General features: G+C 56.9%; 50 protein-coding genes and 1 riboswitch (2 of these 51 only partly in view). Of the genes, 28 read left to right on the top strand and 22 right to left on the bottom strand.

Annotated elements, in window-relative coordinates; genetic code table 11:
• Window positions 1-5, top strand: partial view of a hypothetical protein gene (locus RBB77_RS11710; RefSeq protein WP_353061937.1) — the 3' portion only. It extends 1,810 nt beyond the left edge of the window; only the last 5 of its 1,815 coding nucleotides appear in the window; its start codon lies beyond the left edge, outside the window; it ends in the stop codon at window positions 3-5.
• Between the two features lie 404 nt (window positions 6-409).
• On the opposite strand, the gene RBB77_RS11705 is transcribed toward RBB77_RS11710, so the two are convergent.
• The 3 genes from RBB77_RS11705 to RBB77_RS11695 form a co-directional block, all read right to left on the bottom strand.
• On the bottom strand, window positions 410-1,312 hold the full coding sequence (locus RBB77_RS11705; protein ID WP_353061936.1) for an SDR family NAD(P)-dependent oxidoreductase: 903 nt from the start codon (window positions 1,310-1,312) through the stop codon (window positions 410-412).
• A 70-nt stretch (window positions 1,313-1,382) separates the two neighbouring features.
• Window positions 1,383-2,015 (bottom strand): SDR family oxidoreductase, encoded by a 633-nt coding sequence (locus RBB77_RS11700; RefSeq protein WP_353061935.1) that lies wholly within the window; start codon window positions 2,013-2,015, stop codon window positions 1,383-1,385.
• Window positions 1,933-2,112, bottom strand: coding sequence for an SDR family NAD(P)-dependent oxidoreductase (locus tag RBB77_RS11695; RefSeq protein ID WP_353061934.1), 180 nt, complete (start codon window positions 2,110-2,112; stop codon window positions 1,933-1,935). The genes RBB77_RS11700 and RBB77_RS11695 overlap by 83 nt, the downstream gene beginning before the upstream one ends.
• Window positions 2,113-2,216: 104 nt before the next feature.
• Here RBB77_RS11695 and RBB77_RS11690 point away from each other — a divergent pair, with 104 nt between their 5' ends.
• Both RBB77_RS11690 and RBB77_RS11685 read left to right on the top strand, forming a co-directional pair.
• Window positions 2,217-3,131 carry a LysR family transcriptional regulator gene (locus RBB77_RS11690; protein ID WP_353061933.1) on the top strand — a complete coding sequence of 305 codons (915 nt, stop codon included), beginning with the start codon at window positions 2,217-2,219 and terminating at the stop codon, window positions 3,129-3,131.
• Between the two features lie 68 nt (window positions 3,132-3,199).
• Window positions 3,200-3,703 carry a DinB family protein gene (locus RBB77_RS11685; RefSeq protein ID WP_353061932.1) on the top strand — a complete coding sequence of 168 codons (504 nt, stop codon included), beginning with the start codon at window positions 3,200-3,202 and terminating at the stop codon, window positions 3,701-3,703.
• A gap of 18 nt (window positions 3,704-3,721) precedes the next feature.
• Here RBB77_RS11685 and RBB77_RS11680 read toward each other — a convergent pair whose 3' ends face one another.
• Window positions 3,722-4,318, bottom strand: a complete 597-nt coding sequence (locus tag RBB77_RS11680) for a CGNR zinc finger domain-containing protein (RefSeq protein WP_353061931.1) — start codon at window positions 4,316-4,318, stop codon at window positions 3,722-3,724.
• Window positions 4,319-4,558: 240 nt separating this feature from the next.
• Between RBB77_RS11680 and RBB77_RS11675 the strand changes: the two genes are divergently transcribed.
• Window positions 4,559-5,440, top strand: a complete 882-nt coding sequence (locus RBB77_RS11675; protein WP_353061930.1) for an alpha/beta fold hydrolase — start codon at window positions 4,559-4,561, stop codon at window positions 5,438-5,440.
• Window positions 5,441-5,558: 118 nt separating this feature from the next.
• Window positions 5,559-6,377, top strand: coding sequence for a carbonic anhydrase (locus tag RBB77_RS11670; protein ID WP_353061929.1), 819 nt, complete (start codon window positions 5,559-5,561; stop codon window positions 6,375-6,377).
• Between the two features lie 37 nt (window positions 6,378-6,414).
• Here RBB77_RS11670 and RBB77_RS11665 read toward each other — a convergent pair whose 3' ends face one another.
• The gene (locus RBB77_RS11665; protein WP_353061928.1) at window positions 6,415-7,587 is read right to left on the bottom strand and encodes a VWA domain-containing protein; all 1,173 of its coding nucleotides are present in this window, start codon (window positions 7,585-7,587) and stop codon (window positions 6,415-6,417) included.
• A gap of 62 nt (window positions 7,588-7,649) precedes the next feature.
• Window positions 7,650-8,174 carry a YybH family protein gene (locus RBB77_RS11660; RefSeq protein WP_353061927.1) on the bottom strand — a complete coding sequence of 175 codons (525 nt, stop codon included), beginning with the start codon at window positions 8,172-8,174 and terminating at the stop codon, window positions 7,650-7,652.
• A gap of 72 nt (window positions 8,175-8,246) precedes the next feature.
• Between RBB77_RS11660 and RBB77_RS11655 the strand changes: the two genes are divergently transcribed.
• Both RBB77_RS11655 and RBB77_RS11650 read left to right on the top strand, forming a co-directional pair.
• Complete coding sequence (locus tag RBB77_RS11655) at window positions 8,247-10,073, top strand: SpoIVB peptidase S55 (RefSeq protein WP_353061926.1); 1,827 nt, start codon at window positions 8,247-8,249, stop codon at window positions 10,071-10,073.
• A gap of 147 nt (window positions 10,074-10,220) precedes the next feature.
• Entirely contained in the window at window positions 10,221-11,228 is a 1,008-nt protein-coding gene (locus RBB77_RS11650) for an NAD(P)-dependent alcohol dehydrogenase (RefSeq protein ID WP_353061925.1), read from the top strand.
• A 25-nt stretch (window positions 11,229-11,253) separates the two neighbouring features.
• Here RBB77_RS11650 and RBB77_RS11645 read toward each other — a convergent pair whose 3' ends face one another.
• Window positions 11,254-12,240 (bottom strand): glycosyltransferase family 2 protein, encoded by a 987-nt coding sequence (locus RBB77_RS11645; RefSeq protein ID WP_353067561.1) that lies wholly within the window; start codon window positions 12,238-12,240, stop codon window positions 11,254-11,256.
• A 236-nt stretch (window positions 12,241-12,476) separates the two neighbouring features.
• On the opposite strand from RBB77_RS11645, the gene RBB77_RS11640 reads away from it, so the two are divergent.
• From RBB77_RS11640 to RBB77_RS11615, 6 genes are all read left to right on the top strand, one after another.
• Complete coding sequence (locus tag RBB77_RS11640; protein ID WP_353067560.1) at window positions 12,477-14,708, top strand: hypothetical protein; 2,232 nt, start codon at window positions 12,477-12,479, stop codon at window positions 14,706-14,708.
• A complete protein-coding gene (locus tag RBB77_RS11635) occupies window positions 14,708-15,355 on the top strand; it encodes a trimeric intracellular cation channel family protein (protein WP_353067559.1) in 648 nt (215 codons plus the stop codon). Before RBB77_RS11640 ends, RBB77_RS11635 begins: the two co-directional genes overlap by 1 nt.
• 137 nt (window positions 15,356-15,492) lie before the next feature.
• Window positions 15,493-16,785, top strand: coding sequence for an FtsX-like permease family protein (locus tag RBB77_RS11630; protein ID WP_353067558.1), 1,293 nt, complete (start codon window positions 15,493-15,495; stop codon window positions 16,783-16,785).
• Window positions 16,778-17,287, top strand: coding sequence for a carboxymuconolactone decarboxylase family protein (locus tag RBB77_RS11625; RefSeq protein WP_353067557.1), 510 nt, complete (start codon window positions 16,778-16,780; stop codon window positions 17,285-17,287). Before RBB77_RS11630 ends, RBB77_RS11625 begins: the two co-directional genes overlap by 8 nt.
• On the top strand, window positions 17,284-18,090 hold the full coding sequence (locus RBB77_RS11620) for an ABC transporter ATP-binding protein (protein ID WP_353067614.1): 807 nt from the start codon (window positions 17,284-17,286) through the stop codon (window positions 18,088-18,090). Before RBB77_RS11625 ends, RBB77_RS11620 begins: the two co-directional genes overlap by 4 nt.
• 374 nt (window positions 18,091-18,464) lie before the next feature.
• Window positions 18,465-20,933, top strand: a complete 2,469-nt coding sequence (locus tag RBB77_RS11615; protein WP_353067556.1) for an ATP-dependent Clp protease ATP-binding subunit — start codon at window positions 18,465-18,467, stop codon at window positions 20,931-20,933.
• Between the two features lie 138 nt (window positions 20,934-21,071).
• Here RBB77_RS11615 and RBB77_RS11610 read toward each other — a convergent pair whose 3' ends face one another.
• Window positions 21,072-21,368: a YtxH domain-containing protein gene (locus tag RBB77_RS11610; protein WP_353067555.1), complete on the bottom strand. Its 297-nt coding sequence runs from the start codon at window positions 21,366-21,368 to the stop codon at window positions 21,072-21,074.
• Between the two features lie 291 nt (window positions 21,369-21,659).
• The gene (locus tag RBB77_RS11605; RefSeq protein ID WP_353067554.1) at window positions 21,660-22,376 is read right to left on the bottom strand and encodes a uracil-DNA glycosylase; all 717 of its coding nucleotides are present in this window, start codon (window positions 22,374-22,376) and stop codon (window positions 21,660-21,662) included.
• Between the two features lie 122 nt (window positions 22,377-22,498).
• Here RBB77_RS11605 and RBB77_RS11600 point away from each other — a divergent pair, with 122 nt between their 5' ends.
• The 5 genes from RBB77_RS11600 to lon all read left to right on the top strand — a co-directional run bounded on the left by RBB77_RS11600 (window position 22,499) and on the right by lon (window position 30,185).
• Window positions 22,499-23,809, top strand: a complete 1,311-nt coding sequence (locus tag RBB77_RS11600) for an aldose 1-epimerase (RefSeq protein ID WP_353067553.1) — start codon at window positions 22,499-22,501, stop codon at window positions 23,807-23,809.
• Window positions 23,810-24,010: 201 nt separating this feature from the next.
• Window positions 24,011-25,423, top strand: coding sequence for a trigger factor (tig, locus tag RBB77_RS11595; protein ID WP_353067552.1), 1,413 nt, complete (start codon window positions 24,011-24,013; stop codon window positions 25,421-25,423).
• A gap of 15 nt (window positions 25,424-25,438) precedes the next feature.
• Window positions 25,439-26,059 carry an ATP-dependent Clp endopeptidase proteolytic subunit ClpP gene (gene clpP / locus RBB77_RS11590; protein WP_256369948.1) on the top strand — a complete coding sequence of 207 codons (621 nt, stop codon included), beginning with the start codon at window positions 25,439-25,441 and terminating at the stop codon, window positions 26,057-26,059.
• A 166-nt stretch (window positions 26,060-26,225) separates the two neighbouring features.
• Window positions 26,226-27,512, top strand: coding sequence for an ATP-dependent Clp protease ATP-binding subunit ClpX (gene clpX, locus RBB77_RS11585; protein WP_183980311.1), 1,287 nt, complete (start codon window positions 26,226-26,228; stop codon window positions 27,510-27,512).
• A 246-nt stretch (window positions 27,513-27,758) separates the two neighbouring features.
• The gene (gene lon, locus RBB77_RS11580) at window positions 27,759-30,185 is read left to right on the top strand and encodes an endopeptidase La (RefSeq protein ID WP_353067551.1); all 2,427 of its coding nucleotides are present in this window, start codon (window positions 27,759-27,761) and stop codon (window positions 30,183-30,185) included.
• A gap of 75 nt (window positions 30,186-30,260) precedes the next feature.
• Here lon and RBB77_RS11575 read toward each other — a convergent pair whose 3' ends face one another.
• Window positions 30,261-30,410, bottom strand: a complete 150-nt coding sequence (locus RBB77_RS11575) for a lmo0937 family membrane protein (protein WP_183980309.1) — start codon at window positions 30,408-30,410, stop codon at window positions 30,261-30,263.
• Window positions 30,411-30,739: 329 nt separating this feature from the next.
• On the opposite strand from RBB77_RS11575, the gene RBB77_RS11570 reads away from it, so the two are divergent.
• Entirely contained in the window at window positions 30,740-31,633 is an 894-nt protein-coding gene (locus tag RBB77_RS11570; RefSeq protein WP_353067550.1) for an alpha/beta fold hydrolase, read from the top strand.
• A gap of 67 nt (window positions 31,634-31,700) precedes the next feature.
• Here the strand turns inward: RBB77_RS11570 and RBB77_RS11565 are convergent, their stop codons facing one another.
• Window positions 31,701-31,982, bottom strand: a complete 282-nt coding sequence (locus RBB77_RS11565; protein WP_353067549.1) for a MoaD/ThiS family protein — start codon at window positions 31,980-31,982, stop codon at window positions 31,701-31,703.
• Window positions 31,982-33,262 carry a threonine synthase gene (gene thrC / locus RBB77_RS11560; protein ID WP_353067548.1) on the bottom strand — a complete coding sequence of 427 codons (1,281 nt, stop codon included), beginning with the start codon at window positions 33,260-33,262 and terminating at the stop codon, window positions 31,982-31,984. The genes RBB77_RS11565 and thrC overlap by 1 nt, the downstream gene beginning before the upstream one ends.
• Before the next feature lie 122 nt (window positions 33,263-33,384).
• Window positions 33,385-33,502: riboswitch (SAM riboswitch) on the bottom strand.
• A gap of 163 nt (window positions 33,503-33,665) precedes the next feature.
• On the opposite strand from thrC, the gene RBB77_RS11555 reads away from it, so the two are divergent.
• On the top strand, window positions 33,666-33,875 hold the full coding sequence (locus RBB77_RS11555; protein ID WP_353067547.1) for a hypothetical protein: 210 nt from the start codon (window positions 33,666-33,668) through the stop codon (window positions 33,873-33,875).
• 97 nt (window positions 33,876-33,972) lie between these two features.
• On the opposite strand, the gene RBB77_RS11550 is transcribed toward RBB77_RS11555, so the two are convergent.
• The 4 genes from RBB77_RS11550 to RBB77_RS11535 form a co-directional block, all read right to left on the bottom strand.
• The gene (locus tag RBB77_RS11550; RefSeq protein WP_353067546.1) at window positions 33,973-34,365 is read right to left on the bottom strand and encodes a hypothetical protein; all 393 of its coding nucleotides are present in this window, start codon (window positions 34,363-34,365) and stop codon (window positions 33,973-33,975) included.
• A 211-nt stretch (window positions 34,366-34,576) separates the two neighbouring features.
• The gene (metH, locus tag RBB77_RS11545; RefSeq protein ID WP_353067544.1) at window positions 34,577-37,285 is read right to left on the bottom strand and encodes a methionine synthase; all 2,709 of its coding nucleotides are present in this window, start codon (window positions 37,283-37,285) and stop codon (window positions 34,577-34,579) included.
• Window positions 37,282-38,382, bottom strand: a complete 1,101-nt coding sequence (locus RBB77_RS11540) for a homocysteine S-methyltransferase family protein (protein ID WP_353067542.1) — start codon at window positions 38,380-38,382, stop codon at window positions 37,282-37,284. Before RBB77_RS11540 ends, metH begins: the two co-directional genes overlap by 4 nt.
• A gap of 102 nt (window positions 38,383-38,484) precedes the next feature.
• On the bottom strand, window positions 38,485-38,988 hold the full coding sequence (locus tag RBB77_RS11535; RefSeq protein ID WP_353067539.1) for a NuoI/complex I 23 kDa subunit family protein: 504 nt from the start codon (window positions 38,986-38,988) through the stop codon (window positions 38,485-38,487).
• Between the two features lie 39 nt (window positions 38,989-39,027).
• Here RBB77_RS11535 and RBB77_RS11530 point away from each other — a divergent pair, with 39 nt between their 5' ends.
• Window positions 39,028-39,579: a hypothetical protein gene (locus tag RBB77_RS11530; protein WP_353067537.1), complete on the top strand. Its 552-nt coding sequence runs from the start codon at window positions 39,028-39,030 to the stop codon at window positions 39,577-39,579.
• Between the two features lie 7 nt (window positions 39,580-39,586).
• On the opposite strand, the gene RBB77_RS11525 is transcribed toward RBB77_RS11530, so the two are convergent.
• Both RBB77_RS11525 and RBB77_RS11520 read right to left on the bottom strand, forming a co-directional pair.
• A complete protein-coding gene (locus RBB77_RS11525; protein WP_353067535.1) occupies window positions 39,587-40,675 on the bottom strand; it encodes a hypothetical protein in 1,089 nt (362 codons plus the stop codon).
• A gap of 104 nt (window positions 40,676-40,779) precedes the next feature.
• On the bottom strand, window positions 40,780-42,369 hold the full coding sequence (locus RBB77_RS11520) for a UbiD family decarboxylase (protein WP_353067532.1): 1,590 nt from the start codon (window positions 42,367-42,369) through the stop codon (window positions 40,780-40,782).
• A 246-nt stretch (window positions 42,370-42,615) separates the two neighbouring features.
• Here RBB77_RS11520 and RBB77_RS11515 point away from each other — a divergent pair, with 246 nt between their 5' ends.
• Entirely contained in the window at window positions 42,616-43,338 is a 723-nt protein-coding gene (locus RBB77_RS11515) for an energy transducer TonB (protein WP_353067530.1), read from the top strand.
• A 34-nt stretch (window positions 43,339-43,372) separates the two neighbouring features.
• Here the strand turns inward: RBB77_RS11515 and RBB77_RS11510 are convergent, their stop codons facing one another.
• The 4 genes from RBB77_RS11510 to RBB77_RS11495 form a co-directional block, all read right to left on the bottom strand.
• Complete coding sequence (locus tag RBB77_RS11510; RefSeq protein ID WP_353067528.1) at window positions 43,373-44,395, bottom strand: VTT domain-containing protein; 1,023 nt, start codon at window positions 44,393-44,395, stop codon at window positions 43,373-43,375.
• A gap of 146 nt (window positions 44,396-44,541) precedes the next feature.
• Complete coding sequence (locus RBB77_RS11505) at window positions 44,542-45,138, bottom strand: Dps family protein (RefSeq protein ID WP_353067526.1); 597 nt, start codon at window positions 45,136-45,138, stop codon at window positions 44,542-44,544.
• A gap of 67 nt (window positions 45,139-45,205) precedes the next feature.
• Window positions 45,206-46,513 carry an HlyD family secretion protein gene (locus RBB77_RS11500; protein WP_353067524.1) on the bottom strand — a complete coding sequence of 436 codons (1,308 nt, stop codon included), beginning with the start codon at window positions 46,511-46,513 and terminating at the stop codon, window positions 45,206-45,208.
• Window positions 46,514-46,515: 2 nt separating this feature from the next.
• Window positions 46,516-48,039 carry a TolC family protein gene (locus RBB77_RS11495; RefSeq protein ID WP_353067522.1) on the bottom strand — a complete coding sequence of 508 codons (1,524 nt, stop codon included), beginning with the start codon at window positions 48,037-48,039 and terminating at the stop codon, window positions 46,516-46,518.
• A 187-nt stretch (window positions 48,040-48,226) separates the two neighbouring features.
• Here RBB77_RS11495 and RBB77_RS11490 point away from each other — a divergent pair, with 187 nt between their 5' ends.
• The 6 genes from RBB77_RS11490 to RBB77_RS11465 form a co-directional block, all read left to right on the top strand.
• Window positions 48,227-48,631, top strand: a complete 405-nt coding sequence (locus tag RBB77_RS11490; protein WP_353067520.1) for an FGGY family carbohydrate kinase — start codon at window positions 48,227-48,229, stop codon at window positions 48,629-48,631.
• A 2-nt stretch (window positions 48,632-48,633) separates the two neighbouring features.
• Window positions 48,634-49,707, top strand: coding sequence for a Gfo/Idh/MocA family oxidoreductase (locus RBB77_RS11485; RefSeq protein WP_353067518.1), 1,074 nt, complete (start codon window positions 48,634-48,636; stop codon window positions 49,705-49,707).
• A 538-nt stretch (window positions 49,708-50,245) separates the two neighbouring features.
• The gene (argJ, locus tag RBB77_RS11480) at window positions 50,246-51,484 is read left to right on the top strand and encodes a bifunctional glutamate N-acetyltransferase/amino-acid acetyltransferase ArgJ (protein ID WP_353067516.1); all 1,239 of its coding nucleotides are present in this window, start codon (window positions 50,246-50,248) and stop codon (window positions 51,482-51,484) included.
• Window positions 51,485-51,752: 268 nt separating this feature from the next.
• Window positions 51,753-54,428: a pyruvate dehydrogenase (acetyl-transferring), homodimeric type gene (gene aceE, locus RBB77_RS11475; protein WP_353067514.1), complete on the top strand. Its 2,676-nt coding sequence runs from the start codon at window positions 51,753-51,755 to the stop codon at window positions 54,426-54,428.
• Window positions 54,429-54,545: 117 nt separating this feature from the next.
• Window positions 54,546-55,385, top strand: coding sequence for a thiamine pyrophosphate-dependent enzyme (locus RBB77_RS11470; RefSeq protein WP_353067512.1), 840 nt, complete (start codon window positions 54,546-54,548; stop codon window positions 55,383-55,385).
• Between the two features lie 278 nt (window positions 55,386-55,663).
• Window positions 55,664-57,071, top strand: partial view of a capsule assembly Wzi family protein gene (locus RBB77_RS11465; protein WP_353067510.1) — the 5' portion only. It continues 329 nt past the right edge of the window; the window shows 1,408 of its 1,737 coding nt (coding positions 1-1,408); its start codon is at window positions 55,664-55,666; its stop codon lies beyond the right edge, outside the window.

The raw sequence follows: 57,071 nt of genomic DNA, 5'->3' as shown, positions 1-57,071 counted from the left end.
ACTGAAGGCGGCAATTCGCATCGCTGCAACGATGCCTAATGGAATCCGCGAGCAGTACGCCCGCGCTACACAAACTTGCGATCCTTTTTTTTTACGGTCGGCTCACTTATTGATGGAGTGCGATTGGCCAGAAACTCGAATTTTGGAGGCAAGACTGAGCGGGGCAGTTTTAAAGCCCTCTGTCTCCTATCCCGTCAACGTCTGGCGGGGATAGGAGACAGAGGTTTCGCGAACTGCCCCTTGGTTGCCTCGATGAGCGTATCGGCGATTTTGCACCAGCTAAGAATGATAGATCCAGCTTTGCTTCCGGATTCTCGGAGGCTCTGCAGCGACGCAACCTCAAAGCCCGCGGCAATCGGAAATCCAATGGAGAGAATCTCGCGCGAACGCCCCTCCACCGGATCCAGAATCAGAGCGAAAACGCGACGGGAGTTAGCAGATCCGGCAGACCGATGTTGCGGTAGATTTCGGCGCGAACACGATCTGCCACTCCGTTGACGATCTCGGCACCGTCGTTCGCAGGATCGATGTGCACACGGAACGGACGCTTACCGAAGGGCATGTCCACCACGTTGACGATAGCTTTGGCGACATCGGCCACATCAGCATCGGCGGGTGCGGTAGCGGCGAAACCCTTCATGATATCGTCGCCGAGGTGCGCGTAAGGCCCGTTGTCGTACTCGGCCTGACGTGCCATGTCTGCCGGTGAACCGGCATGCGCGAAGTGGTTGGTGCCGGAGGTGAAAGCGCCGGGAACGATAATGGAAGTCTCGATTCCCCAGCGATTCAGCTCTGCGGCATAGCTGACAGCAAGCGCATCCATAGCGGCCTTGGCGGCAAAGTAGGGCGCAAGGTAAGGTGGCGTCCCCCCGCGCGTGCTGGTGCTTCCGACCCAGAGGACCAGTCCTTTCTTTTGGTTGCGCAGCTGTGGGAGCGCAGCGCGGTTAACCCGCTGCGTGCTGAGCACATTTGTGTCGTAGACCTGCAGGAGCTGTTCGGGAGTGAAGGCCTCCGCCGCGCCAAAGACCATGTGCCCCGCGTTATGGATGACGACGTCGAGACGGCCGTCTTTCTCGACGATAGTTTTAATCGCCTGGTCGGCTGATTCCTGCGAGGCGGCGTCAAGCTCGATGGTGCGAAGGTCAACGCCGTTTTCTGTGGCGAACTGTTTCGCCGCCTCCACATGTGCAGCGTTGCGGCCAGTGGTTTCGCGCATGCTGGCGTAAACGGTGTGTCCAGCGATGGCGAGAGCGCGTGCGGCGAGCGCGCCAAAGCCGCTCGAAGCTCCTGTGATGACGATGATGTTCTTCATATCGATTTTTCCTTCGAAGTTCGTTGAAGCTGGGTGAATGTGGTGGCTGCGTGCGAGCGATGGGTGCTGTTTAGGCGAAGCCACCGTTTGCCCGAAGTATCTGAGCGTTGACCCATCCGCCATCGGATCCGGCAAGGAAGGAGACGACGTTTGCGATATCGTCTGGCTGACCGAGCCGCTCAAGCGGCGCCATGCTGCTGATCTGCTTGATCTGCTCTTCCGTCTTGCCGTCCAGAAAGAGCTCCGTCCCGACAGGTCCAGGTGCAATGGCGTTGACTGTAATCTTGTGTCCGCGAAGCTCGTTGGCGAGGACGTGGACGAGACCTTCGACGCCTGCTTTGGAGGCGATGTAGGGGCCGTAAGCGGGGAAGTTCTTCGCGAGGACGCTGCTGGAGAAGGCGATGATACGGCCGCCCTCGGCAACGTGCTGCGCAGCCTGCGACAGAACAAGGAAGGTTCCGCGGAGGTTAGTGGCGATCACCTTATCGAAGGTCTCCACGTCGCCTTTGGCGATGGGCGAGAGGGGCATGATGCCTGCGTTGTTGACCACGACGTCGATCTGTCCGAAGGCCTTGAGGGTCTTCTCAAAGAGTTGCTTGACGTCTTCTGGATTGGCAACGTCAGCCTGAACTGCAAGGGCGCGTCCGCCTGAGCGGGTGATCTCGTTGACGACCTCTTCTGCCTTGGCAGCCGTTGCCGGCATAGTTGACGACGACGCCAAATCCGTCGGCTGCGAGGCGAAGTGCAATGGTGCGTCCGATCCCGCGGGATGCTCCGGTTATGATAGCTGTCTTTCTCATGGTGGTTCTCCTTTTCGGCGGCTTCTTCGAACTTGAAATCCGTCGTTAAAAAGAGATTGAACTTGTTAGAGCTATACGTCCAATGCATAGTGCTAATATTCATTATGCGTGTGACGCAGCTCCGCCAGGCCGACCTGAATCTCCTTGTTGTGTTCTCGGTGCTTGCCGAGGAGCGCAACGTATCCCGTGCAGCCAAGCGGTTGTTGCTGAGCCAGCCTGCGGTGAGCCGCGCCCTGCAACGGATGCGCGATACGTTTCACGATGATCTACTGGTGCGGACCGCAAAGGGCTATGAACCAACGCCGCAAGGGGAACGAGTTCTTCAAGAGCTTGAGGTCATGTTGCCGAGACTAGACCGGCTCATCTCGGGTTCGACCTTCGACTCGACGATGGAGCATTGTTCGTTCCGGATCGCTGCAACGGACAATGCGACTTCGATCCTTGCTCCCGTTCTCTGCCGCGAGGTTCTCCCGGTGGCACGGCAGGTTCGCTTCACGTTCGCAAGCTGGCGAGGCGATGTCTTCGAGGATCTGAGTCACGGTCGGCTCGATCTGGCCTTGATTGGCGATGAAAGCCATGTACCCTCGCCGCTACTGACCGAAGTGATCTATGAGGAGGAGCTTGTCTGTATTGTGGCAGCGGACGCGCCTTACCAACGTCAACTTACGTTGAAGCAATACCTCGCGGCCGAGCACATTGGCGTCGACGTCGTCGAAGGTTCGCAGCATATACCGGAGAAGCGTCTGGCTACGCATGGCCATCGCCGTCGAACCGTCATCACCCTGCCATATTTTGGAGCCGCTACCCGGTGCATTCCAGGAACTAAACTCATTCTGACCGCACCTCGGCGATTTGCAGAACTGGAGAGAGAAAATCGCAAAATCAAAGTACTGAAGGCACCGGGAGAGATAACCGGCTTCAAGTACCTTATGATCTGGCATCCGCGAGTCAATACCGATGCCGCACATTCATGGCTCCGGGGCGAGATCAGGAGAATCGGCAAGCAGGTCGGTTCATGATCTTCCTATCGATGGAAGCGGATTGGCTACGGTTACGCCGCTATCGGTGTGCGGGTTAGAATGCTGGGATGACTACGACGCTTGATGCTGTTGCTGCCGATTTTCTTGATGTTTCCTGTCGCAGACTCGACACGATGACTGAGTGCTTTGAGACTTGCTTGCGAAAGTTGAGCTATGAGCAGGTGTGGCAGCGACAGGGTGCGCATGAGAATGCTGTGGGAAATCTGGTGCTGCATCTTTGCGGGAATGCGCGGCAATGGGTGATGCATGGAGTGGGCGGGGCGGCGGATGTCCGGGTGCGGGATGCGGAGTTTAGTGCCGATGGTGGGATGAGTGGGGACGAACTGATTGCGCTGTTCCGGTCGACGTTCGATGAGGCGAAGGGTGTGATTGCGGCGGTACCAGCGGAGCGACTGGCGGAGAGGATTACTCCGCAGGGGCGAAACGTGAGCGTGCTGGAGGCGATCTACCAGGTGGTGGGACATGTGCAGCAGCATGTCGGGCAGATTATTTTGGTGACCAAGCAGATGACTGCGATGGATCTGGATTTGACGATGCCTCGACCTCGGTGATGCCACTGGAGTGCGCTCTTATTTTGTGGGTTGGCGGCGCGCGCGGAAGGCGGCTACCTTGTTGCGGTTTCCGCAGGCGGCCATACTGCACCAGCGACGATGGTGAGAGCGGGTTCGGTCGTAGAACCAGAGGACACACTCAGAGTCTTCGCACTGCCTGACAAGTTTGAAGTCGCCGGTGGACAGGAGTTCGGCGGCGGATTCGGCCAGGGGAGCGAGAATCTCTTCGGGCGTGCTCTGTTTCCATTCGCGCTCGAGGTTCAGGGTTCCGCCTTTGCCGGGTGAGAGTTTGAGATGGCTTTGTGATTCGGCAAGGAAGGCGTTGAAGTGGGCTACGTCGGCGCGCCTGCCTGCCTTTCTGGTTTCGACGAGCTTGCGGATGGCTTCGCGTAAGGTTCGGGCGCTGTGGAGCAGGGTGTCGGGTTTTGAGTTCGCGAGATTACCCTTGACCGGCCAATCGATGTCGGCAAGCCATCGGAGAACGTCGTTGTCACCTTGGAGAGAATCTACGAGTTCGCCGTTGAGTACGAAGACCGTGTTAAGGAGTTCAAGTGCGAGATGGTCTGCCACACGCGGGGGCGTGATGGGTGGGACGGGTTGGGAGGCGTTCGGCATGGCGTGAATTTCCTCCGTATTTATTGTAACTCCTGAAACCTATTCGGTAGGGTTACATCTGATTTGTAACCTCTGAAATTTATTTTTAGAGGTTGAGATTGAATGCGTATGGAGGACAGTATGGATCGTCGAAGCTTCATTGCGGTAAGTGGCGGCCTGCTTGCACTGGCAAGTACCGCTCCCACCGCTCTTTCACAAGGTTCATTGGAAAACACCGAAAGCCCAAGGATAGAAAGGGCTATGGCCAAAAGTTCACAGGTGCCGCTGACTACCGTTCATCACATTGAGGCCGATGGCGTGAAGGTGTTTTATCGTGAGGCTGGTCCGGCCGATGCGCCGGTGGTGTTGCTATTGCACGGCTTCCCTGCTTCTTCGTTTCAGTACCGCGAGTTGATTCCTCGGCTGGCGGATAAGTATCGGGTGATTGCGCCGGATCTGCCTGGATTTGGATTTACTGAAGTTCCGGAGAAGAGGCAGTACAAGTACAGCTTCGATGCGCTGGCGGAGACGATGGCGGCGTTTACTGATGCGCTTGGGTTGAAGCGGTATGCACTGTATGTGTTCGACTACGGTGCGCCTACGGGATTTCGTCTGGCGATGGCGCATCCGGAGAGAGTGACGGCGATCGTTTCGCAGAACGGAAATGCTTACGAAGAAGGGCTGGGGGATGCGTGGGCTCCGATTCGGCGGTTCTGGAGCGATCCTTCGGCCGCGAATCGTGAGGAAGTTCGTAAGGCCGCGGTTAGTTTCGAAGGGATTAAGTTCCAGTATGTTCATGGTGTGCCAAATCCTGAGGCGATCAAGCCGGAAGGGTATTGGCTGGATTATGCGCTGGTGAACCGGCCGGGAAATACGGATATTCAGCTGGATTTGTTTTTGGACTATGCGAATAACGTGAAGCTCTATCCGAAGTTTCAGGAGTACTTCAGAAAGTCGAAGCCACCGCTGTTGGCGATATGGGGAAAGAACGATCCGTTTTTTATTCCTCCCGGGGCTGAGGCTTACAAGCGGGATATTCCGAATGCGACGATCCAGTTTCTGGATACCGGACACTTTGCGCTGGAGACGCATGTGGAGGAGATTGCAACGGCTGTCCGGGAGTTGCTGCAGAAGGCTATTTGATGATCTGAACAGACTTTATTGGGCCGTTCACAGAGTGACTGTGAACGGCCATTTTTATGGTCGGTTTTCGTAACGCATGGTAAAGTGAGCATCCCGGCCCCTAAAGGAGATTTCATAAATGAAGAGAGATTTCGCTCTTGCTGTCTTGGTGTGTGCCTTGTGCGGTATCTCAGCTCATGCGCAAATTCTTGCTGCCGCTGCTGGTGTCGACGCTGACGACTTTGCTTACTCTGGAGATAAAGGTCCGGGCTTCTGGCCGGAGTTGCACGGCAAAGACGGGAAAGAGTTTTCGGCGTGCGCTCAGTCGCCTTCTGCCCGACAGTCGCCGATTGATATTGAAACAGTGGTTGAAGACCCGGCACTTCGGCCTCTGGATGTCAGCTTTGTCGAGGCGCCATTCGTGATGAAGAATCTGGGTTTCACCATTCAGGCTACGCCTGCGTTCGGGAGTTCTTTGACCCTGGATGGACGCAACTATTCTCTCCTCCAGTTTCACTTTCATACTCTCTCGGAACATACTGTGGCGGGCAAGCATGGCGTGATGGAAGTGCACTTTGTCTTCAGGCACTCGGATACGGATTTTGCAGTGATTGGAATGCTGTACAGGGTTGGAAGGTCGAACGCGTTCCTCAAAACCTTAATTGATGCCGGTCTACCTGAAAAGACAACGTCAGCAGAGGTCACGGTAAAACCAAATCTCGAGAAGGCGTTGACCGATTCATCGCAATACTTCACTTATCCCGGATCTCTTACGACGCCGCCCTGTAGTCCGGTGGTGACGTGGCTGGTTTTGAAGCAGTGGGCAGAGCTGTCGGCGGAGCAAGCTGAGATGTTCCGCAAAATTCTTGGGAATGATTTCCGTCCGCTTCAAAGCCCAAACAATCGAGTAATACATGCGACCCTGAGGCGATGGCCTTTTGATGTGGGCCAGCCGTAAACCACTCGATAAAACTGCACTATTCGATAAGTCTGCACTACTCGACGGGGAGTTTGGCGTTGTAGCCATCGCGGGCTATGACTGAGTATTTTTGGGGCTTGCCTTTTTCGTCCTGCATGCGGAGGGGGTGGCCTTCGTTGTCGACCAGAAGAACTTTGACCTTGCGGTAGGTGCCGTCGTTCTTGTTGTTGGTGGGGCGGTAGGTGAGGATGTACTCGTTGCGTATGGATTGGTTGATCTGGGAGAAGATGTCGGGGAGCTCGCCCTGAAAGATTGGGGCGAAGCTGAGGCCGCCGGTCATCCTGGCGAAGGTTTGTAACTGATTTTGCGCCTGAAGGTAGTCGAGTTCGCGTGGGCCGCCACCGCCACGCATTTCATTCAGCATGGCCCCGGTGCTGATGGTGAAGATGGTGATGTTCTGGGTGCTCTTAACTTTGGCCAGCATCTTGTCGAGGGTGAGCTTGGAGAAGGTGTCGCGGCCGGAGCCGATGAGGATGATGTACTTGCGGCCTTCGATTCGGCTGGTGCGGTCGAGGGTCTCGTAGAGGGCATCGAACATGTCCGTGTCGGAGAAGCCGGGGATGACAAGCGAGGAGAGCGACTGGGCGATGAGCTCTTTATTGTTGGTGAAGTCGGTGAGGATATGGGTGCGGAGGTCATAGGTGACGACGGCTATGTAGTCGTCGGGGCGCAGGGTGCGGAAGAAGCTGTAGGAGGCGTTGCGCATGTCGTTGATGAGGTAGTAGCTGTTGGCGGCGAACTCGAGCAGCATGACTGCTGTGATGGGCGTCTGGGTGGTGCGGACGCTGGTGATGGTCTGGGGGACTCCGTCTTCGAGGATGAGGAAGTTGTTGGCTTTGAGGCCCGGGACGAACTGGTGAGTCTTGTCGAGGATGACAGTGGCGTCGATGTTAACAATGGGGACGTCGACGCGGAGGGAGAAGGTCTCGTTGTCGGGATTCTTGACCTTGGGGGCGACGGGAGCGGGAGGCGGCGGGGGCTCGTCAGCCTCCTTCTTTTTCTTGAGGACGATGGTGCCGTTGTCGGTGTCGGGACCGGCGTCGTCTGGGGACGGAGGGGTGGGTTTGGTTTGCTGGGGCGGTGCTTGGGCGGGGGTGTCCTGGGCGTAGGCGGTGGGCAAGGTAAGGACAATGGAGCAGGAGAGAAGGAGAAGGATGCGGGCCCTGAGATGCGGAAGGATTGTCATCATCTGAAACTTTACTCCGAATGTTGGACGGGTTTTCGTTGCCTATGGTGAGTAGGTGCTTAAGGCTAAATGTTTGTTGATGAGTTTACGGTTGATGCTGGCTGGATGGTCTCCCGGATGGAGGCCCAGCCTGTGGGGCTTGCAGGGTACTCGACGTAGACGACCATGGAACGTCCTTTGAAGATGGCGGGTGGGCCGCCCGTCTTGGAGACACTTTGGATGGTGAAGAGACTCATTTCTACGGCAGTGCCTTGGTTGAAGAGAATGGTTTCGGGGGTGTTTTCGAGGAATTCCAGCTTGAAGGATCGAAAGGTGCTTTGGAGATCTGCTTTCAGGGCTTTAATCCCAACGATGTAGTTCTGGTAGGCGAGAGCCTTGATGACCTCGGGGTGATGGTACGCGAGGATTTCTTTGACATCGCCTTTTGCGAAGGCGGAACGAATCGCTTCGCCGGTTTTACGGAGTGACTCTCTTTGCTCGGGAGAACCCTGGAACTGATTGGCGGATGGCTTCGATTGAGCGTCGCCGGTGGAGAACAGAATGGAAGGCGCGGCACAGCAGGCGGCAGTGAGGAGCTGTCTCCGGTTCATAGGTGTCTCAATATTCGCATAGAGTACGGGGGATCGCCGTTGATGAGAGCGTTCTAGTACTCTGTAGACGTGATGGCTGCGGTAAAGACTCGGTTGTGGATGGTTGGCCTGGCAATGGGCGGGATGTTGGGGAGTTCTGTGCTGGCGGATGGGGCTCGGGCGCAGGTTCAGACAGTGAGTGGGGAGGGGTGGGCTGCAGTGCCGGTGCCTTCAGCTGCTCCGGCGGTGACGAAGTTTTTTCCTCTGGCTGAGGTGAAGCGGGGGATGCGGGGAGTCGCTTATACGGTGTTCGAAGGGGTAACCCCGGAGCCGATGCAGGTGGAGATTCTGGGGCTTTTGCGGGATGCGCTGGGACCGGGACAGGACATGATTCTGGCGCGGCTGCATGGGGACAAGCCGGAGTATACGGGCGTGGTGGCGGGAATGAGCGGAAGCCCGGTTTACATTGACGGGCGGCTGGTGGGTGCGTTGAGTTACCGGATTGGGCAGTTCAGCAAAGAACCGATTGCGGGGATTACGCCCATTGAGTCGATGCTACAGGTGCGAGATGAAGATGGCTCGGCAGGGATGAGGCTGGCATCTGTCAGCAAAGAGTTTGAGGGGCAACCGGAAATGCGGGCGATAGAAACTCCTCTGGTGATGGGTGGGTTCAGCCAGGAGACCGTGGAGCGGTTTGGCGACAGGTTCCGGGCGATGGGGTTAACGCCGGTGGTTGGGTTGGGTGGCGCGGACTCTGCTGCGGTGCAGCCGGAGCCGCTGGTGCCGGGGAGTGCGGTGAGCGCGGTGCTGGTGCGGGGCGACCTGTCGATGGCAGGCACTTGTACCGTGACTTATGTGGATCCGAAGCGGCTGCTGGCTTGCGGTCATCCGATAACGCAGTATGGGCCGGTGGATATGCCGATGACGAAGGCGACCGTGCTGGCCTCACTGGCGTCGCCGCTGAATGCGTTCAAGATTATCAATACGACGGAGACAGTGGGAGCGTTTACTGAGGATCGGGCGTCCGCGATTATGGGGCGGTTTGGGATAGAGGCGCGGATGATTCCGGTGACGGTAGAGGTTGTGCCTCCTCCAGCGGATAAGGGAGTAAAGGCAGAGGCGAAGACGCTGCACTTTGAGGTGCTGGATAACCGGCAACTGACACCTTCGGCGATGCTCGTGTCGGTGTATCAGAGTTTGCAGACGAATAATACAGCGGCGGAGGAGTTGAGCTATCGGCTCTCGGGCGAGATCGATGTTAAGGGTCTGCCGACGGTGCGGATGCAGGGGTTGATGGCGCAGAATGAGTTGAACCCGGCGACGATCAATGCGGCGCTGCTGGTGAACGACCGCTTCAGCAAGGTTTATGGGAATGCGCTGGATCAACCGGTGGTGACAGGGGTCAGGCTGAAGGCGGAGGCGATTCCGGCAAGGATGACAGCAGTGTTGGAGTCAGCGCGATTGAGCAGGATGGAGGTGCGAGCGGGGGACGAGATTGAAGTAGAGGCGATGGTGCATCCGTACCAATCCGAGGCGCGGATGGTGCGAGTGAAGATGAAACTGCCCGAGGATTTGGCCGCGGGGACGATGCGGGTAGTGGTGAGCGATGGCGCGACGGTGGACCGATTGACGACGAAGATCGGGGCGGAGCGATCCATGGGGCTGACCGATACGGTGGCGGCGTTGAACAGGATGCATGCGAACGACCGCGTGTATGTGACCCTGCTGGATCATGCGACCCAGGGGGTGCTGGAGGGGGAGGCTTTGCCGGAGATGCCGTTGTCGATGGCGAATGTTTTCGAACCGTTAAAAGACGCTCAGAAGATGCAACTAACGGGGGAGAGTGTAGTTGCTGCCGGGTCGACCGATGCGGGGTATGCTGTGAGTGGCTCTCAGGTGCTGAACATGATTGTGAAGTAGCACGGTGAGGAATACGGTAGAGATCTTGTTACACGATTGTTGCAATGGTGCGATTAGCGGGTGGATGATTTTTTTGCTCGGGGTGGTGTTGTAGCATCAAAGGGTAGGCGCGGCGGTCAGGTTCCGCGCTAAAAGGAAAGATTTCGAATGAGTGAAATTCATGGCTTTGCGGTGCACGCAGCCGGTGCACATTTACTGGCGTACAAGTATGATCCGGGCGAGCTGGAGACCCATGAGGTGGAGATCAAGATCTCGCATTGTGGCGTGTGCCACAGCGACGTACATCTGATCGATAACGATTGGGGGATCAGCAAGTATCCGTTTATTCCGGGCCATGAGATTGTGGGAACCGTTGTGGGGGTTGGCTCGGGGGTGAAGGACCGTACGATGGGTGAGAGGGTCGGAGTCGGTTGGCAGGCAGACAGCTGCGGAATCTGCGAGTGGTGCCGGCAGGGGCAAGAACATTTGTGCGCGAAGTCGCAGCCTACTTGCGTGGGTCGGAATGGAGGATTCGCCGATAGAGTTCGGGTAAACTCGCGGTTTGCGATTCCAATTCCGACATCGCTTGAGAGCGAAAACGCGGCTCCGCTAATGTGCGGCGGAATTACAGTTTATGCTCCGTTGATGAACTATGGCGTGCGGCCCTCGTCGCGTGTGGGAGTCATTGGAATTGGTGGCCTTGGGCATCTCGGGGTGCAGTTCGCAAAGGCATTTGGCGCGGAAGTGACGGCGTTTTCGACTTCGAAGGATAAAGAAGCGGAGGCAAAGGAGCTGGGGGCGCACGAGTTCGTAAATACGCGGGATACGGGCGCGTTGAAGAAGGTGGCAGGGTCGTTTGATTTTCTACTTTCGACTGTGAGCGCCGACCAGGACTGGCAGGCCTATGTGAGTGCGCTGCGTCCCAAGGGCACTTTTTGCATCGTTGGCGCGTCTCCTTCGCCGCTGCAGATCCAGGGAGCGTCGTTGATTCACAGCCAGAAGGCTATTGCGGGTAGTAACACCGGTAGTCCGCATGAGCTGAGCGAGATGCTGAGTGTAGCGGCGCGGCATGGAGTAAAAGCGGTCACCGAGAAGTTTGCGATGGCGAAGGCGAACGATGCCGTGACAAAAGTAAAGAAGAACCAGATTCGGTATCGGGCTGTCCTGACGAACTAAGTCTTAATGGATTGCAAGGAATGGGTTAATGCGGTGCTTCCTGCGGCGAGGTCCCGGACTCCACGGAGGTTTCGCCGCTGGTAGTTACTGGGATTCTTTCTCGGAGCAGCATCCTTCTAATTCGTTTCGAAATATCGATCGGGTGGAGAAACGAAGCGGCTGTCAGATTGACTGCGGCTTTCAGATAATTGCCGTCGAGGAGATGCTGTCCAGCGATGCGGGTGTGAAGTTTCCATAGACCTAGTCGACGGCGTTGAAGCCTTGCACGGATATTTCCGGGCAACTGGGCCAGAAATTCCTCGAAAGAGAGTTCGGGAAGATTCTGAACTCGACGACGGTGTGAGTCCTTGGTCCAATATCTCTTCTGCTGCATCTCAGAGAAGACTCTGTAGGTGCTGGCGTCGCGATGGAATCGATAGGCAACCAGAAGCTCACATATCACCAGTACCTGTCCTTTCTCGGCAAGACGGCACTCCAGGTCCCAGTCATCGACGGGATAATATCGCTCCCGGAATCCACCGATCTCGCGCAGAGCCGAGGTACGAGCCAACATGGTAGAACCGAGAAGACAACCATCCTTTATTGGATCATAGACTCTGACACAGTTCGTCGGCGTTAGCTTATCTGAGTTTGTCCACGAATGTTTCTCGCCGATCTTGGTGTTGTAAGCGAACATGCCAAGAGCTTCGGGATATGTATCCGCCACCGTCATCTCGCGATCCAATCGATGCGGAAAGCTGATGTCGTCCTGGTCACTACGAGCAATGTATTCGCCACGAGCTTCTTGTATGCCCCGATTCAAAGTGGAGCAAAGCCCTACATTCTCCTGCTGCATCACGCGTATCCGCGGGTCTGAAAAGGACTTGATGATTTTGACGGAGTTGTCTGTGCTCCCGTCGTCGATTACCAGAAGCTCGAAATCTTTATAAGTCTGAGCGAGCAGAGAAGTTAGTGTCGCACCTAGATGAGACGCTCCGTTGTAGACGGGAACCAGGACAGTAACTCGTGGCATTTAGTCTCCTTGAAGGAAGACAAGGCAATGGGTTTATCCATGTGCGGCAATTATTCCAGATCCTCCTCCAACTGCAGAGGCGACTCCGTTCTCCGCTTGCTTTTTAGCTTGAATAGGTTCTTGAAAAGGATCTTAGCCCAAGAAATGTTGAATGCCACACAAAAAACAAGCGTCACCCGAATTGATTCTTCAACGAAGTACCTGTCAAGACGAAGTGCTTTAGACTCAGGATCAGAATGATGCGACGAGTGTTGGTTACGGGATTGGCGGTGGGGTGTTCCCTGCTGTCCGGGTGGGTGAGCGCACAGGGTACGAAGCTGTGGAGCGTTGAGCGCTACGACGAAATGGAAAAGGGCAACGCTGAGGGGGTGGCTATCCGCAGCGATGGACGGCTGGAGCCAGGACCCGCGACTTCCCTGATGTATGAGAGCGGGAAGAGCTACGCGTGGTCACTGGCCAGCGATGCTGCCGGGAACAGCTATGCGGGGCTTGGGGGTTCGGCGGCAGGGTCGGCATTGGTCATGAAGGTGACACCCGCGGGTAAGGCGACGCAGATCTTTGCGGGGAAAGAGCTGGCGGTTCAGGCGGTTCGTGTCGCGGCTGACGGAAGCGTGCTCGCGGCGACATCACCGGATGGGAAGGTGTATCGGATTCCAGCGGATGGAGGGCCAGCGGCTGTTGTGTTCGATCCGGCGACGACGGAGGAGAAGCCAAAGTATCTGTGGGACCTGGCTGTGGGAAAGGGTGGCGAGGTGTACGTTGCGGTGGGCGCTCCGGCGGTAGTGTACCGAGTGCCCGCGGGGGGTGGTAAGGCAGAGGTGTTGTTCAAGACTGCAGACCAGCATATTCGGTGTTTGCTGCTTGGCGCGGATGGGACGCTGTGGGCCGGGTCGGATGGATCGGGTGTGGTGTACCGTTTTGCGACAGAGACAGTGGGTGCGAAGCCGTTTGCGGTGTACGCTGCGGGACGACGCGAGATTACGGCACTGGCCATGGACGCCGCGGGGAATGTTTATGCGGCCGGGGTTGGGACGAAGGGACACTCGACACTTCCACCGTTGCCGGTGACGGGTGGCGTTGGGGTGACGATTACGTTTGTGCAGCCAGGGTCTTCGACGGCTGCTGGCGCGAATACGCTGGTGCCAGACGGGTCGGAGATATACAGGATTGCGCGGGACGGCGCTCCGCAGAAGCTCCTGACGTTGAAGGATGATGTGGTGTACGCGCTCACGGTACGAGATGGGAGCCTGCTGGCGGCTACGGGAAATCGAGGCCGCGTGTATCGCGTGGATACGGATGGTAGCGGACGCTTTACCGATATCGCTCATTTGGAGGCGTCACAGGGGATGGCGTTTGCCGCAGTGAAGGACGGTCTACTGATCGCAACCAGCAATAGCGGGAAGGTGTTTCGACTGGGTGATGCGGTTGCGACCGGGGCGACGTATACGAGTGATGTCTTCGATGCGCAGAGTTTCTCTCAGTGGGGTCGTGCCGAGGTGAGGGCCGGCGCGCCAGCGGGGTTCGATCTGTTTGTGCGGAGCGGCAATGTCGAAAGTCCTGTGATGGGTTGGAGCGAATGGGTAAAGGTTGGACCGGGTGGGAATTTCACGGTTCCAGCGGGACGGTTTGTGCAGTGGAAGGCAGTCCTACGGCCGAGCGGCACGGTGGATGCGGTGGCGCTGAATTACCTCCAGCGTAACCTTGCGCCGGTGGTGGATGAGGTGTTGGTGCAACCGGGAGCGCGGGTAGCGGCGGTTACTCCGGTCGCGGCGAATGCGACGGTACAGGTGGTCTTCCCTGCTGCTGCAGGAGCGGCACCGGTGAACTTTTCGCCGGATGCGAACTCTACTCCGCTGACTGCGCAAAAGGATAAAACCGCTGTAACGGTTCGGTGGATGGCGCATGATGACAATGGTGATGACCTGATGTTTGCTGTGTGGTATCGCGGGGTGGGTGAGGCGAACTGGCGGCTGTTGAAGGACAAGATCTCGGAGAAAGTTTACAGCTTCGATTCGGCTTTATTGCCGGATGGCAGCTATGAGGTGAAGGTGGTGGCAAGCGATGCGCCAGACCATACGGACACGGAGGCTCTGACAGGAGAGCGTGCGAGCGAAGTGTTTGTGGTGGATACGACGCCGCCTGTTCCAGGAGTGCTGACAGCGACAAAACAGACTCTCTTTGAGCAGAGTGGTCCGAACAAAGCCGCCTCGATTTCTATTCATGCGACGTTCGAAGCGCGAGATGCCACTTCGCCAATCGCTCATGCAGAGTACTCGATTGATGCAGGACCGTGGCAGTATCTTGAGCCGGTAGGAAAGGTCTCAGATTCGTTGGCGGAGCGCTATGACTTTACGGTGGCTGTGCCTGCCTCAGCTTCGCCCGTGACCGATGCGAAGGAGCACGTGCTGGCGGTGAGAGTGTACGACCGGTATGAGAATGTGGTGGCTGTGAAGGCGGTTGTGCGGTAATGGCGCTGCGTGACTGGTTCCCAAAGTATGGGCAGGATGTGGTGCTGCTGGCAGTTGACCTCGTCGGGACGTTTGTCTTTGCAGTAGAGGGGGCGCTGGCCGGAATTCGGGGCGAGCTTGATCTACTGGGGCTGCTGGTGGTGTCGTTTGTTACGGCGCTGGGCGGGGGTACGGTGCGGGATTTGTTGATTGGCGCGGTGCCTCCGAACAGTATTCGCGATTGGAGATATGGAGCGACGGCGTTTGCGGGTGGGGCTGCGGTGTTTTGTTTTTTTCCGTCGTTTCAACATGTGCCGCAGCAGTTGTTGATTACGCTCGATGCGGCGGGGTTGGCACTCTTTGCGATGGCGGGTGCGGGGAAGGCGCTGGAGTTTGGAATCAATCCGATGATTTCTGTACTTATGGGCGTGCTTACTGGTGTGGGCGGTGGGACGATTCGTGATGTGATGATGGCGCGGGTGCCAGGAATTTTGAATACGGATATCTATGCCTCGGCTGCGCTGGTGGGAGCGGCGGTGATGGTGATTGGCCTGGCGCTGAAGGCGCCTCGACCGATTGCGATGACCGTGGGTGGGGGTTGTTGTTTTGTGTTGCGCATGGTGGCGGTGGCGAAGCATTGGAATCTGCCTAAGGTGATGGCGCATTAAAGCTGCGTGTCCTGTCTGACAGGCCCACTTCGCGAGGAGCGGTCACTTCGTGACTTTATACCTTGTTGAGGCGGGTCAAAGGCGGGGGCCTGGCGTTGCTCGGCGCTCGATGAATGTGAATAGTAAGCTGGGATTCGATGCGATTTGAATTTTTTATTGCGGCGCGTTATCTGCGGGCGAAGCGGCGACAGGCTGTGGTGGGAGTGATCACGGCAATTTCAGTGATTGGTGTTGCGGCTGGAGTTGCTTCCCTGATCATTGCGTTGGCAATTACGAACGGGATGCGGAGGGACTTGCAGGAACGGCTCGTAGGGTCAACCTCGCATGTGGACCTGATGCGCGTGGCGGGTGATGGTATACGCGACTGGAGGTCGTTGCTGGAGCGGCTTCGCGGTGTACCGCATGTGGTGGCGGCGGCTCCGGGATTGTATGGGCAGGTACTCATTTCGAAGGGGGCCCGGAGTGGCGGCGGGCTGGTGAAGGGGGTGATTCCGGCAGACGAGAAGACCGTAGGAGATCTGCTGCAGAACGTGGTGCAGGGTTCGGCATCGGCGCTGGAACCGTTGGCTCGGAGGGCGACTCCTTGCGCGGATGGAACGGGTCCTCGAAATGACTGCGGGAGCGCTGTGTCGCGGGAGATTCCGCCGATTGTGATTGGGCAGGATATGGCGGACACGCTGGGAGCAAAGGTTGGGGATGGGGTGCTGGTTACGAGCCCTCAGGGCGAGCTGACACCGCTGGGGCTGGTCCCAAAGTATGAACGGTTTCAAGTGGCAGGAATCTTTAAGTCGGGGTTTTATCAGTATGACTCGAGCTACGCGTTTCTTCGGTTGGCGGATGCGCAGAGTCTGTTTAGTGAGCCGGATCTGATTTCCGTGATCAGCTTCAAGGTGGATGATCTTTATCACGCTGATCGCGTTGGTCGGGTGATTGAAGATGCGGCGGGTAAGGGGTTTCAGACGACGAACTGGATGGAGCAGAATCGGGAGCTGTTCCGTGCCTTGAAGCTGGAGCAAGTAGTGACGTTTATCGTGCTGGCGCTGATTGTTTGCGTGGCTGCGCTGAATATTCTGATTGCCCTGACCATGATGGTGATGGAGAAGACCCGCGATATTGCGGTGCTGATGAGCTTTGGGGTGAGGGCGGATCAGGTGCGGCGGATTTTCTTGATGCAGGGGTTGCTGATCTCGGTGATCGGAACTGTGTTGGGGTTGATTCTTGGGTATGGATTGAGTTGGCTGGGTGGGCACTACCGGTTTATTCGGCTAGATGCTGCGGTTTATTCGATTGACTATCTGCCGTTCGCTCCGCGAGTTTGGGATGCGGTGATTGTGGCCGCTGTTTCGTTGGGTGTGAGTCTGATTGCTACGATTTATCCAAGTGTGAGCGCGGCGAAGGTGCTGCCGGCGGAGGCTTTGCGATATGAATGAACCGAGATTGAAGTATGGGCAGCTGGCGCCGAATGGGCTGGCGAAGATGACGGCGCTGGAGCACTACCTGAATACGGAGACGGGGCTTGAGGCTTCGTTGCTTGGGTTCGTTCGGTTGAAGATTTCGTTGATGAATGGGTGTGAGTATTGCGTTCGTGTCCATACGGCTGAGTTGAAGAAGATGAATGAGACCAAGAAGCGAGTGGCAGATGTTGGGGATTGGCGTGGGTCGGAGGCTTATACGAAGCGAGAACGGGCGGCGCTGGCGTGGGCGGAGGGGGTGACGAATATTCAAGAGGGACATGCTCCTGATGCCGTGTATGACGAGCTACGGGAACACTTCGATGAGGTTGAGACGGTGAATCTTACTTTGGCGATTACGACGATGAATGCGTGGAATCGCATTGCTATCTCACTGGGGAGGGGTCCGGAACAGGAATCTTCAGGGCAGGGTGTCGCGGCGCTCACGGGCGCGACTGAACCGGGCGGGGTGAAGGGCTGATGGATCCGAACGAGGGGGATGTCAGGTTTGAGAATGAGGGCACGCTGGAGCCGCTGCCGGTGGTGCGGGAGCGCACGGTCGTGATGCGTGCGGTGGGACTGACGAAGACGTATGAGGCGGTTGCCGGAAAGAGTGGTTCGGGGCGAGCGGGGCTGGAGCTGTTTCGTGAGTTGGACCTGAAGGTACATGCGGGAGAGATGGTCGCTATTGTTGGTGAGAGCGGCGCGGGGAAGAGTTCCCTGCTGCATCTGTTGGCGGCGCTCGATACGCCTACGGCTGGAGAGGTTTGGTGCGGGGAGACCCGATTGAGTTCGTTTACGCCAAAGCAGGCTGCGGAGTTTCGCAATCGGGACGTGGGGTATGTATGGCAGTTTCATTATTTGCTGCCGGAGTTTACGGCGCTCGAAAATGTTGCGATGCCGCTGCTGGCTCGTGGGATGAGACGGATAGAGGCGTTGGAGAAGGCGCGTTTCTGGTTGGCCGAGGTGGGGCTTGCGGATCGGGGGGGAAATCGCTCCGGTGAGTTGAGCGGAGGGGAGCAACAGAGGGTGAGCGTGGCGCGGGCGCTGATAACGGAACCGAGACTGCTTTTGGCAGACGAACCAACGGGTGATCTGGATGGGAAGACTGCGGAGGCGGTGTTCAGCTTGATTCAGCGTCTGCATGAGGCGCATGGGCTTACGAGTGTCCTGGTGACGCACAATCTGGAGTTTGCGGAACGATGTGACCGGGTGTTAAGGCTGCGGGAAGGTAGACTCACGGACGGGCGAACGATGGGAGATCGTCGCGTTCAAGCTGAATAGGTCCACCGAGCGAACCCAGTGGCTGCTCGACACTTTCGTGAGTCAAGAGAGATGAATTTAGCCATTTTTTCAGGTCCTTCAGGCTCGAAAAAGTCATCCAACAGATCAAGAAAGCGTGATTGCGTATACAGTGCACCCAATTTGGTGCTGGTTTTGCACAGGCCACGTCTAACAAGAGTGCTAAGTTATGCATAACTTTCGAGTGATTTCGAATATTTTGTGCATACGACTACACTAAGAAGTAGTGGGATGGATGCTTCGTAGGTTGAAGTAGCCTGAGTTGTCTCCGGGAGTGAGCGGCACGGAGACGGTTGTTGGGACCAACGGCGCTATGCGGCCTTCGGGCTGGATGGTGGTCGGCTTGAAGGGGATATATGTTCGAACGCTATACGGAGAAGGCGCGGCGGGTGATCTTTTTTGCCCGCTATGAGGCCAGTCAGTTTGGGTCGCCTTACATCGAGACTGAGCATCTTCTGCTTGGGTTGCTGCGTGAGGACAAGGCTTTGACCAACCGCTTTTTGCGGTCGCACGCGTCGGTGGAGTCGATACGCAAACAGATTGAAGGGCATACGACGATTCGGGAGAAGGTATCGACCTCGGTCGATCTGCCACTGTCGAATGAATGCAAGCGGGTGTTGGCGTATGCGGCGGAAGAGGCAGAGCGACTCTCGCATAAACATATCGGGACAGAGCATCTGCTGCTGGGACTGCTGCGGGAAGAGAAGTGCTTTGCCGCAGAGATTCTGCAGGAGCGTGGATTGCGGCTGCCGGCGATTCGCGAAGAACTTCAGCGGACGACGCAGGAGAAGGCGCCTTCTTCGAGCGGAAGCAAGGGACAGCGCGGCGAACAGAGTATGCTTGCGGAGTTTTCCCGGGATCTGACGCAGTCGGCAATGGACCAGCAGCTGGATCCGCTGGTTGGGCGCGATAGCGAAGTTGATAGGGTGATTCAGATTCTGTGCCGACGCACGAAGAATAATCCGGTGTTGATTGGTGAGCCTGGAGTGGGTAAAACGGCGATTGTTGAAGGCCTGGCACAGAAGATTGCCGATGGCGAGGTGCCGAGCTTCCTTGCCGACAAGCGAGTGCTGGCGCTGGATCTTTCGTTGATCGTTGCGGGCACGAAGTATCGCGGGCAGTTTGAAGAGCGGCTGAAGACGATCATGAAGGAGCTCATGGAGAATCAGAACTCCATTGTGTTCATCGATGAGTTGCATACTCTGGTTGGGGCCGGGTCTGCAGAGGGTTCGCTCGATGCTGCGAATATTCTGAAGCCGGCATTGAGCCGCGGCGAGATTCAGTGCATTGGCGCGACGACGCCCGCAGAGTATCGGAAGTCAATTGAGAAGGACCGCTCGCTTGAGCGCAGATTCCAGGCGGTGAAGGTTCCTCCGCCGAACGAGGAAGATGCGATCAAGATCATCATGGGGATCAAAGAGAAGTACGAGAAGTTCCACGCGGTGAGCTATACCGACGACGCGATCACGTTCTCGGTGTCGCACTCCAGCCGGTATATTCCGGATCGTTTTCTGCCGGATAAGGCGATCGACTTGATCGATGAGGCGGGTGCTCGCGTGAAGCTGCGGCAGACCTCGATGCCTGAGGAACTGACCGAGGTGCAAAAGCGGATCAAGTTCATCGTGCACCGGATGGAGAACGCGATTGCGAATCATGAGTTCGAGAAGGCGAGGTTCTACTCGGATGAGGAGCGCAAGGAGCGGGAGAATCTACGGGCTCTGCGAGACAAGTATCACCTCGATGACTCTTCAGCGGGGATTGTAACCCGCGGCGATATCGAAGACGTTGTGAGCCGCTGGACCGGCGTGCCGATTACTTCGCTGAAGGAAGAGGAGACGCAGCGGTTGCTGCGCGTTGAGGAAGAGCTGCACAAGCGCGTGATCTCGCAGGATAAGGCGATCTCGGCGCTGGCGCGGGCGATTCGACGGTCGCGTGCCGGGTTGAAAAATCCTGCTCGGCCGATTGGAAGCTTCCTGTTCCTTGGGCCTACGGGCGTGGGTAAGACGGAGATGGCGCGGACGCTGGCGCAGTTCCTGTTTGGCAGTGAGAAGGCGCTGATTCGCTTTGATATGTCGGAGTTCATGGAGAAGCACTCCGTGAGCAAGTTGATCGGTTCACCTCCGGGCTATGTGGGCTATGAAGAGGGTGGTCAGCTCACCGAGCGCGTGAAGCGGAATCCGTACTGCGTGGTGCTGCTGGACGAGATTGAGAAGGCACATCCGGATGTGTTCAATCTGTTGCTGCAGGTCTTTGAAGACGGGCAGTTGACAGACGGCCTGGGTAACACAGTCGACTACAAGAATTGCATAATCATCATGACTTCGAACATTGGAGCGAAGCATCTGCAGAAGCGGCAGGGGCTCGGCTTTCAGAGCGAGAAGGAAGACATGGTGTTGGACAAGATGGAAGAACTGGTGCGAGGCGAGGTGAAACGGACCTTCAATCCAGAGTTCCTGAATCGTCTGGACGAAATCATCATCTTCACGTCGCTTTCGGATGCGGACTTGATGCAGATTCTCGAGCTGCTGGTGCAGCAGTTGAACGCGAACCTGGTGCACAAGGCGATCACGATCTCTGTAACCGACGATGCCAAGAAGTGGATCATCGAGAAGACGGCGTCGGATCGGAGCTATGGTGCGCGACCTTTGCGTCGAGCGCTACAGCGGTTTGTTGAGGATCCTCTATCAGAGGCCCTGATCGGCGGCGGGATCGTTGAGCGTCCAGCGTTTCTTGAGGTTTACATGGAGAACAACAAACTGTTCTACCGTCCAATCTCTGCCGATGGCGAGGAGAAGGTGGCTGGGCTTGAACTGACTACTGTTTAGGTCTGGAAAATGGTAGATGAAAAGCCCCGGCTACTTCGCCGGGGCTTTTCATTTGGAGTCTTGACTTATCGCGAAACATCCCGGAAAGTTCCGGGATGTTCGCGTTCCAGAGAAGGCAGATTGGTACAGTGAAAAACTCTAAACCAGAGATTGAGCAGTTTTGACAGCACTGTTGACGGCGTCGCCTGCCTTATCGACGGCGTACTCTACCTGGCCCTTGGTGCGTTTGATGGCCTTCTGGGCCTCGTCGCTGAGGCGCTCGGCTTGAGCCTTAAGGTAGTTGCCCGCGTCCTCCAGATAATCACCAGCGTCCTCCGCTCTCTTGCGGATCTGCTTGCGAGTTTTGACTCCGGTTTGGGGAGCATAAAGGAGAGCGATTGCTGCCCCAGCGGAAACTCCAATTCCGAAGGCGAGCCAGTAGTTCTTTGCACTCATTCGAATACCTCGTGCGAGATTTTGCTTCTCTGATAGGTTGGATTCGCAGGGGTGGTATTTGGTTGGTTGCTTCTTGATATTGCGAAGCGTTTGAAGCAGTTACGAGGAATCTTTCAAGGTAATGGCGAAGCGGCTCCCTGATTTTGTATGTGCTGCGAGGACTCAGGAGCGGCACGCTACATTGTGGAAGAGGTGAGTGATGAGAGACGTTGTAATCGCGCTTGTTTTTCTTGCAATGATCGTGGGGCCTGCATTTTTTGCCTTAGACGTATTCGGTGAGAAGAACCAGCTTTAAACAGAGAGTCCGGCCAGTTCCCTCGCCCGTAGAAAGACGCGAGTGAACATCACGCGGTCCAGGCGACCCGTGTTGGTGTTACGCAAAGATGGGTGGTAGGTGGCGAGAAGATGCAGGCCATTCGGTAGAAGATATTCGGCTCCGTGCGAGAAGTGGTAGTCAGATTTGCGGGTGATGACGCCAGTTTGCAAGAGAAAGGCCATATATCCATCGAAAGCAATCTTTCCGAGGCACACCACGACGCGCACGCGCGGGAGGGCCTGGATCTCGTGGGCGAGGTGGGTGCCGCAGTTGCGAATCTCTTGCGGGAGGGGCTTGTCGCCGGGCGGGGCGCAGCGGACGACGGAAGCGATCCACGCGTGACGCAGCTTGAGGCCGTCGTCGCGGGTGACAGCACGAGGCTTGCTGGCAAGCCCGAGTTCGTGGAGAACCGGATACATGAAGTCGCCGGAGCCGTCCCCGGTGAATGGACGGCCAGTCCGGTTGGCTCCATGAGCACCTGGGGCGAGACCGAGGATCAGGATTCGGGCTCGAGGATCGCCGAAGCCGGGTACAGGGCGTGACCAGTAGGTCTGGTCGAGGTAGGCCCGGCGTTTGGTTTCGCCGATACCACGACAGTAATCGCGAAGGCGTGGGCAGCGCTCGCAAGTGATGATGGTTTCGCGAATCTGCAGCAGGAGTGGGGACGTACTTTGTGTGTTGGCTGGCGTCACTTTTCTAATGATAGTTGGAGGCAGACGGTAGTGACGATGGGTGCGTCAAACAACTAAGTAGAATGATGTCGTATGTCACGACGGGAATAGGCGGGAAGTTGGAAGATCCGAGACTGAGCAGGATGTATTGGGCGCTCCTGAAGGAGTGGGCCGCTAAGCGTCGCCGAAGCATATGGCATGTGGCGGTGATGCGCTCCGGCATGCTGACTATGCTGGTTTTGACGGTGCTGCTGGCGGGTTTGGCCTTTGGATGGCGAACCCACAGATTGGGACAGTTTGCGATGCTCAAGAAGCAGCTTCGAGCTAAGCCGAAGCAGGATGTTCTGTTTCGTCCGGGTGGGCAGGAGGTCATCAAACTGCAGCGCACGCAGATGATAGGTGGAAGCGGCCCCGAGTTTCTGTCGGCTACTCTACTGCCGGGGCGTGGGATGAACATGCTGCAGATTTCGGCTTATCTTCCACAGAAGGGCGAGGTGAATCTGCTCGCCTCGCCGCCATTGAGCGAAGCGACGGAACAGTTGAGCGGCGGTGGGGTGGATGCAACAGGAGCAAAGAGCCTGGCGATGGGCGCGGCGATTGAAACGCCCTGGGCAGGCCGTCTCTCGGGGACGCGGACACCGGATGGGGCGGACCTGACGGCTGTATGGCGAGGAGCTCATTTGAACCTGCCGACGAGCGTGAAGGATAGCTATGGGCTGGACGGGGCGGTAGCCGCCGGCGGCCTGCTGCTGAAGGAACCCTCCACCTCGGTAAATACGAATATTATGCCGGATGGAGGAGAGGCAAGAGCAACGTTTCGGCCCGGGAATTTTGATGGCCACTGGCTCTCGCAAACGGAGATTACTACGACCGTCGAGCTAAGCGGGCGGCTAATTGAGATGCGGATCGTCGCCCATAATATCGGCGATACCGCGGAGCCGATCGGGATTGGTTGGCACCCAAGGTTTGCCATTCTTAGCGGACATCGCGGGCAGATGATTCTGCGGCTGCCGGAGGGGCTGCGAGCGGAGGTGAAGGATCGCCGCACCGGTGAACTGAGTGGGCGCCTCCTGCCGGTTACGGGAACCGAGTATGACTTTACAGGCCGGAATGGAGCCAAACTGGGCGCCTTGAACCTCGACGACAGCTTTGTGCATTTGAAGCGGGGCATGATGGCAGATGGACCGGTGGCAGAGTTGCGCGATCCGGAGAGCGACTATGGGCTGCGAATCACCGCGACGTCACCCGCCATCAAGGCCTTGCAGGTGTACGCTCCGCTCGATGGATCGTTTATTTCGATCGAGCCGCAGTTTAACTACGATGATCCCTTCGGGCGAGAATGGGCCAAAGAGGAAGATACCGGGATGGTGGTGCTGCAGCCGGGGCAGTCAACCCAGTGGAGGATTCGATTAGAGATATTCTCCCTGAGTTCGGCCTCGCCGGAGCACTTTTAGTGCAGCTTTTCCGTGGATTGAACTGGTTGGATTGCGGCTTCCGGTCGGCCGGGAGACAGTGAAAGATGGCGTGAGGTTTGACCCCCTCAGTCCCGGACTCGTACAGTAGATAAGAGGCGTGGATCGCGCTCGTCAGGGTATCGGCGACGGTGCGGCATAAACAGACGCTGACTGGAAGGCATGGATTTGACCCCGACTGAGATGACAGAGACAAATGAGACTGCAGAGTTGCAGCCAGAAGTAGCGAATACCCACGACCATGAGCATCATGACCACGCTCACGACCATGAGCATGCACATCAGCACGCGCCTGCCCTGAACCCGGAACTGACCCGAGAGATTGAGGTAGAGGTTGGAGCGGATGAGGTGTCGAAGAGCTTCAAGACCGTGGTGAAACGGTACCAGAAGCTGGCAAGGATCCCTGGCTTTCGCGCAGGCAAGGTACCGGAGACGCTGGTGCGATCGAAATTTGCCAAGGAAGTTCGGCAAGAGGTTCTGGAGAGCCTGGTGTCGGAGCGTTTCCGTAAGGCGATCGACGAACAGAAACTTCGCCCCGTGTCAGAGCCACAGTTGCTCGACCTGCAATTATTCGATGGACAGCCACTGAAGTTCAAGGCCGCGTTTGAAGTCGCTCCTGAGATCAACGTTGCGGGCTACGACAGTGTTTCGGTGACGAAGCCTGAGGCTGCGTTGACTGATGAGGAGTACGCCGCGGAGTTGGCCCGCGTGCTGGACAGCCACGCGACCGTTGAGCCGGTTGAAGAAGATCGGCCGCTGGTGGATAGCGACTGGGCGGAGATCCAGTTCCGTGGCGATATTAAGGATCTGGCGCAGACGGTGACCGAGGATGGAGTCGATAACGCTTCGACCAAAGAACCGATTACGGGCGAGAATGTGCTGATCGAGATTGGCGGGAAGAATACACTGGCTGCCTTCAACGAAGCGCTACGCGGAGCGAAAGCTGGTCAGGAGCTGAAGTTCGAAGTGGAGTATCCAGCAGACTTCGGCGAGAGGCGTCTTGCAGGACAGACAGTGAGCTACGACGTGACCGTGAAGGGCATCAAGCATAAGAGCTTCCCTGAGCGGGATGCGGAGTTCGCCAAGCAGTTGGGCAACTACGAGAGCTGGGATGAGTTCGAGACGAAACTGCGCGAGCATGCGTCGGATCGCAAGAAGAGCGCCCTCGAGAATGCCGCGAAGGACAAGATGCTCGGAGAATTCATCGAGAAGTTCCAGTTCCCTGTTCCGGAGGCGTTCGTGCAGCAACAGATCGAGGCACGGCTGGATCGCGGGCTGCGTGCGCTGGCTCAACAGGGCATGAAGGTTGAGGATATGCGCAAGCTGGACTTCCAGCAGTTGCGCGCCTCTCAGCGCGATCTCGCGGTGAACGAGGTGAAGGTCTCGATGATCCTCGACCGTATCGCCGAGGTAGAGGGTGTCACGTTGAGCGAGGATGATTTGGAGCGCGAGCTGTTGTTGCTCTCGATTCAATCGCGTGAGCCACTGGAGACCCTTCGTGACAGGCTGTCTAACGATGGCGGCCTGGACCGGATTCGCGAGCAGATGCGGCGCGAGAAGACTGGAAGCGTGCTCTACGAGAAGCTGGCTTCGTAGAGTGAAGTTGTCGGATTGCTAACGGACAGAAAGAAAGAGAGTGTTATGGGACTAGTACCGATGGTGATCGAGCAGACGAGTCGGGGCGAACGCGCCTACGACATTTACAGCCGTCTGCTGCGGGACAACATCATTTTTCTGGGCACACCGATCGATGACAATATTGCCAATGTGATCATTGCGCAGATGCTGTTTTTGAGCGGCGAGGACCCAGAGAAGGACATTCAGCTCTACATCAACTCGCCAGGTGGATCGATCACAGCCGGCTTGGCGATCTATGACACGATGCAGTACATCAAGAACGATGTGGTGACTTTCTGCATTGGGCAGGCTGCCAGCATGGGCGCGTTTTTGTTGATGGCGGGCAAGAAAGGCAAGCGATTTGCCCTACCGAATTCGCGAATCCTGATCCATCAGCCTTCGATGGGCGGGCTAAGCGGTCAGGCTACCGATATCGACATCCATGCGCGAGAGATTCTGCGGATTCGCGAGATTACCAATAAGCTGATGAGCGCCAGCACAGGCCAGACGCTGGAGCGGATTGAGCGAGATGTGGAGCGCGACTTCATTATGACGGCCGCGCAGTCCAAAGAGTACGGGATCATCGACGATATCATTGACCGGCCTCGCACATAACTATGGCACTCGTATTGCAAGAGCCCGGACCAATGGTTCGGGTTCTTGCGTATATGACCATTTCGGGGTACTGTGGTGCACCCTCGAACCATGCTTTGTAAGTTGAATCGGGTGTAAACTTAGAGTAAGACTTTGTTGCGCGCACGACTCAGGAGTAGTCGCATCTATGAAAACTTCACGGGGCTCAGACGAATCTCTTCGCTGTTCTTTCTGCCACAAATCGCAGGACGCCGTTGCCAAGCTGATCTCATCTCCTTCGGACTATCCACGGGCTTATATCTGTGATGAGTGCGTCGCGGTTTGCAACTCGATTCTGGAAGACGATCGCACCGAGACGCAGCCCGGCGCCGCGCCGGCCCATCTGCCTAAACCTCAGGAGGTAAAGGCTTTTCTGGATGAGTACGTCATCGGGCAAGACCAGACGAAGAAGAAGCTCGCAGTGGCTGTCTACAACCACTACAAGCGCATTCAGATGAACAAGACCCGCGGCAACGATGTGGAACTGGCGAAGTCGAATATTTTGCTGGTGGGACCGACGGGGTCCGGTAAGACACTGCTGGCACAGACGATGGCCAAGATGCTGGATGTGCCGTTTGCGATTGTCGACGCCACCACGTTGACTGAGGCGGGATATGTGGGCGAAGACGTTGAGAACATCATATTGAAACTGCTGCAAGCCGCAGACGGCGATGTGCAGCGTGCGCAGAGCGGGATCATCTACATCGACGAAATCGACAAGATCGGACGCAAGGATGAAAACCCCTCGATTACCCGTGACGTTTCAGGTGAGGGAGTACAGCAGGCCCTGTTGAAGCTGTTGGAGGGGACGGTTGCCAATGTCCCACCCCAGGGGGGACGGAAGCACCCCCACCAGGAGTTTACTGCTGTTGACACGACAAACATTCTCTTCATCTGCGGAGGAGCATTTGTTGGCCTCGAGAAGGTGATCGGGCGACGGATTGGCAAAAAGGCACTGGGGTTCAAGGCAATTGCCGATCCCGACGCGAAAGATGGAGATGTAACGCCGATCCGGGCTCAGCGAGATGCAGAACTGCTGCGTCAGGCAGAGCCGCAGGATTTGTTGAAGTACGGGTTGATTCCTGAGTTTGTCGGCCGGTTGCCAGTGCTCGGGATCCTAGACGAGTTGGATGAGGTGGCCCTGGTAGAGATTCTGACAAAGCCGCGCAATGCTATCTTGAAGCAGTATACGAAGCTATTCGACTACGAGGGTGTAAAGGTGATCTTCACCGAAGAGGCTGCGCGAGAGATCGCTCGTGAGGCCCTGCAGCGGAAGGTTGGAGCGCGCGGTCTGCGGATGATTCTGGAAGAGTTGATGCTGGATCTGATGTATTACGTTCCTGGCAACAAGAAGGTCAAAGAGCTCTCCATCACAGCGGAGATGGTGAAGAAACACAGTCTGACTCTCCCGATGCTATTGGAAAAAGCAGGTTAAGGGAATGCGCGGTTATGGAGCGCGGATTGCTAAGTACTGTTGTGTTTAGTTCATTTTCTTTCGATGTTCAGTGTGTCGCAACGGCTTAAGCTGTCGTTGCGATTGCTGTTTAAGAAGCGAATCGCAGTTCAATTTTTATCGGGCGAATTTTGTGGAATACCTTTATAAGGTCCGAGGAATTACAATCACCTGAAGCCGCAACGCCGTTGCATCATTTCCGGCGTTTTAACGTCTAATTGGAGAGAGATGACAAATCAACCAAAAAAAGCGCTAAGCGGCGATGTTCGCAAGCTTCCAATGATGCCCATTCGTGACATGGTCATCTTTCCCCATATGATGACGCCTTTTGTCGTTGGACGCGAGTCCAGCGTTCGGGCCTTGGAAGAAGCGCTATCAGGCGACCGGAAGATCTTTCTTGCAACGCAGCACGACGCCTCCGTGGACGAACCAAATGCAGACGACATCTACGAGACTGGAACGATTGGCAACATCGTTCAGAGCGTCAAAATGCCGGATGGCAACATTAAAGTGCTGGTTGAGGGTGTAGAGAGGGCGCGCGCAACTGAAATCAATGATGTCGACGGCTTTTTTGTAGCGACGGTTCGCACCGGCCAGACGCAGCTAGAGATGACTCCCCAGGTGGAGCAGTTGATGCAGCGGGTCCACTCTCTGTTTGAGCAGTATGTGAAGCTGCAGCAGTCGCTGAACTACGAGACGATGGCGGCAAGTGTGCGCGCCGATGAGCCTGCCAAGCTGGCTGACACGATCGCAGCGAACCTGCAGCTGTCTATCGAGGAGAAGCAGCAGCTGCTCGAAGTTTTCGATCCGGAGAATCGGCTGACCAAGGTTGCGGATGTGCTGGATGTGGCCATTGAAAAGCTGAATATGGATCGTACCATCCAGTCGCGTGTGAAGCGGCAGATGGAGAAGGCTCAGAAGGAGTACTACCTCAACGAGAAGATCAAGGCTATCCAGAAGGAGCTTGGTCGTGGAGAGAAGTCGGAGTTCGATGAGCTGAAGAAGAAGATTGAAGCGGCGGCGATGCCCAAGGACGTTTTGGAGAAGTCGCTTCAGGAGCTGAAGAAGTTGGAGGCGATGCCCCCAATGTCGGCTGAGTCTACGGTGTCGCGGAACTATCTGGACTGGTTGCTGGCTGTGCCCTGGAAGAAGCGGTCGAAGGAGATTCGCTCGATCGAGCATGCAGAACAGATTTTGAACGAAGATCACTACGGGCTGGAGAAGATCAAGGAACGGATTCTTGAGTTTCTTGCTGTTCGTCAGCTCGTGAAGAATCCGAAGGGCTCGATTCTCTGTTTTGTGGGACCTCCGGGTGTAGGAAAGACTTCGCTGGGGATGTCGATTGCCAAAGCCACGGGTCGTAAGTTCGTGCGGTTGTCGCTGGGTGGCGTTCGTGACGAAGCAGAGATTCGTGGGCATCGGCGGACATATATTGGTGCGTTGCCGGGGCAGATTATCCAGTCGATGAAGAAGGCTGGGACCAAAAATCCGGTGTTCATGTTGGATGAGATCGACAAGATGGCTTCAGATTTCCGCGGCGACCCTGCGAGTGCGTTGCTCGAAGTGCTCGATCCGGAGCAGAATACTTCGTTCCAAGACCACTATCTGGACGTTGAATACGACCTATCACAGGTTTTGTTCGTCGCGACAGCGAATGTGCTGCATACGATTCCGGGCCCGCTGCAGGATCGCATGGAGATCTTACGGCTGCATGGTTACACCGAGATCGAGAAGCTTGAGATCGCCAAGCAGTACCTGGTGAAAAAGCAGCGGGAAGCCACAGGATTGACCGAAGAGCAGATCGTCTTTGAGGACGCGTCCCTGAAGCAGATCATTCGCGGTTATACGCGCGAGGCTGGCGTCAGGAATTTAGAGCGCGAAATCGGTAATGTATGCCGGAAGGTTGCTCGGCGAGTGGTCAAGAACGGCGCGGAGCACAAGGAGAAAATCACCGGGGAGAACCTTGCGGACATTTTAGGCGTAGCTAAGTTCCGCGACTCACAGGTGCACGAGAAGAGCGAGGTTGGTCTTGTCACAGGCCTTGCCTGGACGGAGATGGGTGGGACGATTCTGCAAACCGAGGTGCAGGTGCTTGACGGCAAAGGCAAGATGACCGCCACCGGACAGCTTGGCGATGTGATGCAGGAATCGGCCCAGGCTGCTCTGACTTATATTCGGTCGCGCTCGCATCATCTCGGCTTGGCGAAGGATTTTTATAAGAACGTGGATATCCATGTGCACGTACCGGAGGGAGCGATTCCGAAGGATGGTCCGTCGGCTGGCATTACTCTAGCTACTGGGCTTGCGAGTGCGCTTACCAAGATCAAGGTGAGACGGGATATTGCTATGACCGGTGAGATTACGCTACGTGGTAAGGTGCTTCCGATTGGCGGCCTGAAGGAAAAGCTGTTAGCCGCGCATCGGGCCGGGATCTTCGAAGCAATTCTGCCGGAGGAGAACCGCAAGGATATGGCAGATCTTCCGGAGTTGTTGAAGACCAGCATGAAGTTGCATTTTGTCGAGGAGATGGACCAGGTGCTGAAGCTGGCGCTTGAGGGCAATCTGCCCGAACTACAGGAAGAGACTCCTGAAGCCCTCGCAAACGTCATGCCTACAGCTGGGATCGAGATTCCTCAGCCTATCGCGCATCAGTAGAGTTTAGCTAGTTCAACAACAAGGCCGAGCCCAGATGGGTTCGGCCTTTGTCTTGGATAAGTGTCCATCTCGAGGCTAGACTGTGCGTCTGCCGCTGACAAAATTCATGATGATCGATATCAAAGCGAAGATCAGCAGCAGGTGAATGAGGAAGCTGCTAACGTGAAGCACAAAGAAACCGCCCAGCCAAAGTAAAACCAAAACGACAGCCAGAATGAGAAACATGATTGACCTTCTTTCTTACCGCAATTTGCCGCCGTTCGCGGAATGGCTACAGGTCATATGAGGTGTGTTGGCGCGGATTCGTTGCTCTGTGGCGTTAAAATATCGTTACGAGCACTGAATCCAGTTGTTTGCACCTCAGTTATCTGCGCTCTTAGCGGTCGATCGCGGTAAAAATATCGGCGTTGAGCAAACGAGTACGGCAAGATCCGAGCAGTGAAGACGTCGCAAACCTGCTATAACTGGCGTATTCGTATGGGCCACTTGATAGATCTGGGGTGGCTTTCGTCATCCCTGAAGCAATCGGAAATCTATTTAAATGGAGATGCACGATGACAACGAAGATCTCTTCTAAGCAAGAAACATTCCCTGTCCACTACAAAACGGTTCGCGTGAGTGAGCAAGACGTGTTCTACCGAGAAGCAGGCCCAGAATCCGCACCTACGATTCTTCTCCTCCACGGATTTCCCACTTCGTCGAATATGTTTCGTAATCTCATTCCGTTGCTTGCGAACTCATTTCACGTTGTAGCCCCTGACTATCCCGGATTTGGTTTGAGCAGCATGCCCAGCCACGAGAGCTTTGCTTATACATTTGAGAATCTGACCAACGTCGTTGAGCAGTTCGTCAAGGCACTGAACCTCACGAAATATTCGCTTTATGTGATGGACTACGGCGCGCCCATCGGTTATCGGCTTGCCTTGCGGCTGCCAGATCGCGTGCAGGCTCTCGTCGTCCAGAATGGCAACGCATATGAGGAGGGGCTACTCGAATTTTGGAATCCGATCAAGAAGTATTGGGCTGATCCTGTGCCGGAGAACCGGAAGGCGCTCAACTTTCTGGTCGATCAAAAGTCGACCCAATGGCAATACGAAACCGGAGTGGCCGACAAGACATTGCTGGATCCGACGGCCTGGATTTTAGATCAAGTCGGCCTCGATCGTCCTGGGAATCTTGAAATACAGATGGATCTCTTCCTCTCGTATGGATCCAATGTGCCGCTCTACCCGGAGTTCCAGGCCTTCTTCCGGCAGTATCAGCCACCCACTCTCATCGTCTGGGGCAAGAACGATTTCATCTTTCCGCCTCAAGGCGCCGCACCGTATAGTCGCGATCTGAAGAATCTTGAGACACATTTATTGGACACCGGTCACTTCGCCCTTGAAACGCATGGCGGAGAGATCGCTGATCGGATCGAAGGTTTTCTCCTGAAACAAAATCTGTGAAGTTGGTTGAGAGTTGACACGGCATGAAGTATCTATTCGATGCTCCGTCCGGGACAACTATCTTCAGTTACGCAGTTCCGCCGGCGATGGAGGGGATGAGCATGATCTCGTCGCCGTCCTGGAAGGCGTAGGTTTCGCCACCCAGGAAGCGGATGTCTTCGTCGTTGACGTAGATGTTAATGAAGCGGCGGAGTTTGCCCTCTTCGTCCTTGATCTGGGTCGACAGCGCGGGGAAGGTCTGGTCGATGTCATCGATGAGGCCAGGGAGATTTGAAGCCGCGGAGTTGAAGTGCTTGCGGCCATCGGTGTGACGGATGAAGGCAGTGGGAAGAGTAACTTTGATAGACATTAGAGGGCTCCTGCGGTGGTCAGTTCCAGCTCTGTGATTCCGTCGAGTTCGCGGAGGTAGGCGTCGAAGTCTGCTAGCCGCGGGCGGACTGCGCGTTCCTGTTGATAGCGGCCGATGAGTGCGTCGGTAGTCTTGAGTCCGTTGCCGGTGATGCAGGTGACCGTTGTCTCATTTGCCGAGATGCGTCCGTCGGCGTAGAGGCGAGCGGTGACGGCGGTGGTGACGCCGCCGGCGGTCTCGGTGAAGATGCCTTCGGTTTCGGCGAGTTCCTGAATGCCAGAGACGATTTCTACGTCGGACACATCCTCCGCCCAACCGCCGCTACTGCGGATCATCTTGGCGGCTGCGGGGCCGTCGGCGGGGTTACCGATGGCCAGCGAGCGGGCGATGGTGTTGGGGCGCTGAGGCTCAATGCCATCGGTTCCCTCTTTGACGGCAACAGAGATGGGCGAGCAACCCGAAGCCTGGGCTCCGAAGAAGCGGACCGGTTTTTCTTCGACGAGGCCGAGGTAGATGAGTTCGTTGAAAGCTTTGCGGATCTTTCGGATGAGCGAACCGCCCGCCATTGGGACGACGACGTTGTCGGGGAGACGCCAGCCGAGTTGTTCGGCGATCTCATAGCCTACGGTCTTTGAACCCTCTGCGTAGTAGGGGCGGAGGTTTACGTTGACCAGGCCCCATGAATACTCGTCGGCGATCTGGGTGCAGAGGCGGTTGACGTGATCGTAGTTGCCGTCGATGCGGACCAGGCGCGCGCCGTAGACAAGTGTGTTGAGGATCTTGGCGGGCTCGAGGTCAGCGGGAACGAGGATGGTGGCCTTCAAGCCCAGGCGTGCGGCTTGTGCGGCCACTGAGTTGGCAAGATTGCCGGTAGAGGAGCAGCCGACAATGTCGAAGCCAAACTTCTGCGCATTGGCCAAGGCAACGGAGACGACACGATCCTTGAAGCTGAGGGTTGGGAAGCAGACGGCGTCATTCTTGACGTAGAGATTGGCCGCGCCGATTCGCTTACCGAGATTCCTGGCGCGGACGAGCGGAGTAAAACCCACGGGGAGATCGGGCTGGAAACCTTCGGGAATGGGGAGGAGAGCGGCGTATCGCCAGATGTTGGCCGGACCGGCTGCGATGTTTTCCTTGGTGAAGAGATCGCGGGCAGCCTCAAGGTCGTACGCAATTTCGAGAGGAGCGAGGCAATCTGGACAGGCGGAGAGAGGCTGATTGCCGAACCGCTTGCCGCACTCGTTGCACTTCAGCTCATACCGGCTACAGGAGTAGTTCATCGTGCTCTTTCCGAGGGGAAAGGGAGAACTTTTGCGCTTACTCTCTTGTTTGGGGATTGCCGGTCAGGCTGGGAAGGTGAAATGCGGGGTGCAAACCTGGAATTCGGGCTTGCGTGCTCCGAATCTCATGTTCCCTGCGGCCCAAAAGGCTCCCAGGAGAGAGTTGACACCGGTACGTCTTTGTTCTGTCCGGTTGTCGTGGCGTCAAAGGGCTCGTCCCTCAACCACTCTGCATGAAATTCAAATCTGCCGAAGCAGACTGGAATATATCGTTTGTACCACAGGCTGGGCAGCGTCGCAACTGTGGAGGAATTTGACGCGGAAGTTGTATCGACCAGATGTGGGTAGATCGGTGTACTGGGCGGATGGCGCCTGCACAAACATTGCAGAGGGGATGTCACCGATGAAGACAGAGTTTGAGTTCGCCGGGAATTTTGCGATGAGCGTGTTGTTGCTGGCTGGTTCGTTCGCAGTGGCGCAGAACGCGACGACTGCGAACGCGAAGAAGGCTAGTCCGACGACGACTGCAGGAAGTTCAAGTCAGAGTACTCTCGCTGCTCAGACGATACAGCTTGCTGCGGTCACGAATAGCCAGACCGCCGGCGAGCTGTAGTGCCACCTGCAACGGCCCAGAGCCACCCAAGCGCGACGACGACTAAGCTGAAGACGATGGTGAGTGCAGACAAGCGGACGATTCCGGTTCCACAGCTTTAGTTCAGGATTTGATCGTCGCTCGGTGGAATGATATCGCTGACCCCCTGCGCGAAAGCCGCGGGATCGAACTCTGTGCGCACAATCTCGTCCGGGCAGTCGGTGAGAATAGCGACGCGCCAGTTGCAGACGAAAGCAACCAGTTGTTCATGCTGAGCCGTTTTGATCTCGGAACACATTTTTTCAGCCTGCGGTATTCCCTCTTCCCCTTCTACGTCAATCAATACAAGATCATACTGACGCGCCCAGAACATGGAGAGACCTTCGGTGTGGCTAAGGGTGGAGTCTACGACAAATCCTGAGAGGCGAAGAACCTGGTCACGGAGTGGGCGTATCGTCTCGCGGGTGCAGATGTGCAGGACGGCTCGCTTGTTGTTAATCGGGGTTTCCATTGTTTTCTGACTTTCACTCAAGGTGTGCACTCTGGAGAAGGACCGCAGAGACGGACGGTTGTGATGGTCCGCGCACGAAATACCTGCAACAGGGTTCTTATTATTTTATCGAAGATTCAGCGAATCACGTGTCGAGCATTTCTATGCGGGAAAGGCGGCATAGGACATACGGCCGGAGAACGACGAGTCGCCTGTTGCTCCGACATGTCGCCTACTGGCGAGGATCGTAGTTCAAATTCTGGCCAAGCCATCGCTCTACCTCGGCCACGCTCATTCCCTTGCGTTGGTGGTAGTTGTCGACCTGATCGCGATCGATCTTGCCGAGGCTAAAGTATCGTGATTCCGGGTGCGCAAAATAAAGACCGCTCACGCTCGATCCGGGCCACATCGCGAAAGACTCTGTAATTTGCATGCCCGTGTTGGCCTGGACATCGAGCAAACGCCAGAGCGTCCCCTTCTCCGTGTGATCCGGGCACGCCGGGTAGCCCGCGGCCGGCCTGATACCACGATACTTCTCCTGAATGAGATCCGTGGGACTGAGACCTTCCTTAAGCCCGTAACCCCATTCATCACGCACGCGCTTATGCAGGCATTCCGCGAAAGCTTCCGCAAGACGATCCGCAACAGCCTCTGCCATGATCGCGTTGTAATCGTCGTTCTCAGCCCTGAAGCGGTCGCAGAGCTCCCTCAGTCCAATCCCGCTGGTTACGGCGAATGCACCTAGGTGGTCGGCTAGTCCCGTGTCTTTTGGCGCGATAAAGTCGGCGAGCGATCGGCAAGGTTCGCTGCCTTCCCGGTTTGCCTGCTGGCGGAGGAAATGAAAACGCTCGAGCGGCTGTGTGCGCGCCTGATCGGTATACAGTTGAACGTCGTCACCTATAGCGCTGGCGGGAAAGAAGCCGTAGACGCCATGCGCAGCAATCAGGTTTCCATCGATGATGCGGTCCAGCAATACATTGGCATCATCAAATACCTTCTTCGCTTCGACACCTTGCCGCTCGTCATCGAAGATGCGCGGATAGATGCCCTTCAATCCCCAGGTATGGAAGAGCGGCGACCAGTCAATGAATTCACGTAGCGTGGCCAAGGGAAAATTGTCGAGCACGCGAATACCATTGAACGCTGGCCTAGGCAGGTCCTCTGATCGCCACTCGATTGGGGTTCGCCTTTCACGCGCAGCCTCAAGGGAGACGACCGGTTGTTTGGGCGCAGAGTGTGCCTTGCGAACTGCCTCATATTCTGCACGATACGCAGTAACAAACGTGGCGTTGCCATCCTCGCTCAGCAAGCTGGTCGTGACCGGCACGGCGCGGCTCGCATCGAGCACGTGGATCACCGGCTGACTGTAGTGAGGCGCGATCTTCACAGCCGTGTGTGCGCGGCTCGTTGTCGCTCCGCCGATCAGCAATGGTTGCTTGAAACCTTGACGCTCCATCTCGCGGGCCACATGCACCATCTCGTCAAGCGACGGCGTGATGAGGCCACTGAGGCCAACGATGTCTGCTTTTTCCGCCTTAGCACGCTCAAGGATCTTTTCGCTCGAAACCATCACACCCATGTCGATGACTTCGTAGTTGTTGCAGGCGAGAACGACACCGACGATGTTCTTGCCTATGTCGTGGACGTCACCTTTAACCGTTGCGAGCACGATCTTGCCCTGCGCTTTGACGACCTGGCCAGACGCTTCAAGAGCGGCCTTCTCGGCTTCCATAAACGGCGTCAAGTGTGCCACGGCCTTCTTCATCACGCGGGCAGACTTGACCACCTGAGGCAGGAACATCTTGCCTGCTCCAAAGAGATCTCCCACCACGCTCATACCCGCCATCAGCGGACCTTCGATGACCAGAAGAGGACGGCCCAGCTTGACGCGCGCTTCTTCCGCGTCGATTTCGATATATGTATCAATGCCCTTGACGAGTGCGTGGGAGAGGCGCTCTTCGACAGAGCCGTTGCGCCATTCTTCGGCTTTTTTTTCACTCACTACTGCGCCGACGTTCTTGAGCTTTTCCCCATGCTCGACCAGGCGTTCGGTTGCGTCGGGACGGCGGTTGAGCAGCACATCCTCGACGAGTTCTTTCAGTTCGGGCTCGATCTCTTCGTAGACCTCGAGCATTCCAGCATTGACGATGCCCATGTCCATGCCTGCACCGATTGCATGATAGAGAAATGCGGAGTGCATGGCTTCGCGAACTTTGTTGTTACCTCGAAAGCTGAACGAGATGTTCGAAACGCCACCGCTGACCTTCGCGTGGGGCAGGTTGGATTTGATCCACCGAGTTGCATTGATGAAGTCAACCGCGTAGTTGTTGTGCTCCTCCATACCGGTAGCCACGGTGAGGATGTTGGGGTCGAAGATAATGTCTTCGGGCGGGAAACCAACCTCATCGACCAGAATGCGATAGGCGCGCTCACAGATGCGAGTCTTGTCTTCGTAGGTCGCGGCCTGCCCCTGTTCGTCGAAGGCCATCACTACTACGGCGGCGCCATATTTCAACACAGCAGCGGCATTGCTGCGAAACTTTTCTTCGCCTTCTTTCAGCGAGATCGAGTTTACGATCCCCTTTCCCTGCAAACACTTGAGCCCCGCCTCGATGACTTCCCACTTCGAGGAGTCCACCATGAAGGGAACCTTGGCGACTTCAGGCTCGCTTGCCAGCAACTGCAGATAGCGCGTCATGGCGACGGCGCCGTCGATCATGCCCTCGTCCATACATATATCGAGGACGTTCGCCCCATTTTCAACTTGTTGCCGAGCGATGCTGACGGCTTCCTCGTACTTGCCTTCCTTAACCAGCTTGGCAAACCGGGGCGAACCTGCCACATTGGTCCGCTCGCCAATCATGATGTAGACGCCGGGCTGCTGGGTAAAGGGTTGTGATCCGGAGAGACGGAGCGGCTTCGGCTCGGCGACCACGCTCATGCTGCTCTCCTATGGCGACTAAGCTGTCGGGGAGCCATGCCTTCGAGCGCCTTGGCAATGGCAGCGATATGCTCGGGCGTATTTCCGCAGCAACCGCCGGCGATGTTGATCATTCCACCGCGCGCGAAGTCGCCCAGATAACGAGCCATATCCTGAGGCCCCAGATCGAACCCAGTTTCCGAGAGAGGATTCGGCAGACCTGCGTTCGGATAACAGGAGATTGCTACGTCAGCCTTCTCTGAGAGCTCTTCCAGAAATGGATACATCAGATCCGGTCCAAGTGAGCAGTTGAGACCAACCGACAGTGGTTTCACGTGCTCGACTGCGTTCCAGAACGCTTCGGTTGTTTGTGCCGAGATCAGCGTCTCGCCGCCACGCCCTACCGCTGCCGATATCATTACCGGAAGTTCCTTGCCGTCTAGATCGAACACTTCACGAATGGCGACGAGCGCTGCCTTGGCGTTGAGCGAGTCAAAGATCGTCTCTACAAGAAGAAGATCGACGCCGCCCACGATGAGGCCACGCACCTGTTGCGCATAAGCGGCCTTGACCTGATCGAAGGTGACTACACGGAATCCTGCATCATCGGCATCGGGCGAGTTCGAGAGAGACACAGTTAGCGGACCGATGGCTCCCGCAACGAACCGCTGACGCGAAGTTGCGGTACCGACACGATCGGCCCACTCTCGGCACTGCAGGGCCGATTGCTCATTGATCTCCCACGCGAGGTTATTGAGCATTGGATCGTCAATGATCTTCTGGTAAAATTCGGGATCCTTCCGGCCACCGTGCTCCCGCGGATCGTCCACGAAGAATTCGCTCTGAGTGATGCTGGTCGCCCCAAATGTATTGGTCTCGATGATGTCTGCTCCCGCCTCCAGGAACCTGCGATGAATATCACAGATCATCTTGGGCTGAGTGAGGGAGAAGAGGTCGCCATTGTTCAACAGATCCTTGGTAGAGTCTTTGAATCGCTCCCCGCGAATGTCTGACTCCTTCATGCCATAGGTACGGATCGTCGTTCCCATCGCTCCGTCGATAATGGCAATTCGGCTCTCGATAATCTTTTCAAGAGGATGCTGATTGGCTCTGGTCATTGTCATTAGATGTCCTTGCTTCGTTGCGCGGTGCGCTGGCGCCTGTCGAAGTCGACCAAGTCCCTAAAGACTGGTCGCTGGTTCAAACTTAATCCTAATGGTTTAAGCGAGAATCTCGGCTTGATCCTTGTCCGAACGGACAACGTCCGGAAGCATCGGAGCAGGAATGAGGAGGTCTTCTTTGCGCATGACAAGGGTCGTGGCATTGAGGCTGGCGAGTTCGAAGCCGTGGCCATGCGTAATGGCGTCGGTGGGACAGGCTTCGACGCAGTAGCCGCAGAAGATGCATCGGTTGTAGTCGATGTTGTAGACCTTAGCGTAACGCTCCGCAGAGGAGATACGCACTTCTTCAGTGTTCTCCGCGGCTTCGATGTAGATGCAGTTCGAAGGGCAGGCGGCGGCGCAGAGGAAGCAGGCGACACACTTCTCAAGGCCGTTCTCGTCACGCTGCAACTGGTGCTTGCCGCGGAAGCGCTCCTCGAACTTCGCCCCGCGCATGGGGCCTTTGCCGTCAGGATAGTTCTCGACTTCGGTCGGCTGGAAGGCCTGCTTCAGCGTGATGCTCATTCCCTTGGCAATGGCTGCGGCGTCGCGGACGATAGACATGCCTTGAGTATACGACGGAGCCGCTATAGGCTGGAAGCCATGAAAAGAGCCTCCCTGATAACCCCGCTGCTGGTAAGCCTTTGCTTTGCAGGAGTGAGCGCCGCAGAGGCTCACGCTCAGACTATTCCGACCGGGGTGATGGCTGAGCATCAGCACGCTCCTACGCAGCCTTCAACGAGCCTGGTGCTGACCATCGATGGCAGCGCCACGACGCTGTCATTGGCTGAGTTGTCGGCGATGCCGCAAACGACAATAACCGTACACAACGAGCACACCAAGGTGGACGAAACGTACTCTGGTGTTTTGCTCGGGGCGTTGCTCGCAAAGTACGGACTGCCGGTAGATAAAACAACCCACCAGAAGATGCTGCGAAGCTATCTCGTGGCGGAGGGGACGGATAAGTACTGGGTGCTGTATTCAGTTACAGAGATTGAAGGATCAGAGCACAACGGCACTGTGATTGTTGCGACCAACATGGGAGGCAAACCGTTGGGGGAAGACGGGCAGTTCAAGCTCATCAATAGCGAAGACAAGAAGCCGCAGCGCTGGGTGCGGAATCTGAGGTCTATCAGCGTTAGAACCGCGGAATGACCTCGCTCTAGTGAGTTGCGGAGTGGATGACGGCCCATGTGGAGATGACACTGGCAGCGGTCGTCAAGCCGCCGTATCTTGCATATATCTGAGCGGCTGCGTCGCCGGCCTGTTTGATGCTGTTGGTGGGATTAGGGATCTGGGGATCGGACGCGTTGCGAATGGCATGCCAGGAGAGATTCGGAATGCCCTGTAGCGCGCTGGCGACCATAGCATCGCCCATATCGCAGGCCTGCCCGAGACCTTGTAGCTTGTAAAAGTTCGTGGAGTCATCGAATGCGAAGAAGTCGGTTGTGACAATTGCATCGCTCGCGGAGCTCCAGATCTTTGGAGTAGGTCTGGCATTCGGAATGCGCGAGGCATTTGGTTGAGTGAGTGACGGCGTAATGGCCGCGAGAGCGCCAGCAGGTAACTTTGACGGAGAGTAGACCGCTTCGTGCCAAGGCTCATTCTTGAACTGCGTACGGCAGTCGAATCGCACGGCGCCTGCAATGACAACGTCCCCCAACAGTACTTCGGATCCGATGCCGCCGCCAGTACCGGTTGTGATGAAAAGTTTGGGGCGAACTGTTTGCGCAATCTCGGTCATCAGCTTTTTCACTGGGGTTGCCGGACCATCGTAGTCCAGGTGCAGACCGCTCTTGACCAGCAAAACTTTTGCCTTACCTATCTGGCAGGGAAAGTAGAGGGCGAGGGTGTGATAGTACCGGGCCATCTCGGGCGTGTTGTCATTGAAGGGAGCTACATTCCCCGTCACCAGGGGGATGTATTGGGCGACGTTGTGGCGATAGAGAAACCAGGTGCTGATTGGGTTGGCGGGTGTGAACAGAGAGGCCAGTGCGGCGGCTTCCGCCGAGGTCCAGGTGACCACGACTGCGTCATAGCCTTCGAAGCGCGATAGGTCGTCTGTGTCGACCGGAAGCGGAGTGAGCGTGATGGGCGTAGGCGCTGTACCTGCCGGCCAGGGGATCGCGTGAGGAAGCTGAGCAGCTGGCGCTAGGAATGCGGCTTCGAGGCCAGCATTGCGAAATCGCTGCTGGGGCTGTGAGGGATCGTAGTTGAGCCTTACATCTGCGAAGTTGAGATTAGCTGACATCGTGTCACCCCGCTCTCTTTCTCGATAGTGACCTGAAAGCTCTGCTCGTTACTATTCGCTAAAACTGAGCTAACCCGAACAAAAGACGGGGTAGCGCTAGCGGATTATTCAATCCCCAATTTTTTCCAGAGTGCGTCTACCTTTGCCTTTACTTCGGTATCCATCGTGAGCATGGGAGGCCAAGGCCGGGTGAAGCCTTCGGCGGCCCATTTACGGGTAGCATCGATGCCCATCTTGCTGCCGAAGTTTGGCAGGCGGCTGGCGTGGTCGAGCGAGTCGACCGGACCTAGCGTGAACTGGATGTCGCGCTCGGGATCGATGTTGTTGGCAGTGCGGAGGGTGACCTCGGCGAGGTCCTGAACATCGCAATCTTCGTCGACAACGATGATGCACTTGGTGAACATGGCCTGACCCATGGCCCAGATACCATTCATGATCTTTCGGGCGTGACCGGCGTAGGACTTTTTGATCGAGACGATCATGAGGTTATGGAACACGCCTTCAGCCGGAAGGTTGACGTCGACGATTTCGGGCAACGTGAGTTGCATGAGCGGAAGGAAGATGCGCTCGACCGCCTTGCCCATCCAGGCATCTTCCATAGGCGGCTTGCCGACGATAGTGGCTGCGTAAATTGGATCTTTTCGGTGAGTGATACACGTGATGTGGAAGACGGGGTAGTCGTCCTGCATGGTGTAGAAGCCGGTGTGGTCACCGAAGGGGCCTTCGGTGCGGAGTTCGCCGAGCTCAACGTACCCTTCGAGAATGTACTCGGCGTTGGCAGGGACTTCGAGATCGACAGTCTCGGCTTTGACAAGTTCGAGTGGCTTCTGTCGAAGAAACCCGGAGATTAAATATTCTTCGACGTCGGGCGGGGCGGGGACGATGGCGCTGAAGGTGGTGGCGGGATCGGTGCCGATGGCTACCGCGACTTCCATGCGGTCTTCACGAATCTTTGTGACGGTGGTCGTAGTGAGGGTCTCGAGAGAGGATGCAGCAGCGGTGCCCCCAGAGGTGATGGCCATCAGATCGACGCGGGCGGAGGAGTCGGGTGAGGCCTCGCGGAGGCGCTCGCGCATGTGTTCTGCGGCAACCTTCTGGCGCTGCCAGTGCATGCCGGTGGTCTTGCCGTCGTACACCTGCATGCGGTACATGCCGACGTTGCGCTTGCCGGATTTTGGATCACGCGTGATGACGCAAGGAAGCGTGATGAAAGGGCCGCCATCCTGCGGCCAGGTTTTGAGGATGGGCAGTTCGAGAAGATTGACGTCCGCGCCACGGCGAATGACTTGCTTGCAGGGGGCGTCTTTGGCGGCGATTACCTTGGGGAAGAAGTTGCCTACCTCGGCGAGGATGGGGAGCATCTTGAGCTTGTCCATCAAACTCGTCGGAAGCTGCGGTTTGATGAGGGTGCGGATGCGATCGGCGATGGCGTCGAGCGAGTCGGTCTCGAGTGCGAGCCTCATGCGACGTTCGCTGCCGAACTGGTTCATCAGGACGCGAGCGCCCGGGTAGCCCTTCACGTTTTCAAAGAGTAGTGCGGGGCCGCCGGCCTTGGGTGTGCCTCGACCAAGCTTGGCGGTGCGGTCGGCAATCTCGGCCATCTCCAAATCTGGAGAGACCTCCGCGGTGATGCGCTTTAGTTCTCCGGCTTTTTCTAGCTGCTTAATCCATTCGCGTAGATCGTTGTAGGCCAATTCCCTCTCCTGCTGTAGTCGGTTCAGGCTGCAAGCCTATGGTAATGGTTTCGGTTGAGTCGCGTCTGCATAGAGCTTTGCGACGAAAGCCCCGCAAAGAATTGACCTCGATTCGCGGCAGATGAGATCGTGTACGCCTCACGACGACCGATGCGGGAACATAGATGCGTTGGAGGTGTCTAACTTAATACGGCCGCATTCCTCGCTGGAGGCGCACCTGAAATCCGAACGCTGGAGGGTGCTTCTATGTTTGAGGACAGTCTTGTAGAGTCGCGTGTTGGTGAAGTCTCTTCGAGCCGGCGGTGGACGACTGTGGCGTCGATCACCCTACAGTTTGCGGTCGCTGGTTTGGTGATCGCGTTGCCTTTGCTGCATCCGGAGGCGGTGTCGTTTGAGATCGAAGCCCCAAAGATCTTGCTTCCGTCGCCTCCAAAACCATCTAAGCCACCAGTGCGGGTGCAGCGAGTCACGGAAGCCGCTTCGAGCGAAGCGTCACCTGAGTTATCACGCCCGCCAATCATCTCGACCATCACCCCGAGTGGCAATTTTTCAGCAAGCACAGAGCCTTCGCTTCTGCCTTCAGGCAGCGGAATCGGGATGCCCACCGAGCTACCCGGTGGGCTTCTCGGCGGGAGCGGACCTCATCCCAGCGTGACAATCGGCTCGGGCACTCCTCATAAAAGAATCGACGTCTCTTCAGGGGTCTCGGAGGGGATGTTGATCACGCCGATTCGGCCGGTATATCCGGCAATCGCCAAGGCGGCCCATGTAGAAGGGACAGTTGTGGTGGAGGCGGTTATCTCGCGAAATGGAACAATCGAAAGTCTGCATGTACTCAGAGGGCCCATGATGCTGCAAAGCGCCGCAATTGAGGCAATACGAGGAGCGCGGTATAGGCCTTATCGATTAAACGGAGAATCCGTCGACGTTCAAACTACGATCACGATTAACTTTCGGCTGAGTGCTTGAGATGAGACCGTTCGAACGCGAGACATTCGCCGCCTTACATCGACGGAACGGCTGTGTTGGAGTTCGCTGGCAGGATCTTCTGGACGACCTCAGAGCTCGGCGTCTCGGAGACGTAATCGACCAGAGGGTAACCAGCTTCCTTCCAGCCATCGAATCCGCCGCGGAGAGGACGCACCCGGTATACCCCCATCTTGTGCAATTGCAGGGCAAGCTTCGCGCTCGTCTCTTCGCTGGGACAGGTGCAGTACAGGATCACGTCGCGGTCGCGCGGAATAATCTCACTGTGCAGCTTGAGTTCGTTAGGGCCGATGCGGAGGGCTCCCGGAAGCACGCGAGGATCAGGAAGATAGTCGAGCGGGTGGCGCAGGTCGACGATGAACGGAGGTTTGAGACCGCTAGCCTCGGCGGCATCCAACATCCCTTTCAACTCGCTCGGTTCGAGGCGCAGTTCGCGAACCTGCTGCAGGAACTTGCGCTGCTTCCAGATGCGATGTGCCAGGAAGCCCATAACCATCAGGACAAAGATCAAGAAGGCAAAGTGGCCAAGCCAGTGCAGGAAGGGCGCGCTCTTTTTGGCAACGTCGCCGAAGAAACGGCCGGCGAGAATGAAGGTCTCACCCCATATGAGAGAGCCAGCAAGATCCCACATAAGGAACTTCGAATAGGGCATCCCGGTTTGGCCAGCGATAGGCGCGGCCACGGTACTAAGGCCCGGAACGAACTTCGCGAAGAGCAACGTGACCGGGCCCCGCCGGGTAAAGTATCCCTCGGTCTTGCTGACACAGGTGGAAGCTTCAAAGGAAAGCCGACAAAGCAGCTTCAAAACGCTGTTGCCAAAGCGGCGACCGAGCGCGAACCAGATGGTGTCCGCGATGAGGCAGGCAAACAGAACCGACATGACGACATAGAGATGATTGACGGTATGTGTCGCGCTAAGAGTTCCAGCGGTAAGCAAAACTGGCACGCTTGGAATAGGAATGCCGACCTGCTCCACTAGCACCCAAAGGAAGACGATCAGGTAGGCGTAATGGACGAAGAATGCGAGTGCTATCGGCATAGGAGTGTACGTATTACAGATGATTGGAGCTAGCAGTTGGATGCGAGCTCACAGCCTTTAACATACACAGCCCGGAGGCATCGCGCGACCGGGCTGTTTGCTTCAGCGTAAAAATCGGATCGAACTAGGTTATGAGTGCCCCTCGACTATTTTTCAAGAATCAACGGCATCTCAACCAGATGCTGGCCGATGAACCAGGACTGCAGCTCATTAGGACGGAGAATATCGCTGATGACCAGATCGTTGGTTCCCTGATCTCCCGCTTTGTCCGCTAAATCCGAGATGTCGAGGCAGCTCTGAATGATAATTTTATGAGCCTCGAGGAGCCGGGAGATCTGTACCGGAACCTCTTCCCTGCCACGAGGCGGCCGCTGGAGGCGGGTTACCTCGGCTACATCTCCACCCATGGCGATGGTGACGCCGCCGAGTAGCTGGACGCGCTCCGCTATGGTATCCACCATCTCAACCTGCTCATCGAAGTGCTTGTCGAAGAGAAGATGAAGCTGATAGAAGGTCGGACCGGAGACCTGCCAGTGGTGCTTCTTGTACATGTCACGCAGGGTGATGGAGTCGGCCAGAAGCTGATTGAGTTGGGCGACCATGTCTGCCCGGATCTTCGCACTCAACGGATGAGGGATATCCTCAACCACAGAGCCGTACTTCTGGATCTCCTTTGCGTGTGCATGCCAGTGCGGCGCGACGTTCGCGTTACTCGAACTTGCCTTCTTGATTGCAACTGCCATTTTCCACCTCGTAAAAACTACTTTCCAGTTCTCAGATGCGGGCGAGAATGAGTCGGTTTTCCCTCGATCATTTCACCTCTACATCCGGCGTCACCGACATTCCTGGACGCAGGGCATAGTCGCCGTTTTCCTGTTGCAGATTCGTGAAATCGACGCGAACGGGAATTCGCTGGACGACCTTGACATAGTTTCCGGTAGCGTTTTCAGGAGGAAACAGGGAGAGCCTCGAGCCGGTAGCGCCGCCGATTTGGGTTACTTTACCGTGAAACTTACGACCGCCGAGGGCATCGACCTTGAGAGTGACTGGCTGGCCGGGCTTCATTTTTGCGAGCTGCGTCTCCTTGAAGTTTGCTGTCACCCAGAGGTTCGTCAGAGGGATAATCGTCAGTACATCCTGTCCGATACTGAGATTCACACCCACTTGGACGTTCTTTTTGTTGACGATACCCGTGGTGGGAGCGGTGATGTGGGTGTAGCCGAGGTTGAGAAGAGCTTGATCGACTTTCGCCTGCGCCTGCTTGACATCGGCAAGAGCTGAATTCGCCTTCGCTTGCTGGACACGCACCTGATCTGGACCGGTCTTGACGGACTGCGCCGCCTGGAAACGCGACTGGGCGAGCTTTTGAATTGCCTGACTCACCGCAGCTTGATTCCCAATGACCGTAGCTTCAGCCTCAAGCACCGCGGCCTGATTCGCGGCATCTGTCGCTACAGCCGCGTCAAACTGCTGCTTCGAGATGACATCCTTCTCCACCAGCGGAGTGTATCTTTCCACGTCGAGATGCGATTTGACCGCGGTTGCCTTGGCAGCGACGACGCGAGCCTCTGCGGCCTGCGCTTGCTTGCGGGCCTGCTCCACCGCAGCGGAACTGCCAGTCACGTCGGAGCCGGTAGTGCTGACACTGGTGTTGACGTTGACGCCAATGATAGGAACGTTGACCGTCGCCTGGATTGCCGCGGCCTGCGAACTGGCGAGGTTAGCCTGCGCCTGCTCGAGGGCAACCTGATAGTCGCGTGGGTCGATCTCGGCGATAGGATCGCCTACTTTAATCGGCTGATTGTCTTCGACATAAACCTTGATGACCTGGCCGGTAACTCGGGAGCTTACCTGGTAGAGATCGCCGTCCACCTGAGCGTCGTCAGTGTCCTCGCTGAAGGTTGAGCGCCAGTAGAAAATTCCCGCTCCGATGACAAGGAGGATAATCACCGCGATGACGATGAACTTGCGGCCGGATTTTTTCTCCGGGGCGTCGTCCTCTTCCTGCTTGCGCGAATCGTCCGGAGACTGTTTGTCGCCTGTGTTCTGCTTGATTTGCACTGTCCCGCTGATCTGCGCGGTCTGGCCGCCCTGCTGCTGATCTGATTGGTCTGGCAAGTTTACTTTCCTCCGAGATAATCTTTGTAATTGGTCTGCGCGACGCCCAGAGCACGGGCCAAGGCGAGCTTGGCGACGTTGTGCTGATAGAGCGCGCTGATGTATTGATCGTTCGCCTGTTCCGTCTGCGACTGCGCCTGTGAGACAGGCAGATTGTCCGACACACCGGCGTGGAATCGTTGTTGGGCTTCACTGAGAGCCTCATTTGCAAGGTCCACGTTGGAATGAGTAGATTCGACCAGCTTCGCCGCTGACTGAATATCAAGCAGGCTATCTTGCACATCCTGGTTCACCTGCTGGATCTGATCGGAGAGCTTCGCACGGGCCTGTTCATATTGGGCATCCGCGACCTGCTCCTGTCCTCGAGTCTTCGCAATCTGGAGGATCGGCGCGCTGACCTGCCCCGTTGCGGTGAAGGTTCCATGCGAGTGGCCCGGTGTTGTGCCGATGTCGCCGTAGTCGCCCGAGAAGCTCGCGACAGGAAGCTGATAGGCCCAGGCTGAAGTCTTCTCGTCACTGGCAGCCTTCACTTGTTCGGCGTATGCCTTCAAATCTTTTCGTGTCTTTAGCGCCTGTTGAAACGCGACCTGAGGATCGACGTGATCAAGAGCCTGGAAAGGAACCAGGTCGGTCAAACGGAAGACCTGCTCGAGAGGCAATCCAATCGTTCGCGCCAAGGCGAGCTTGTCCTTCTCAAGGCTATTTTTCGCCGAAATCAGAGTCTGCTCTTCGTTCTGGTAATCGACCTGGGCGCGCAGCACGTCAAGCTTGGGACTTGTGCCGGCATCGTGCGCCGCAACCGCCTGATCGAGCGACACTTTCGACGTTGCCAACTCCGCAGTGACCGCTTCGATTCGCGCGGTGTCCGCAATGCACAGCAGGTAGGCGTTCCCCACGGTGAGAGCTACGAGATCGCGAGCATCCTCCGCGGTAAGTTTTGCTCCTTGGAAGTTGTGTTTCGCCGACAGATAATTCTTGAGCGCTGAAACATTCACCAGATTCTGGGTGAGATAAGCGCGAAAATCGACCACCTGGAACGGGCCAAAGATGGGAGCGACGCCAGGAAACTTAAATCCGAACGCGGCAATGTTAATCTGCTCCACTTCTATGCTCGCCGTCCCGGTAACGGTGGGCAGAAGCGGCTGCAATTCCTCCAGACGCTGACCGGCGGCGTTTTTCACCGACGAGGTCTGCAGAATGAGACCGAGGTTCTGCCGCAGGCCGCGTTGAATGGCGTCGTCGAGCGAGAGATCGAGAACCCCGTCTGTAGCCTTGCCCGTGACCACGCTTCCCTTGAAGGAGTCCTGTGTCGGCTGAGCCCCGTTTTGCCCGGTAGCGGTGTACAAACTCTGTTGGGCGTTCGCGACGACGGAGCTATTGGTGGCGGTACTGGGTCCGCTGGCTGGCGTCTGCGCCGTCTGGCTGCCCTGTGCCTGTGCATAAGACAGATTGCAGGCTAGAAAGAGGCAAAACCCGACAGAACGAACCGACGCCCAAGCAGCGTCCGTTGTTTTGCTTTTATTCATACGTTTGATCGTACCCTGCATCTTGATTGGATTCACGGACTAGTTTATGGCAGGCCCGGCACAACTATAGAAGTCATTGGTGTTGTCGCAAATTACTCGTATGACTTAATGATGCGCCCGATTGTCAAAAATCTTCAAAAGATGCATTCGGTACACTCTCATCAAACTTGTCTTGAGGACTCCGTACATGCTTCTGGGGATTGACGTTGGAACTGGGGGAACCCGAGCCGTGCTGATCGACCTCTCCGGCGCAGTCGTCGCCTCCTCCGCAAGCGAGCACGCAGGGATCCATTCAGCACAGATTGGTTGGGCGGAGCAGGACCCCGAAGACTGGTGGCGGGCCACCCGCGAAGCTCTGGCAGGAGTTATGGCGGCTAGTGAATTTGTGCTGGTGGCTGAAGAGGGAGCAGCGTTTGGTGCGGCGTTGCTGGCTGGAACAGGCACCGGAGTGTGGCAGAGTGTGGAGGCAGCTTGTGCGGCGACGGTTCACGTGGCGCAGACGATTGCGCCGAAGAACGCCGCTGTGATGGATCAGGCTCATAAACAGTATCGTCGGATCTATCCGGCGTTACAAGAGATTGCGAGGAGTTGAAGATGGCTGGTGAGATTGGGGTTGCCATTATTGGGTTTGGGTTAGCAGGACAGGTGTTTCACGCTCCGTTTGTGAGCGCTGTTCCTGGGCTGAAGTTGGAGGCGATTGTTCAGCGCAAGGGCGATGAGGCTGGGAAGGCTTATCCTTCGGCTCGGATTCTGCGGTCGTTTGAGGAGGCTTTGAGCGATCCAGCGATCCAGCTTGTCGTGGTTGGAACTCCGAATGAGACTCACTTTGATCTTGCGAAACAGGCTCTGTTGGCTGGAAAACATGTGGTGGTCGATAAGCCGTTCGCTGCAACAAGCGCGGAGGCTTTGGAGCTGAAAGAACTCGGGTTGAAGCAGCGGCGGGTCTTGGCTCCGTTTCACAATCGGCGCTGGGATGGCGATTTTCTGACCGTGGTGAAGATTTTGAAGGACGAATCGGTGGGGCGTCTGGTGACCTACGAGTCGCACTTCGACCGCTTTCGGCCGATGCCTCGCGAGAACACCTGGAAAGAAGGCGCTAACGGCTGCAACGGGCTTCTTTTCGATCTTGGCCCACACCTTGTGGACCAGGTGTTGACGCTGTTTGGTGCACCGCAGGGAATTACGGCCAGCGTCCGGATGGATCGCGACTCGACCGATATCGAGGATGCGTTCGATATCACGCTGGAGTACCCGAAGATGCGTGCGCATTGCCGTTCGAGCATGCTGGCTTGCGATGCAGCACCGCGCTTTCTGCTGCATGGGACTCGGGGCAGCTTCAAGAAGTTTGGCCTCGACCCGCAGGAACCGGCGTTGCTTGGCGGAGCAAAGCTGCCTCACATTGGGCAGGGCGAGTGGCTGGCCGATGCCGAGGAGCACTGGGGCACTTTGACCGTTGCCCCTAACCCGAACGACCCCGGCACGCTGACCCGGACGAAGGTGAGGACAGAACTGGGTGACTATCGCAACTACTATGCCAATGTTCGCGATGCGATCAACGGCACGGCCGAGTTGGCGGTTAGGCCCGAGGACGGGTATTGGACCATAAAACTGCTTGAGCTAGCTCGACAGAGTTCGCTCGAGGGCCGCACCTTGCAGATCGCCTTTTGAGGTTGAGGGCACCTCCCTCGGGGCATCCCCTATAACACCTTTTGTTTGTGCAGTTTGCAAGAACGTCTCGCTGCAAAATCGTCATACAAAAGGGGTTACAGGCAAATTCGCCCAAATAAATGGGTTACGGGTTTTTATCTCTTTCTAAAGAAAAGCCCCGGTGGGTGCCGGGGCTTCTCTTTGCTATCTATTGTAGCGAACCGGGCATAACTCATACGCCACGCGAATGTGCTGGATTGGCGCGGGTTTTCGTGACTTGGGGGCTTGACAGGTTTTTGGAGGCGGATTTGTACGGGGATGACGCGGAATGGATGTTTCAACAGCTCGCCGTTGGCGGTGGATGCCTCTTTCCGTTGAAGGGATTATTTGCTCAGAGCGAGAGGGATGACAGCAGATCCCCTTCGAGGATGACAACTAGAAATGCAAAGGCAAAGCAACCGCAAGGCGAGGTCAAGGCAACGGCGCACACGGCGGCAACCTGCGGCGACCAAATGCGGCGGCGAATTTCCACTTTGCTGCGGAATTGTAGAGTAGAGGTATGGAGAATGAGCAGATTTTGAAGACGCAGGGGCTGCCACAGGGATTTGTGTGGGGTGCGGTAAAGGCGGGAATCAAGGTTAGCGGCAACGCGGATGTCGCCGTCGCGGTTGCGGCCAAGGGTGCAAATGGCGCAGCGATGTTTACGAAGAACCAAGTCGTGGCGGCCCCGGTAACCGTTGGGCGGCGGCATATGGCTTCGACCGGTGGTCGCGTGAGCGTGGTGCTGGTGAATGCGGGAAATGCAAACTGCGCGACCGGACAGCCGGGAGTAGACGCGTGCGTCCAGACGTGCGTAGCGGCAGCGGAGAGATTTCACTGCATCTTCGACGAAGTGTTCCCTTCCTCGACAGGAATCATCGGAGTTCCCTTTCCGGCGGAGAAGGTCCTCGCTGTGCTGCCTGAGTTGGAGCAGGTGATGGGCGCGACGCCGGAGCACGCGGATTCATTTGCGCAGGCCATTATGACCACTGATACGAAGATGAAGGTGGCGAGAGCTTCTGTCGACGTCGATGGAGTTGAGGTGCGGATCTTCGGCGTGGCGAAGGGCGCGGGAATGATCCATCCTCAGCTTGGAGGGCCAGTGGGACCGGCGCATGCAACGATGCTGGTTTATCTGTTCAGCGACATCGCGGCGGAGAGCGAGCAGCTACGCGGGTTGCTGGAGCCTGCGGTGGAGCGCAGCTTCAATTCGATCTCGATTGATGGGGATACTTCGACCAACGATACAGTGCTGTTGCTGGCCAGTGGAGCGAGTGGGGTGAAGCTGGATGCGCGCACGCAGGAGCCATTTGCGAACGCTTTGAAGTTGGTATGCGGATCGCTTGCGTATCAGATAGTGGACGACGGCGAAGGCGTGGGGCATGTGGTGACACTGCATATCACCGGCGCGCGGACAGAGGCGGAGGCAAAGCAGATTGCGAAGGCGATTGCTCACTCGCCGCTGTGCAAGACGGCCTGGTCGAGTGCGGACCCGAACTGGGGGCGGCTGCTGGCGGCGGCGGGATACAGTGGGGTGGCGTTCGACCCGGCGCTGGTGAATATCACGATTGGGGCGCAGCCGGTGTTTGAGCTGGGGGTGCGGTCGGCTGCCTTTCAGAAGGAGGCGGCGCATGCGGAGATGCAGGCGAGGGATTACACGATCACGATTGACCTTGGGCTGGGTGAGGCGGAGTGCCGGTTTCTGACGTGTGATCTGACGGAAGAGTATGTGCGGATTAATGCGGATTATTCGTCTTAAAGGCGATGTCCTGCCGGACGGGCCTCCTGCGCGGAGGGCGGTCACTTCGTGACTTGTGTACCGGTTTGGGTGGGGCAAGCTGTACGGGGCCTCGCGTTGCTCGGCTCTTGATTCCGACCAACGGGAGGACTGGCGAGGTTGGGGTTGTCAAGAAAAGGTAAACACGTCACGAAGTGACCGCCCTCCGCGCAGGAGGTCCGTCCGGCGGGTAGATGACGTTTTCGAGCAAGCCTTATATCGTTATAAGCGTGGGAGTGCGAGAAGACTTATGACAACGAAACTGGAAGAAGCCGCCAAACAGGACTTTACCGCCGAGGTCTCGGAGTGGATTGAGGCGTTTGACGACGTCGTTGCCGCTGACTGGGAGCAGGGCTCCGAGCTACTGGAGGCTCTGCGCAAGCGCGCACACGAAGCAGGAGTGCCGACGCCGAGCGAACTGACGACACCGTATCGCAACACTATTCCGAAACACGATGAAGTTCCGTATCCAGGCGACAGAGCGCTGGAGCGCAGGGTCGAGAGCCTGATTCGCTGGAATGCGATGGCGATGGTTCATGGTCAGAATAAAAAGGACGCCGGGATTGGCGGCCACATCTCGACGTACTCCTCGCTGGCTACTTTGTTGGAGGTTGGGTTTAATCACTTTTTCCACGCCAAGTACACGGCAGGCGGGTACGAACAGCCGGGAGACTTCATTTACTTTCAGGGTCACGCTTCGCCGGGAGTGTATGCGCGAGCCTATCTGGAAGGGCGATTCGATGACGACCGTCTGAAGAACTTTCGCCACGAACTGCGGGAAACGCCGGGGCTAAGCTCGTATCCGCATCCCTGGCTGATGCCGAACTTCTGGAACTTCCCTACAGTGTCGATGGGAATTGGGCCGTTGAATGCCATCTATCAGGCGCGGTTCATGCGGTATCTGGAGAACCGGAAACTGATTGAGCCGACCGAACGCAAGGTGTGGGCGTTCGTGGGCGATGGCGAGACGGACGAGGTCGATAGCCTTGGGGCGATCTCCGTCGCGGCGCGCGAGAAGCTGGATAACCTGATCTTCGTGGTGAACTGCAACCTGCAGCGGCTGGACGGACCGGTGCGCGGCAACAAGCGGATCATCGATGAGCTGGAAGGCGTGTTCCGCGGCGCTGGATGGAATGTAATCAAGGTGGTGTGGGGCTCGGATTGGGATGCGCTGTTTGAGCGCGACCATACGGGGCTGCTGCTGCGACGCATGGAAGAGTGCGTCGATGGCGAGTACCAGACCTTCAAAGCCAAGGGTGGGGCTTACCTGCGAGAAAACTTCTTTGGGAAGTATCCGGAGCTGTTGGAGCTGGTAAAGGATATGAGCGATGACGAGCTTGGGTTGCTGCATCGCGGTGGGCACGACCACACGAAGATCTACAACGCATACAAGCGAGCGGCCGAGCATAAGGGCGGACCGACGGTCATTCTGGCCAAGACGGTGAAGGGCCATGGGCTGGGTTCGGCGCAGAGCAGGAATGCGACGCACTCGGAGAAGAAGCTGGCGGATGATGGGCTGGCGGCGTTTGTGAAGCGATTTGAGATTCCGATCCCGGAGGAGGCGGCGAAGTCAGGTACGCCTTATCGTCCGGCGCAGAGTTCTCCTGAGATTGTTTATATGCAGGAGCGGCGAAAGGAACTTGGAGGATATCTGCCGACGCGCGAGGTGCCGAAGATCGACTTCAAAGCACCGGGGATCGAGTACTTTGGCGAGTGGACGGCGGGTTCGAATAAACGTGCGGTGTCGACGACGATGGGATTCGTGAGCATCCTGCGGCACTTGATGAAGGACCCGGCGATTGGAAAGCTGATTGTGCCGATCGTGCCGGACGAAGGCAGGACGTTTGGGCTGGAGTCGGCGATTCGGCAGGTGGGTATCTACGCGCCCGAGGGTCAAAAGTACGAGCCGCATGATGCGGATATGCTGCTCTACTACCGCGAGGACAAGGATGGTCAGATTCTCGAGGAAGGGATTACGGAGGCGGGGGCGATGGCCTCGTTTACCGCGGCGGGCACGGCGTATGTGAACTACAAAGTGCCGACGATTCCCTTCTACATGTACTACTCGATGTTCGGATTTCAGCGCATCGGAGATATGGTATGGGCGTTTGCCGACTCGCGTGGCAAGGGTTTTTTGATGGGCGGAACAGCTGGGCGTACGACAATGCTTGGTGAGGGACTGCAGCATCAGGATGGGCACAGCATCGTGCTCGCCAGCACGGTGCCGACTTGCGTGACCTACGATCCCGCGTACGTGTATGAGCTAGCGGTGGTCATTCAGGATGGGATTCGTCGGATGTATGAGAAGGGCGAAGACTGCTTCTACTACATCACGATGTACAACGAAGACTATACGATGCCAGCGATGCCGGAGGGCTCCACTGAGGGAATCCTGCGCGGAATGTACAAGCTGAAGCCTGCGAGTGGTGAGGCGACGGGGCAGCTGTTTGGCAGCGGGCCGATCCTGAACGAGGTGCTAAGGGCGCAGGAGATTCTGGCTTCGAAGTACAACGTGCACGCCGATGTGTGGAGTGTGACCAGCTATACCGAGTTGCGGCGGGATGCGCTGGCGGTGGAGCGATGGAATCGGCTGCATCCTGCCGAGAAGGAGAAGGTGCCGTATGTGCTGCAGGCGCTTGGAACTTCGGCCGGACCGATTATTGCTACGAGCGACTACATGAAGTCGGTGCCGGATCTGCTATCGCCGTGGTTGCCTTCGCGGCTTGTTACGCTCGGGACGGATGGCTTCGGTCGCAGCGATAACCGCGAGCATCTGCGCAGACACTTTGAAGTAAGTGCTGAGGCGATTGTCGGAGCGACGCTGTCGAAGCTGGCGCGTGACGGCAAGTTCAAAGCGAAAGCAGCGCAGAAGGCGATGGGCGAGCTTGGTCTGGATGTCGATGCGGCTGATCCGGCGCGTGCCTAGGGTCTTTTCAACGGCTTGATGGCGAAGAGGGTTCCTTCGGGGGACCCTCTCGTTTTGTAATTGGAGATTTGCCTGGAGGGTTGGTTGAGCAAAGCAGGGTCGTACGAGAATCCCTTGGTGCCGAATAAGAAGCTGCTGCAGATGTATGGAGTGATGGCAGATGCCCGAGCTTTGGATGAACACATTCGGGGATTGCAGAAGGGCGTGAAGGGGCGACAAAAGCTGCGGTCGACCCGAGGGCAGGAGGCCTGCCGGGTGAGCACGGCTCTTGAACTGCTGCCGGGGGATCTGGTGAGCGACTCGCAGGCTGGAGTGGTAATGGATCTGATCTCGGGTGCGCCGTCGAAGGCGCAGCTCGATTCCCTGCTGAGGCGTGTCGCGGAGTTTCATGAAGGGAAGATCGACGGGGCGAAGCTGGCGAGGGAGGGTGCGCTGGCGCGCGTTCTGCCTTGGGTTGACGATGTGGGCAACCGGCTGACGATGGCGATGGGGGCCGCTCTCTCGTTCAAGACGCTGAAGCGCGGAAGCTTGGTCGTCGCTTATGTTGGCCACGACCAGCCGGGTAAAAAGGAGTGGCGACAGGTCCTCCAGACTGCTTCGAAGCTGGAGCTGCCGATGATCTTTGTTGTCTTGCCGAGTGACGAAAAAGATGAGGGCGGAGTGCGCCAACTAAGCGCGAAGGCACGCGGCTGGGGTATGCCGGGATTTCCTGTGGATGCGAACGATGCGGTGGCTCTGTACCGGGTGACTCAGGAGTCGTTAGGACGAATCCGAGGTGGCGGCGGTCCGGTCCTGATTGAATGCAAAGGATATCGGGCGGAAGGAGTGCGGAAAGACTCCACCGACGATCCGCTGGCGCAGATGAAGAGCTTTCTGCTTGGCCGCAAGGTCTGTACGGAGGCTTGGCTGGAAAAAGCTGGAGAGCGGCTTCGCACGCGCATTTCATCGTCTAAATGAGCTGCAGGGTCATTAGTTGGTAACTGCGAGCCGGAAGTTGCGGGCGGTTACACTGGTGTCGGCGTTCAGGCCCCGGGATTGAGGTGTAAGTGCGGACCAAAGCTTCTCTTTGTTTTGCGGTGCTGAGTGTATGGGCCGCATCGACAGCGATCGCGCAGACGCCAACGCCCCCTCCCGCGTCCCCTCCCACCTCCAATCCTGCCCCGACACCTGCTCCCGCCGGATCCCTACCGAGCGAACCGCCGTACGCGGTACAGCCGCCGCCATCGCAGGCCCCGATGCCCAGTTTACCGGTTCCCGCGCCGACACCTCCGCCGGTCGTAGTGCCGGCGCAAACGACTCCAGAAAAACCTTACGTCGCTTATCCCGGCTACGCTCCTCAGGAACCGAAGGAGCCGACGGATTGGCTGGGGTCGACTTATATTCCCGTCGACAGCTGGGTGTATCCGGAGTTGTCGAGGCTCTACTCGATGGGCTTCTGCAACACGATGTTCCTCAGCATGCGGCCCTATACGCGACGAAGCGTTCTGCACATGCTCCAAAAATCGCAGAGCGACATCGTCAACAGCGACAATGAGCAGGCTCAGTCGATTCTGACGAAGCTGTTGTACTACCTGAGCGCAGAGGATCCTGACGGCGGCCTGATCTCGCGCAACATCGTCTACGGACTGGATTCGTCGTACACGCGGGTGGTGGGGATCGACGGACCGATTCTGAATGACAGCTATCATCTTGGCCAGACGATCAGCAATGACTACGGGAGACCGTACCAGACCGGCTTTAACGCGATTGCAGGAGCATCCACGGTTGAGGAGTGGGGGCCGGTTTCGCTCTATGTGCGCGGCGAGTATCAACACGCGCCGTCGGCGACGGGATACTCTAACGACCTGGCGATGCTTCTGTCGATCAACGACTTCATCGATCCCTATCCTCCTGAACGTCAGCCCACGATTCCGCTGGGTCCGATTGTGGAGGAGAATCCGTTTCGCCTGGTAGAGGCGTATGCGTCGGTGCATGTGCTTGGGCATGAGGTCTCCGGGGGCAAGAGCGACGCATGGTTGGGGCCGGCGGCAGGCAGCTCGATGGCGTGGTCGAACAATGCAGAGAACATCTACTCGTTTCGCATCAACCGGGTGGAACCGCTTTATATTCCTTTTGTCTCAAAGATCATGGGCCCCCTCCGCTATGACTTTTTCTACGGCAGCCTGAAGGGGCATACGGTTCCACGCGCTCCCTGGGTGCACTCGGAGATGTTCTCGTTCCGTCCGACGGACAACTTCGAGTTCGCTTTTTCGCGGACCATCATCTTCGGTGGTGCGGGACACGCGCCAGTGAACCTGCACCTCTTTCTCAAGGGCTTCTTTGATCCGAACGATACGGTTGGGGATGAGAAGCAAGGTCGAGATGACCCAGGTGCACGTTTCAGCGACTTCAATGCTTCGTACCGGCTTCCCTTCCTGCGTAAATACGTGACGTTCGTGGTGGACTCGATCTCGCATGACGATGTGACGCCGATCAGTGCTCCGCGCCGGGCGTCTTACAGAACTGGTCTCTATCTTTCGCAGATTCCCGGGCTCAGGGCGTTGGATTTCAGGGTGGAAGCTGTCTCGACTGACCCGGGCGTTTCGTCGGCCCATCTCGGCCAATTTGCCTATTGGGAGACCATTCAAAAGCAGGGCTATACGA

Origin of the sequence: Tunturibacter psychrotolerans (assembly GCF_040359615.1) — a bacterium.
GTDB lineage: Bacteria > Acidobacteriota > Terriglobia > Terriglobales > Acidobacteriaceae > Edaphobacter > Edaphobacter psychrotolerans.
This window is presented reverse-complemented; position numbering and strand designations above follow the sequence as displayed.

Bases quoted from the DNA above. Each gene is read 5' to 3' on its own strand.
- metH (WP_353067544.1), bottom strand. From the start codon at position 37,285: ATGAGCGTGGTCGCCGAGCCGAAGCCGCTCCGTCTCTCCGGATCACAA.
- RBB77_RS11680 (WP_353061931.1), bottom strand. From the start codon at position 4,318: ATGCCGAACGCCTCCCAACCCGTCCCACCCATCACGCCCCCGCGTGTG.
- RBB77_RS11600 (WP_353067553.1), top strand. From the start codon at position 22,499: ATGTATTGGGCGCTCCTGAAGGAGTGGGCCGCTAAGCGTCGCCGAAGC.
- RBB77_RS11625 (WP_353067557.1), top strand. From the start codon at position 16,778: ATGAATGAACCGAGATTGAAGTATGGGCAGCTGGCGCCGAATGGGCTG.
- RBB77_RS11660 (WP_353061927.1), bottom strand. From the start codon at position 8,174: ATGAACCGGAGACAGCTCCTCACTGCCGCCTGCTGTGCCGCGCCTTCC.
- RBB77_RS11510 (WP_353067528.1), bottom strand. From the start codon at position 44,395: ATGCCGATAGCACTCGCATTCTTCGTCCATTACGCCTACCTGATCGTC.
- RBB77_RS11615 (WP_353067556.1), top strand. From the start codon at position 18,465: ATGTTCGAACGCTATACGGAGAAGGCGCGGCGGGTGATCTTTTTTGCC.
- clpX (WP_183980311.1), top strand. From the start codon at position 26,226: ATGAAAACTTCACGGGGCTCAGACGAATCTCTTCGCTGTTCTTTCTGC.
- RBB77_RS11550 (WP_353067546.1), bottom strand. From the start codon at position 34,365: ATGGAAACCCCGATTAACAACAAGCGAGCCGTCCTGCACATCTGCACC.
- RBB77_RS11630 (WP_353067558.1), top strand. From the start codon at position 15,493: ATGCGATTTGAATTTTTTATTGCGGCGCGTTATCTGCGGGCGAAGCGG.
- RBB77_RS11670 (WP_353061929.1), top strand. From the start codon at position 5,559: ATGAAGAGAGATTTCGCTCTTGCTGTCTTGGTGTGTGCCTTGTGCGGT.
- RBB77_RS11495 (WP_353067522.1), bottom strand. From the start codon at position 48,039: ATGAATAAAAGCAAAACAACGGACGCTGCTTGGGCGTCGGTTCGTTCT.
- RBB77_RS11690 (WP_353061933.1), top strand. From the start codon at position 2,217: ATGCGTGTGACGCAGCTCCGCCAGGCCGACCTGAATCTCCTTGTTGTG.
- RBB77_RS11650 (WP_353061925.1), top strand. From the start codon at position 10,221: ATGAGTGAAATTCATGGCTTTGCGGTGCACGCAGCCGGTGCACATTTA.
- RBB77_RS11540 (WP_353067542.1), bottom strand. From the start codon at position 38,382: ATGACCAGAGCCAATCAGCATCCTCTTGAAAAGATTATCGAGAGCCGA.
- RBB77_RS11675 (WP_353061930.1), top strand. From the start codon at position 4,559: ATGGCCAAAAGTTCACAGGTGCCGCTGACTACCGTTCATCACATTGAG.
- RBB77_RS11515 (WP_353067530.1), top strand. From the start codon at position 42,616: ATGTTTGAGGACAGTCTTGTAGAGTCGCGTGTTGGTGAAGTCTCTTCG.
- RBB77_RS11525 (WP_353067535.1), bottom strand. From the start codon at position 40,675: ATGTCAGCTAATCTCAACTTCGCAGATGTAAGGCTCAACTACGATCCC.
- RBB77_RS11610 (WP_353067555.1), bottom strand. From the start codon at position 21,368: ATGAGTGCAAAGAACTACTGGCTCGCCTTCGGAATTGGAGTTTCCGCT.
- RBB77_RS11570 (WP_353067550.1), top strand. From the start codon at position 30,740: ATGACAACGAAGATCTCTTCTAAGCAAGAAACATTCCCTGTCCACTAC.
- RBB77_RS11575 (WP_183980309.1), bottom strand. From the start codon at position 30,410: ATGTTTCTCATTCTGGCTGTCGTTTTGGTTTTACTTTGGCTGGGCGGT.
- RBB77_RS11565 (WP_353067549.1), bottom strand. From the start codon at position 31,982: ATGTCTATCAAAGTTACTCTTCCCACTGCCTTCATCCGTCACACCGAT.
- RBB77_RS11640 (WP_353067560.1), top strand. From the start codon at position 12,477: ATGATGCGACGAGTGTTGGTTACGGGATTGGCGGTGGGGTGTTCCCTG.
- RBB77_RS11705 (WP_353061936.1), bottom strand. From the start codon at position 1,312: ATGAAGAACATCATCGTCATCACAGGAGCTTCGAGCGGCTTTGGCGCG.
- RBB77_RS11555 (WP_353067547.1), top strand. From the start codon at position 33,666: ATGAAGACAGAGTTTGAGTTCGCCGGGAATTTTGCGATGAGCGTGTTG.
- RBB77_RS11695 (WP_353061934.1), bottom strand. From the start codon at position 2,112: ATGAGAAAGACAGCTATCATAACCGGAGCATCCCGCGGGATCGGACGC.
- RBB77_RS11635 (WP_353067559.1), top strand. From the start codon at position 14,708: ATGGCGCTGCGTGACTGGTTCCCAAAGTATGGGCAGGATGTGGTGCTG.
- RBB77_RS11505 (WP_353067526.1), bottom strand. From the start codon at position 45,138: ATGGCAGTTGCAATCAAGAAGGCAAGTTCGAGTAACGCGAACGTCGCG.
- RBB77_RS11485 (WP_353067518.1), top strand. From the start codon at position 48,634: ATGGCTGGTGAGATTGGGGTTGCCATTATTGGGTTTGGGTTAGCAGGA.
- RBB77_RS11490 (WP_353067520.1), top strand. From the start codon at position 48,227: ATGCTTCTGGGGATTGACGTTGGAACTGGGGGAACCCGAGCCGTGCTG.
- RBB77_RS11535 (WP_353067539.1), bottom strand. From the start codon at position 38,988: ATGTCTATCGTCCGCGACGCCGCAGCCATTGCCAAGGGAATGAGCATC.
- lon (WP_353067551.1), top strand. From the start codon at position 27,759: ATGACAAATCAACCAAAAAAAGCGCTAAGCGGCGATGTTCGCAAGCTT.
- thrC (WP_353067548.1), bottom strand. From the start codon at position 33,262: ATGAACTACTCCTGTAGCCGGTATGAGCTGAAGTGCAACGAGTGCGGC.
- RBB77_RS11655 (WP_353061926.1), top strand. From the start codon at position 8,247: ATGGCTGCGGTAAAGACTCGGTTGTGGATGGTTGGCCTGGCAATGGGC.
- tig (WP_353067552.1), top strand. From the start codon at position 24,011: ATGACAGAGACAAATGAGACTGCAGAGTTGCAGCCAGAAGTAGCGAAT.
- RBB77_RS11700 (WP_353061935.1), bottom strand. From the start codon at position 2,015: ATGCCGGCAACGGCTGCCAAGGCAGAAGAGGTCGTCAACGAGATCACC.
- RBB77_RS11645 (WP_353067561.1), bottom strand. From the start codon at position 12,240: ATGCCACGAGTTACTGTCCTGGTTCCCGTCTACAACGGAGCGTCTCAT.
- RBB77_RS11665 (WP_353061928.1), bottom strand. From the start codon at position 7,587: ATGATGACAATCCTTCCGCATCTCAGGGCCCGCATCCTTCTCCTTCTC.
- RBB77_RS11685 (WP_353061932.1), top strand. From the start codon at position 3,200: ATGACTACGACGCTTGATGCTGTTGCTGCCGATTTTCTTGATGTTTCC.
- RBB77_RS11530 (WP_353067537.1), top strand. From the start codon at position 39,028: ATGAAAAGAGCCTCCCTGATAACCCCGCTGCTGGTAAGCCTTTGCTTT.
- argJ (WP_353067516.1), top strand. From the start codon at position 50,246: ATGGAGAATGAGCAGATTTTGAAGACGCAGGGGCTGCCACAGGGATTT.
- aceE (WP_353067514.1), top strand. From the start codon at position 51,753: ATGACAACGAAACTGGAAGAAGCCGCCAAACAGGACTTTACCGCCGAG.